The organism is Anaerotignum sp. MSJ-24, assembly GCF_018918145.1.
Classification (GTDB): domain Bacteria; phylum Bacillota; class Clostridia; order Lachnospirales; family Anaerotignaceae; genus Metalachnospira.
The window spans coordinates 57,672-115,342 of sequence record NZ_JAHLPX010000003.1 but is presented as its reverse complement, the minus strand read 5'-3'; the positions used below and the strand labels follow the sequence as shown (position 1 = coordinate 115,342).

General features: G+C 41.3%; 59 protein-coding genes and 2 pseudogenes (2 of these 61 cut by a window edge). 25 read left to right on the top strand and 36 right to left on the bottom strand.

What is annotated here, in order from left to right; all coding sequences use genetic code 11:
• The 3 genes in view from KQI66_RS02795 to aroC are tightly spaced (at most 45 nt apart) and all read right to left on the bottom strand, a layout consistent with a single transcriptional unit that may run on beyond the window.
• Nucleotides 1-505, bottom strand: partial view of a hypothetical protein gene (locus tag KQI66_RS02795; RefSeq protein ID WP_216427168.1) — the 5' portion only. It extends 770 nt beyond the left edge of the window; only the first 505 of its 1,275 coding nucleotides appear in the window; the start codon lies at nucleotides 503-505; the stop codon falls past the left edge of the window.
• A gap of 45 nt (nucleotides 506-550) precedes the next feature.
• Nucleotides 551-1,234, bottom strand: coding sequence for a lactate utilization protein (locus tag KQI66_RS02790; RefSeq protein ID WP_253287636.1), 684 nt, complete (start codon nucleotides 1,232-1,234; stop codon nucleotides 551-553).
• Nucleotides 1,235-1,249: 15 nt separating this feature from the next.
• A complete protein-coding gene (aroC, locus tag KQI66_RS02785; RefSeq protein ID WP_216427167.1) occupies nucleotides 1,250-2,347 on the bottom strand; it encodes a chorismate synthase in 1,098 nt (365 codons plus the stop codon).
• A 162-nt stretch (nucleotides 2,348-2,509) separates the two neighbouring features.
• Between aroC and KQI66_RS02780 the strand changes: the two genes are divergently transcribed.
• The gene (locus KQI66_RS02780; protein ID WP_216427166.1) at nucleotides 2,510-3,301 is read left to right on the top strand and encodes a TrmH family RNA methyltransferase; all 792 of its coding nucleotides are present in this window, start codon (nucleotides 2,510-2,512) and stop codon (nucleotides 3,299-3,301) included.
• A gap of 42 nt (nucleotides 3,302-3,343) precedes the next feature.
• Here KQI66_RS02780 and KQI66_RS02775 read toward each other — a convergent pair whose 3' ends face one another.
• The 4 genes from KQI66_RS02775 to KQI66_RS02760 all read right to left on the bottom strand — a co-directional run bounded on the left by KQI66_RS02775 (nucleotide 3,344) and on the right by KQI66_RS02760 (nucleotide 7,846).
• Nucleotides 3,344-4,507: a UxaA family hydrolase gene (locus KQI66_RS02775; RefSeq protein ID WP_216427165.1), complete on the bottom strand. Its 1,164-nt coding sequence runs from the start codon at nucleotides 4,505-4,507 to the stop codon at nucleotides 3,344-3,346.
• 13 nt (nucleotides 4,508-4,520) lie between these two features.
• Nucleotides 4,521-4,796, bottom strand: coding sequence for a UxaA family hydrolase (locus KQI66_RS02770; protein ID WP_216427164.1), 276 nt, complete (start codon nucleotides 4,794-4,796; stop codon nucleotides 4,521-4,523).
• A 23-nt stretch (nucleotides 4,797-4,819) separates the two neighbouring features.
• Complete coding sequence (locus tag KQI66_RS02765; RefSeq protein ID WP_216427163.1) at nucleotides 4,820-5,764, bottom strand: 2-keto-3-deoxygluconate permease; 945 nt, start codon at nucleotides 5,762-5,764, stop codon at nucleotides 4,820-4,822.
• Nucleotides 5,765-6,001: 237 nt separating this feature from the next.
• Nucleotides 6,002-7,846, bottom strand: coding sequence for a sigma 54-interacting transcriptional regulator (locus tag KQI66_RS02760; protein WP_216427162.1), 1,845 nt, complete (start codon nucleotides 7,844-7,846; stop codon nucleotides 6,002-6,004).
• A gap of 335 nt (nucleotides 7,847-8,181) precedes the next feature.
• On the opposite strand from KQI66_RS02760, the gene KQI66_RS02755 reads away from it, so the two are divergent.
• The 6 genes from KQI66_RS02755 to KQI66_RS02730 all read left to right on the top strand — a co-directional run bounded on the left by KQI66_RS02755 (nucleotide 8,182) and on the right by KQI66_RS02730 (nucleotide 14,779).
• Complete coding sequence (locus KQI66_RS02755; RefSeq protein ID WP_216427161.1) at nucleotides 8,182-8,634, top strand: MarR family winged helix-turn-helix transcriptional regulator; 453 nt, start codon at nucleotides 8,182-8,184, stop codon at nucleotides 8,632-8,634.
• 24 nt (nucleotides 8,635-8,658) lie between these two features.
• The gene (locus KQI66_RS02750; RefSeq protein WP_216427232.1) at nucleotides 8,659-10,389 is read left to right on the top strand and encodes an ABC transporter ATP-binding protein; all 1,731 of its coding nucleotides are present in this window, start codon (nucleotides 8,659-8,661) and stop codon (nucleotides 10,387-10,389) included.
• On the top strand, nucleotides 10,386-12,308 hold the full coding sequence (locus tag KQI66_RS02745) for an ABC transporter ATP-binding protein (RefSeq protein ID WP_216427160.1): 1,923 nt from the start codon (nucleotides 10,386-10,388) through the stop codon (nucleotides 12,306-12,308). Before KQI66_RS02750 ends, KQI66_RS02745 begins: the two co-directional genes overlap by 4 nt.
• Nucleotides 12,309-12,833: 525 nt before the next feature.
• Nucleotides 12,834-13,253 carry a zinc-ribbon domain-containing protein gene (locus tag KQI66_RS02740; protein WP_216427159.1) on the top strand — a complete coding sequence of 140 codons (420 nt, stop codon included), beginning with the start codon at nucleotides 12,834-12,836 and terminating at the stop codon, nucleotides 13,251-13,253.
• 6 nt (nucleotides 13,254-13,259) lie between these two features.
• The gene (locus KQI66_RS02735) at nucleotides 13,260-14,093 is read left to right on the top strand and encodes a DUF5685 family protein (protein WP_216427158.1); all 834 of its coding nucleotides are present in this window, start codon (nucleotides 13,260-13,262) and stop codon (nucleotides 14,091-14,093) included.
• Nucleotides 14,090-14,779 carry a DnaJ domain-containing protein gene (locus KQI66_RS02730; RefSeq protein WP_216427157.1) on the top strand — a complete coding sequence of 230 codons (690 nt, stop codon included), beginning with the start codon at nucleotides 14,090-14,092 and terminating at the stop codon, nucleotides 14,777-14,779. Before KQI66_RS02735 ends, KQI66_RS02730 begins: the two co-directional genes overlap by 4 nt.
• A gap of 130 nt (nucleotides 14,780-14,909) precedes the next feature.
• On the opposite strand, the gene KQI66_RS02725 is transcribed toward KQI66_RS02730, so the two are convergent.
• The 5 genes from KQI66_RS02725 to KQI66_RS02705 all read right to left on the bottom strand — a co-directional run bounded on the left by KQI66_RS02725 (nucleotide 14,910) and on the right by KQI66_RS02705 (nucleotide 19,512).
• A complete protein-coding gene (locus KQI66_RS02725) occupies nucleotides 14,910-15,833 on the bottom strand; it encodes a SufB/SufD family protein (RefSeq protein ID WP_216427156.1) in 924 nt (307 codons plus the stop codon).
• Nucleotides 15,833-16,570 carry an ABC transporter ATP-binding protein gene (locus KQI66_RS02720; protein ID WP_216427155.1) on the bottom strand — a complete coding sequence of 246 codons (738 nt, stop codon included), beginning with the start codon at nucleotides 16,568-16,570 and terminating at the stop codon, nucleotides 15,833-15,835. The genes KQI66_RS02725 and KQI66_RS02720 overlap by 1 nt, the downstream gene beginning before the upstream one ends.
• A 45-nt stretch (nucleotides 16,571-16,615) precedes the next feature.
• Entirely contained in the window at nucleotides 16,616-17,083 is a 468-nt protein-coding gene (locus KQI66_RS02715; protein WP_216427154.1) for an S-ribosylhomocysteine lyase, read from the bottom strand.
• A 111-nt stretch (nucleotides 17,084-17,194) separates the two neighbouring features.
• The gene (gene hcp, locus KQI66_RS02710; RefSeq protein WP_216427153.1) at nucleotides 17,195-18,778 is read right to left on the bottom strand and encodes a hydroxylamine reductase; all 1,584 of its coding nucleotides are present in this window, start codon (nucleotides 18,776-18,778) and stop codon (nucleotides 17,195-17,197) included.
• Nucleotides 18,779-18,804: 26 nt separating this feature from the next.
• The gene (locus KQI66_RS02705; protein WP_216427152.1) at nucleotides 18,805-19,512 is read right to left on the bottom strand and encodes an ATP-binding protein; all 708 of its coding nucleotides are present in this window, start codon (nucleotides 19,510-19,512) and stop codon (nucleotides 18,805-18,807) included.
• Between the two features lie 104 nt (nucleotides 19,513-19,616).
• Here KQI66_RS02705 and KQI66_RS02700 point away from each other — a divergent pair, with 104 nt between their 5' ends.
• Complete coding sequence (locus tag KQI66_RS02700) at nucleotides 19,617-20,279, top strand: Crp/Fnr family transcriptional regulator (RefSeq protein ID WP_216427151.1); 663 nt, start codon at nucleotides 19,617-19,619, stop codon at nucleotides 20,277-20,279.
• Here the strand turns inward: KQI66_RS02700 and KQI66_RS02695 are convergent.
• The 8 genes and pseudogenes from KQI66_RS02695 to uvrC form a co-directional block, all read right to left on the bottom strand.
• The gene (locus KQI66_RS02695; RefSeq protein WP_216427150.1) at nucleotides 20,272-20,991 is read right to left on the bottom strand and encodes an S-layer homology domain-containing protein; all 720 of its coding nucleotides are present in this window, start codon (nucleotides 20,989-20,991) and stop codon (nucleotides 20,272-20,274) included. The two genes, KQI66_RS02700 and KQI66_RS02695, sit on opposite strands and share 8 nt — an antisense overlap.
• 146 nt (nucleotides 20,992-21,137) lie before the next feature.
• A complete protein-coding gene (locus KQI66_RS02690) occupies nucleotides 21,138-22,802 on the bottom strand; it encodes a putative manganese-dependent inorganic diphosphatase (RefSeq protein ID WP_253287635.1) in 1,665 nt (554 codons plus the stop codon).
• 222 nt (nucleotides 22,803-23,024) lie between these two features.
• Complete coding sequence (locus KQI66_RS02685) at nucleotides 23,025-23,276, bottom strand: HPr family phosphocarrier protein (RefSeq protein WP_330654975.1); 252 nt, start codon at nucleotides 23,274-23,276, stop codon at nucleotides 23,025-23,027.
• Nucleotides 23,257-24,221, bottom strand: a pseudogene (whiA, locus tag KQI66_RS02680) (DNA-binding protein WhiA). Before whiA ends, KQI66_RS02685 begins: the two are co-directional and overlap by 20 nt.
• Before the next feature lie 50 nt (nucleotides 24,222-24,271).
• Complete coding sequence (rapZ, locus tag KQI66_RS02675) at nucleotides 24,272-25,144, bottom strand: RNase adapter RapZ (protein ID WP_216427148.1); 873 nt, start codon at nucleotides 25,142-25,144, stop codon at nucleotides 24,272-24,274.
• A 38-nt stretch (nucleotides 25,145-25,182) separates the two neighbouring features.
• Entirely contained in the window at nucleotides 25,183-26,109 is a 927-nt protein-coding gene (gene murB / locus KQI66_RS02670; protein WP_442859970.1) for a UDP-N-acetylmuramate dehydrogenase, read from the bottom strand.
• Nucleotides 26,110-26,116: 7 nt separating this feature from the next.
• Nucleotides 26,117-27,037 carry an HPr(Ser) kinase/phosphatase gene (gene hprK / locus KQI66_RS02665; RefSeq protein WP_216427147.1) on the bottom strand — a complete coding sequence of 307 codons (921 nt, stop codon included), beginning with the start codon at nucleotides 27,035-27,037 and terminating at the stop codon, nucleotides 26,117-26,119.
• A 3-nt stretch (nucleotides 27,038-27,040) separates the two neighbouring features.
• A complete protein-coding gene (gene uvrC, locus KQI66_RS02660) occupies nucleotides 27,041-28,903 on the bottom strand; it encodes an excinuclease ABC subunit UvrC (protein ID WP_216427146.1) in 1,863 nt (620 codons plus the stop codon).
• Between the two features lie 96 nt (nucleotides 28,904-28,999).
• Here uvrC and KQI66_RS02655 point away from each other — a divergent pair, with 96 nt between their 5' ends.
• Nucleotides 29,000-30,520, top strand: a complete 1,521-nt coding sequence (locus tag KQI66_RS02655; RefSeq protein WP_216427145.1) for a putative polysaccharide biosynthesis protein — start codon at nucleotides 29,000-29,002, stop codon at nucleotides 30,518-30,520.
• 21 nt (nucleotides 30,521-30,541) lie between these two features.
• Here KQI66_RS02655 and KQI66_RS02650 read toward each other — a convergent pair whose 3' ends face one another.
• Genes KQI66_RS02650 through KQI66_RS02625 form a run of 6 tightly spaced genes read right to left on the bottom strand, consistent with a single transcriptional unit; the run spans nucleotide 30,542 to nucleotide 33,982 of the window.
• The gene (locus tag KQI66_RS02650) at nucleotides 30,542-30,739 is read right to left on the bottom strand and encodes a hypothetical protein (RefSeq protein ID WP_216427144.1); all 198 of its coding nucleotides are present in this window, start codon (nucleotides 30,737-30,739) and stop codon (nucleotides 30,542-30,544) included.
• 15 nt (nucleotides 30,740-30,754) lie between these two features.
• Entirely contained in the window at nucleotides 30,755-31,102 is a 348-nt protein-coding gene (locus KQI66_RS02645; protein WP_216427143.1) for an SHOCT domain-containing protein, read from the bottom strand.
• Nucleotides 31,103-31,114: 12 nt separating this feature from the next.
• Nucleotides 31,115-31,264 (bottom strand): hypothetical protein, encoded by a 150-nt coding sequence (locus tag KQI66_RS02640; protein WP_216427142.1) that lies wholly within the window; start codon nucleotides 31,262-31,264, stop codon nucleotides 31,115-31,117.
• Nucleotides 31,265-31,277: 13 nt separating this feature from the next.
• The gene (locus tag KQI66_RS02635) at nucleotides 31,278-32,036 is read right to left on the bottom strand and encodes an ABC transporter ATP-binding protein (RefSeq protein WP_216427141.1); all 759 of its coding nucleotides are present in this window, start codon (nucleotides 32,034-32,036) and stop codon (nucleotides 31,278-31,280) included.
• Nucleotides 32,020-33,048, bottom strand: a complete 1,029-nt coding sequence (locus tag KQI66_RS02630; protein WP_216427140.1) for a FecCD family ABC transporter permease — start codon at nucleotides 33,046-33,048, stop codon at nucleotides 32,020-32,022. The genes KQI66_RS02635 and KQI66_RS02630 overlap by 17 nt, the downstream gene beginning before the upstream one ends.
• Nucleotides 33,011-33,982 (bottom strand): ABC transporter substrate-binding protein, encoded by a 972-nt coding sequence (locus KQI66_RS02625; RefSeq protein WP_216427139.1) that lies wholly within the window; start codon nucleotides 33,980-33,982, stop codon nucleotides 33,011-33,013. Before KQI66_RS02625 ends, KQI66_RS02630 begins: the two co-directional genes overlap by 38 nt.
• Nucleotides 33,983-34,249: 267 nt before the next feature.
• On the opposite strand from KQI66_RS02625, the gene KQI66_RS02620 reads away from it, so the two are divergent.
• Nucleotides 34,250-35,278: a 3-deoxy-7-phosphoheptulonate synthase gene (locus tag KQI66_RS02620; protein WP_216427138.1), complete on the top strand. Its 1,029-nt coding sequence runs from the start codon at nucleotides 34,250-34,252 to the stop codon at nucleotides 35,276-35,278.
• A 93-nt stretch (nucleotides 35,279-35,371) separates the two neighbouring features.
• On the opposite strand, the gene otnK is transcribed toward KQI66_RS02620, so the two are convergent.
• The 8 genes from otnK to KQI66_RS02580 form a co-directional block, all read right to left on the bottom strand.
• Entirely contained in the window at nucleotides 35,372-36,634 is a 1,263-nt protein-coding gene (otnK, locus tag KQI66_RS02615) for a 3-oxo-tetronate kinase (protein WP_216427137.1), read from the bottom strand.
• A 25-nt stretch (nucleotides 36,635-36,659) separates the two neighbouring features.
• Complete coding sequence (locus KQI66_RS02610; protein ID WP_216427136.1) at nucleotides 36,660-37,040, bottom strand: cupin domain-containing protein; 381 nt, start codon at nucleotides 37,038-37,040, stop codon at nucleotides 36,660-36,662.
• A 98-nt stretch (nucleotides 37,041-37,138) separates the two neighbouring features.
• Complete coding sequence (spoVAE, locus tag KQI66_RS02605; RefSeq protein ID WP_216427135.1) at nucleotides 37,139-37,492, bottom strand: stage V sporulation protein AE; 354 nt, start codon at nucleotides 37,490-37,492, stop codon at nucleotides 37,139-37,141.
• Nucleotides 37,479-38,516: a stage V sporulation protein AD gene (gene spoVAD / locus KQI66_RS02600; RefSeq protein WP_216427134.1), complete on the bottom strand. Its 1,038-nt coding sequence runs from the start codon at nucleotides 38,514-38,516 to the stop codon at nucleotides 37,479-37,481. The genes spoVAE and spoVAD overlap by 14 nt, the downstream gene beginning before the upstream one ends.
• A gap of 1 nt (nucleotide 38,517) precedes the next feature.
• Nucleotides 38,518-38,979, bottom strand: coding sequence for a stage V sporulation protein AC (spoVAC, locus tag KQI66_RS02595; RefSeq protein WP_330654972.1), 462 nt, complete (start codon nucleotides 38,977-38,979; stop codon nucleotides 38,518-38,520).
• Nucleotides 38,980-39,010: 31 nt separating this feature from the next.
• A complete protein-coding gene (locus KQI66_RS02590) occupies nucleotides 39,011-39,436 on the bottom strand; it encodes a stage V sporulation protein AB (RefSeq protein ID WP_216427133.1) in 426 nt (141 codons plus the stop codon).
• The gene (locus KQI66_RS02585) at nucleotides 39,423-40,043 is read right to left on the bottom strand and encodes a stage V sporulation protein AA (RefSeq protein WP_216427132.1); all 621 of its coding nucleotides are present in this window, start codon (nucleotides 40,041-40,043) and stop codon (nucleotides 39,423-39,425) included. Before KQI66_RS02585 ends, KQI66_RS02590 begins: the two co-directional genes overlap by 14 nt.
• Before the next feature lie 110 nt (nucleotides 40,044-40,153).
• Nucleotides 40,154-41,500 carry a putative bifunctional diguanylate cyclase/phosphodiesterase gene (locus tag KQI66_RS02580; RefSeq protein WP_216427131.1) on the bottom strand — a complete coding sequence of 449 codons (1,347 nt, stop codon included), beginning with the start codon at nucleotides 41,498-41,500 and terminating at the stop codon, nucleotides 40,154-40,156.
• A gap of 239 nt (nucleotides 41,501-41,739) precedes the next feature.
• Between KQI66_RS02580 and KQI66_RS02575 the strand changes: the two genes are divergently transcribed.
• From KQI66_RS02575 to KQI66_RS02515, 13 genes and pseudogenes are all read left to right on the top strand, one after another.
• Complete coding sequence (locus KQI66_RS02575) at nucleotides 41,740-41,982, top strand: hypothetical protein (RefSeq protein ID WP_005946711.1); 243 nt, start codon at nucleotides 41,740-41,742, stop codon at nucleotides 41,980-41,982.
• A 362-nt stretch (nucleotides 41,983-42,344) separates the two neighbouring features.
• On the top strand, nucleotides 42,345-44,264 hold the full coding sequence (gene tet(32) / locus KQI66_RS02570; RefSeq protein ID WP_002602099.1) for a tetracycline resistance ribosomal protection protein Tet(32): 1,920 nt from the start codon (nucleotides 42,345-42,347) through the stop codon (nucleotides 44,262-44,264).
• Nucleotides 44,265-44,345: 81 nt separating this feature from the next.
• Nucleotides 44,346-44,800: pseudogene (locus KQI66_RS02565) on the top strand (helix-turn-helix domain-containing protein).
• 213 nt (nucleotides 44,801-45,013) lie between these two features.
• Nucleotides 45,014-45,781: a class I SAM-dependent methyltransferase gene (locus KQI66_RS02560; RefSeq protein ID WP_002602097.1), complete on the top strand. Its 768-nt coding sequence runs from the start codon at nucleotides 45,014-45,016 to the stop codon at nucleotides 45,779-45,781.
• A 204-nt stretch (nucleotides 45,782-45,985) separates the two neighbouring features.
• Nucleotides 45,986-46,432: an RNA polymerase sigma factor gene (locus KQI66_RS02555; protein ID WP_002602096.1), complete on the top strand. Its 447-nt coding sequence runs from the start codon at nucleotides 45,986-45,988 to the stop codon at nucleotides 46,430-46,432.
• On the top strand, nucleotides 46,422-46,625 hold the full coding sequence (locus tag KQI66_RS02550; protein ID WP_002602095.1) for a helix-turn-helix domain-containing protein: 204 nt from the start codon (nucleotides 46,422-46,424) through the stop codon (nucleotides 46,623-46,625). The genes KQI66_RS02555 and KQI66_RS02550 overlap by 11 nt, the downstream gene beginning before the upstream one ends.
• Before the next feature lie 533 nt (nucleotides 46,626-47,158).
• Nucleotides 47,159-47,557 carry a plasmid mobilization protein gene (locus KQI66_RS02545; RefSeq protein WP_002602094.1) on the top strand — a complete coding sequence of 133 codons (399 nt, stop codon included), beginning with the start codon at nucleotides 47,159-47,161 and terminating at the stop codon, nucleotides 47,555-47,557.
• Nucleotides 47,529-49,151: a relaxase/mobilization nuclease domain-containing protein gene (locus KQI66_RS02540; RefSeq protein WP_216427130.1), complete on the top strand. Its 1,623-nt coding sequence runs from the start codon at nucleotides 47,529-47,531 to the stop codon at nucleotides 49,149-49,151. Before KQI66_RS02545 ends, KQI66_RS02540 begins: the two co-directional genes overlap by 29 nt.
• A gap of 186 nt (nucleotides 49,152-49,337) precedes the next feature.
• A complete protein-coding gene (locus KQI66_RS02535; RefSeq protein ID WP_006058351.1) occupies nucleotides 49,338-49,529 on the top strand; it encodes a hypothetical protein in 192 nt (63 codons plus the stop codon).
• Nucleotides 49,519-50,277: a phage replisome organizer N-terminal domain-containing protein gene (locus tag KQI66_RS02530; protein ID WP_002605636.1), complete on the top strand. Its 759-nt coding sequence runs from the start codon at nucleotides 49,519-49,521 to the stop codon at nucleotides 50,275-50,277. Before KQI66_RS02535 ends, KQI66_RS02530 begins: the two co-directional genes overlap by 11 nt.
• On the top strand, nucleotides 50,274-51,131 hold the full coding sequence (locus KQI66_RS02525; protein ID WP_002605635.1) for an ATP-binding protein: 858 nt from the start codon (nucleotides 50,274-50,276) through the stop codon (nucleotides 51,129-51,131). The genes KQI66_RS02530 and KQI66_RS02525 overlap by 4 nt, the downstream gene beginning before the upstream one ends.
• The gene (locus KQI66_RS02520) at nucleotides 51,128-51,310 is read left to right on the top strand and encodes a transposon-encoded TnpW family protein (protein ID WP_002605634.1); all 183 of its coding nucleotides are present in this window, start codon (nucleotides 51,128-51,130) and stop codon (nucleotides 51,308-51,310) included. The genes KQI66_RS02525 and KQI66_RS02520 overlap by 4 nt, the downstream gene beginning before the upstream one ends.
• Before the next feature lie 100 nt (nucleotides 51,311-51,410).
• Entirely contained in the window at nucleotides 51,411-53,021 is a 1,611-nt protein-coding gene (locus KQI66_RS02515) for a recombinase family protein (RefSeq protein WP_002605633.1), read from the top strand.
• A gap of 84 nt (nucleotides 53,022-53,105) precedes the next feature.
• Here the strand turns inward: KQI66_RS02515 and KQI66_RS02510 are convergent, their stop codons facing one another.
• Complete coding sequence (locus tag KQI66_RS02510) at nucleotides 53,106-53,456, bottom strand: response regulator (protein WP_216427129.1); 351 nt, start codon at nucleotides 53,454-53,456, stop codon at nucleotides 53,106-53,108.
• A 323-nt stretch (nucleotides 53,457-53,779) separates the two neighbouring features.
• Nucleotides 53,780-54,652 (bottom strand): LysR family transcriptional regulator, encoded by an 873-nt coding sequence (locus tag KQI66_RS02505; protein ID WP_216427128.1) that lies wholly within the window; start codon nucleotides 54,650-54,652, stop codon nucleotides 53,780-53,782.
• Nucleotides 54,653-54,802: 150 nt separating this feature from the next.
• Between KQI66_RS02505 and KQI66_RS02500 the strand changes: the two genes are divergently transcribed.
• Nucleotides 54,803-56,539 carry an ABC transporter ATP-binding protein gene (locus tag KQI66_RS02500; RefSeq protein WP_216427127.1) on the top strand — a complete coding sequence of 579 codons (1,737 nt, stop codon included), beginning with the start codon at nucleotides 54,803-54,805 and terminating at the stop codon, nucleotides 56,537-56,539.
• 2 nt (nucleotides 56,540-56,541) lie between these two features.
• A protein-coding gene (locus KQI66_RS02495) for an ABC transporter ATP-binding protein (protein ID WP_216427126.1) crosses the window boundary here: on the top strand, nucleotides 56,542-57,671 show its 5' portion. Its footprint extends 634 nt past the window's final position; only the first 1,130 of its 1,764 coding nucleotides appear in the window; it begins with the start codon at nucleotides 56,542-56,544; its stop codon lies off the right edge, out of view.

Genomic DNA, 57,671 nt, shown 5'->3' with positions numbered 1-57,671 from the left:
CTGAAATTGTTCCGCTAAAAGGAACTTTAACTGTGTTATCTGTAACTACTTCAACATTACCATTGAACATACCGTTTGTTTTATAGCTTGTCGGTGTATTTTCAATAGTTTTATTTACATATTTTTTGATAATATCAAAGCTTTCGTTTCCGAGCTTATTAACATCAACAACAACTACTGTTTTGTTTTCATTGTCCCAGCCGATCATATATCCGGCAGCCTCTGCGAGGTCACGAATGCCGAGATAATCTCCTGTATTAACATCAAGAATTGTGTTTCCGACTATGTATTTTCCGTTATTTAAAATACCGTCGATGCCAAGTACCTCGTTTACCTTGTCAGCCTTAATACAAGCTTTTCCGTTTACAAGGCTTGCTACTGTTTCACTCTTAACTCCGTTTACCTGAATGCTTGTATCACCTTCGGCGGCAAATGCCGGTGCACATACCGATAATGACATAACTGATGCAAGTGTTACTGCTAATGCTTTCTTTTTGAAATTCATATGAATTCCTCCCTTTAAAAATTTGTGTTTATAATTATATTTTAATTAAAAGCCGAGATCATCATTTACAATAATAACCTTTATTCTTGAAGGTATCATTGAAAATCTTGTTATAACTACCTGTCCGCATATAGAATCTTCACCGGAACAGTTGCCGCATTTTCCTGTTTTTGAACATGGTGTAACCTTACCTGTAAATCTCTGCATATTTATCGGAGCCGCAACATTTCTTGCTCTTTCAATGGCAGCCTCTTCCGAGTGCATAATTTTGTTTACGCCTGTTATAACAATTACCTGCTTAGGTCCATAGCAGAGTGCCGCAACTCTATTTCCGAGTCCGTCAATATTAACAAGCTCGCCATCCGATGTCATTGCATTTGTGCTCATAAGGAAAGTATCACATAAAAGTGCTTGACGCTGGATTTCTCTCATTTCCTCAGTTGAGCCGGCAAGGTCACGGTCCATAACATTATATTTTCCGCTTTCCTTAACAAGCTTTGTAAGTCCCATATCACGTATAGTCATTGAACCGCCCCATGATATTGAATCTCCTTCGGGAATAAGGCTTAACGCAAGCTTATTTGCTTCTTCAATCGTTTCGCAGTAGTAAGCATCCATTCTTCTTCTTTTAAGGCCTTCGATAGTGCCTTTAACAAGAAGCTCTGTATGTCCCTTACGTATTTCCTTAGCCGTTACAACCTTCTGATAGTCATTTACATTCTGTCCCAATGTAATCTCCTCCGTTTAATTAAAAAATCTCTCTATTTTGTTTATATCCGATGTCATGCTGCGCAACAGCATATCGGCAATAACCAATGCACACATAGATTCAACAACAACAACCGCTCTCGGAACTATAATAGGATCATGTCTGCCCTTTATTGTTATTTCATCATTTTCACCGTTTTTATTTACGGTAAGCTGTTTTAACGATATGGATGGCGTAGGTTTAAATGCCGCACGAATAACAATATCGCTTCCGTCGGAAATTCCCCCGAGTATTCCTCCGGCATTGTTGGACAGCTTAACAATTTTTCCGTTTTCGTTTCTGAACGGATCGTTATTCTCCGAACCCTTAAGCTTAGAGGCTCCAAATCCCGCACCTATTTCGACGCCCTTTACAGCACCCAATGAAAAAAGTGCTTTTCCGAGCTCTGCATCAAGCTTATCGAAAACAGGCTCGCCGATACCTGCCGGAACTCCGCTTATGATACATTCCGCAACACCTCCGGCACTGTCGCCTTCCGACATTATTTTCTTGAGATATTCCTCTGCTCTTTCTGCCGCAGAATTATCCGGCATAATAAGCGGATTATCAAAACGCTTTGTCAAGTCGGCTTTTTCTCTGTCAATTTCTATATTGCCTATCGAAACCGTATATGCCGCAACATCTATTCCGAGTCTTGAAATAAATTTCTTTGCAACCGCACCTGCCGCAGTTCTGCACAGCGTTTCCCTTCCGGAGGAACGTCCTCCTCCACGGTAATCACGAAATCCGTATTTTGCGTCAAAGCCGAAATCCGCATGTCCCGGTCTGTATCTCTCGGCTATATTACTGTAATCTGCCGAATGATGATCCGCATTATAAACAATAATCGTAATCGGTGTACCTGTTGTTCTGCCTTCAAACACACCGGATAATATCTGTGCCGTATCGCTTTCGTTTCGTTTGGTTCCGTATGGATTTGAACCCGGTTTTCTTCTGTCCAGCTCCTTCTGAATATCCTCTTCACAAAGCTCAATTCCTGCCGGACAGCCGTCTATTGTAACTCCGAGTGCTTTGCCATGGGATTCTCCCCATGTAGTTACCCGGAATAAGGTTCCGAATGTCGAACCTGCCAAATCAATCATCTCACTTTAAAATATATTATTCTTATCTAATTATGTATTTTTTATTATAGCATAAATTAAACCAAATATTAATTACAAATTTCTAAACATTTGTTATAATTGATAATAATATAAACAAATATAATTAACAAATTTCAAAGGGGTAAATTTTAAATGCAGACGCATGAAATAATAGAAAGCAAAAGCAATCACATAATAAAGGAGCTTAAATCTCTTTCGGAAAGAAAATACCGCAACCAGAGTGGATTATTTATAGCCGATGGCTTAAGATTTGTAAACGAAATACCCAAATCGGTAAATGTTGATAAATACGTATTTTCCGAAAGCTTTGCCGCTAAAAATGACATTTCGGTATACAAAAAGCGTGCCGATACCTACATCATATCCGACAGGCTTTTCGCCGACATAAGCGAAACGAAAAATCCACAGGGAATAATAGCTGTCTGCCACAAGCAGGAATATTCTGTAAAGGATATAATAAAGAAAAACGGTTTTTATATAATATGCGAAGAAATGAATGATCCCGGAAATCTCGGAACCGTAATTAGAACAGCTCATGCGGCAGGTGTTGACGGAGTTATACTCTCCAAAGGCAGTGTTGATTTATATAACAGCAAGGTTCTCCGTTCAACAATGGGTTCTGTATTCAAAATACCTGTTGTACAGGAGGCAGATATAGAGGAAACAGTTGAATATATGCACAAATGCGGAATAAAACTATTTGCTGCTCATCTTAAAGGAAAAAAACAGCACTTTCAGGCTGATTATACAAAAGGCTGTGCATTTATGCTTGGAAATGAAGCGAGAGGTCTTTCCGAAGACTCTGCCATGCTTTGTGACGAGCTTATAAAAATACCTATGCCCGGCGGTGCAGAATCACTGAACGCTTCTGTTGCGGCGGCAGTACTTATGTATGAGGTCGTAAGACAAAAACTTAATGTATAAAAGTTATGCTCTCCGAGCAAATAATCGGAGAGCATTTATTTTTTAATATGTAAAGCCTGTTCTGAATATACCGAATTCCCTATGTCCGAGAGCCTCTGCTTTTGGCATTTCACCGTTGCATACATCAACTATTTTATCAAAAAGCTCCTGTCCAAGATCCTGAAGCTTAACGCCTTCTGTGATGATTTTTCCGGCATTAATATCTATGTTGTCAATCATATTATTATATGTAGATGAATTTCCTGTTATTTTGATTACAGGTGCAATGGGACTTCCGGTAGGTGTTCCTCTGCCTGTCGAGAATACTATAACCTGTGCTCCTCCGGCAACCATACCTGTTATGGAGTCAATATCCTGTCCGGGAGTATCCATAAAATAAAGACCTTTCTTGTTTGTCGGAAGCTCCTCCGCATATTCAAGAGTACCTTTAAACGGACTGTGTCCTGCTTTATGCATACAACCCAATGATTTTTCCTCGATTGTCGTAAGTCCGCCGGCTTTATTACCGGGTGTAGGCTGTCCTTCTCTAAGGTCATGTCCTGCGGCAATGGATCTGTTTTCAACTCTCTTGACCATTTCAAGGAATTTCTTTCCTTCGTTTTCGTCCTCAAATCTCGGATAAAGAAGGTGTTCTGCTCCTATAACCTCCGTTGTTTCACTGAGAATACTGCTTCCGCCCATGCTTACAAGCATATCCGATGCAACACCGATAGAAGGATTAGATGCAAGTCCGCTTGTCGGATCGCTTCCGCCGCATTCAAGTCCGAGAATAATTTCGCTTATGTCAAACTCAACCTTATTCTGCTTTGAAATCTCTCTTGCCATTTTTCCGGCAATTTCAACGCCCTTTGAAACGGTTTTAGCTGTTCCGCCTTCTTCCTGAATGACGATATATTCAACAGGCTTACCTGTTGTCTTTATTTCGTCGGCAATATCTTTAGCCTGAATGCCTTCACAGCCAAGACCTACAACAAGCACAGCACCTACATTGGGATTTTTTCCGAAGCCGACAAGCGTACGCTTTGTTGTGTCAAAGTCATCACCGATTTCACAGCAGCCATGCTGATGAGGAATTGCAATCGCTCCGTCAACAAGCTTTGCAATGTTTACCGCTGTTTCACTTGAACAGACAGATGCCGGAATTATAAGAAGATGGTTTCTTATTCCGTAACGGCCGTTTTCTCTTTTATAACCCATTAATTTCATAATAATATTCTCCTCACTTTCTGTCGCCTCTGCCTCTTGTGCTTTCGCAGTTATGAACATGAACATAATCTCCCGTATGTATATCAACCGTTGCAGTACCAATTATCTGTCCGTATTTCATGCAGTTTTCGCCTTTTTTGATGTCTGCTATCGCCATTTTGTGAAAAACCGGAATATCTGCATTTGCAGTATAATCCTTTCCTTCTATATTTATCGTTTCGCCTTTTTTTATTTCCCTTAAGCATGTAACAAGGTTGTCCTTTTCATCAATGTGAAGTGCTGATTGCATTTTTATCTCTCCTTTGTTATAAATTAATTCGCCGCTTTTTTATTTACTCGCTTATCAAGGAAGCTTACAAGTATCGGGCAAAGTATAGCAGTAACAATAACTGCTGTTGCAACCTGAATAGTTGATACTGCAGCTACTGCAGCAAGTGTAGGGTCTGCCGCTGCAACTGATTCCGGTGTTCCTACCGCATTTCCTGCTGTTGTTCCGACTGCCGCACCTACTGCAGGATTCTTTGCTCTTAATACCTTCATTACAAAATATCCGGCTATACCTGTAAGTAATGTACAAAGAACGCCGAGAAGTATTCCCGGTAAGCCTGCCTGGAAAATCTGTGTAAAGTTAAGGCTTGCTCCGAGAGGGAAAGCAAAGAAAGGAATAAGCACTGTTGTTCCATGTGCAAGGAACTGTCTTAAATCTTCATCAAGGTTTCCGAGTATAAATCCGAGAACGATAGGTACTATACAAGCAACAAGTGTCATGTAAGGAATTGTTGCAAGACCTGTTGCTCCGAGTGCAACAAGAGTAAAGAACGGTCCATCGTTCAATGATAATACGGAAATAGCTCCTACGTCAGAAGCATCGCCGTATTCACCGGCAAGAGCCGCATACATACCACCGTTTGAGTTTGTAACTGCCGCAATAAACGCAAGCGGCGTAATTCCGAGCAAACCGTTTGTACCAAATACCTTACCGATAATCCAGCCTAAGCCCGCACCGATAACAAACTTAGAGACTGTAAGTCCAACACCCTTCGCAAGAGGTGCTCCGACATTTTTGAAATTAATCTGTGCCGCATTGCAAAGGCAGAATAAGGCAATTAATGCCGATGCACTGCTTTTAAACAGAGCAGTTGTAAAGCCTCCGATTTCAAGTGCACCCGGACAGAATGTGTTGAATGCAGCTCCTATGAGCAGCGGAACAACCATAAGTCCACCGGGAATTTTTTGAACAGTTTTTAAGATTTTCATAATAATACCTCCTAAATTTTTGCTTTTCAGCTTATTCGCTTATATATAAAGCAAATACCGTGCCAAAAATTAAATCTCGGAGATAAATGTACGTTTTTAACAAAAATCATTGCTAAAACTGTATTAAAGCAAAAACAAATTGTACATCATTCACAAGCATTTAATTTTATCCAATTTTACCCAATTTAATCATTGTGTAATTTTGAAACATTATTGTTTAACTTTAAAACCCGTATCTTATTTTGAAACAGATAATTTTCTCCAAAGCGTAGATCTGCTTATTCCGAGTATTTTACAGGTTTCTTTTATATTATGATTTGTAAATTCATATATATCCTTTATATATTTATCGCTGTGAGCCTCAAGTGATTCAATATTAAAGACATCAGTATTATTTTTTATTTCAGAATCATCTGCTATTTCTTCACTTTTATTCAAATTCTCAAAAGAGCCGATTACTGTGCTTTCCTCCATAATTCCTCTAAGCTCTCTTACATTGCCCTTGTATGCCATATTTTCAAGTCTGTTTTTTACTGTTTCATCAATAGTTAGCATTTCGGTTTTATATTTTTCCGAAAAATATTTCAAATAGTGTTCGGCAAGAGGAATTATATCGTTACGTCTTTCTCTCAACGGCGGAATATAAAGCTTAAGTATGCCTATTCTAAAATACAGATCGGTTCTGAATTCATTTTTCTCCGTCAACTCTCTCAAATTCTTATTCGACGCACATATTATTCTTACATCAACAGGTATAACCTTATCACCACCGAGTCGAACAATCTGTTTTTCCTGAAGCACTCGCAATAATCTGCCCTGAAGCTCCAATGGCAGCTCACTTATTTCATCAAGAAAAATTGTTCCTTTATGTGCAAGCTCAAACACTCCTGCCTTTCCGCTCTTTTTTGCTCCCGTAAATGCTCCGGCATCATATCCGAAAAATTCACTTTCTATAAGGCTCGGTGCTATTGCCGCACAGTTCACCGCAACAAACGGCTGATTTTTTCTTGAACTGTAATTATGAATACTCTGGCAGATAAGCTCCTTTCCCGTTCCTGATTCTCCGTTAATCAATATCGGTGCGTCAACAGCAGCGTATTTTTTCGCTACATCTATTAAATCATCTATATTTTTACTTACATGAATAATATCTTCAAAATTATACTTAGCTGTAAATCCGTTTTTATTCATGCTTCGTCTTAAGCTATGCTCAAGCTTACTGATTTCATCGCTCTTCTGAAATGAAAATACATATCCGTCGTTATCGTTGTCAATCCTTATCGGAACAATATTTACGGCATATTTAACATCATCAATATTATATATTCTTCCGGAAACCTCCCTTTCAGGAAAGCTCTCAATACCAAATAATGTTTTTATATTGTCTACCATGTGCGTATTCAGTATTCTTTCCGCCGCTTTGTTTACTATTTTGAAATGCCCTTTCTTATCGGTATATATAACACAGTCATGTACACTGTTTATTACCGTCCGTATTTCATAATTTTTCTTAATCTGATGCTCCGAATTTTCGAGTATAAGCTTTGCCATTCTTATGGATTGGGAAATACTTTCGTCTGTCGAATCTACCGCAATTCCTACGCAGTCCAGCTCCTTGATTGCCTTTTCCACAAGTACATCTCCGACAAATCTTTTTATTCCGGCTTTCTTGCATTCCTCAACAGCCTTCGGTATCTGTCTTTCATCGGTTATTTCTTTAAAGCAAAACCGGTAGTCACACAAATTGCTTAAAGCTTCAAATCCATATATTACATTTTTAAAGCCTATAACACCGACAGGCTCTTTAGTGTCCGCAATTTTGTTATATGCCTCTATGCAGTCTGCCGTTGATACCTTTATTTCAACAACAGGAACAGAAACCTTTGACTTTATAAGGCTGTATGTTCCTCCTCGGCTTATAATAACCTTTCCGCCGTCGGCAATAAATTTTTCAGCTATTCTTAAACCGTCCTCAAGCACGCCTTCCTTAACATCGACGTTTTTAATGTTTTCATTTTTAACCGTACGACATGAGTTTTCATAAACTCTCGGTGTAGGTGCAACAAGCAATATATCATTCATATAAAATTCCTCCGTTGACTTAATTATAAATTAAGCCAAAGTTCTGTTCAATCCAAATTTATACAGACATTTTACAATAATTTTGTTTATGCAATATTACATACAAAAACACAGTTGTTATTTCTAAAAATCCGAATATGTATTTTCAAAAGATATTTTAAACAAAATTTATATTATCAGATATTAAAAAAGATATTTATTTTTAATATTTTTCTCATCAAATTCTAATTTTCACCGTTGTATAAAATGTTGACATTCAAAAGCAAAATAGTATAATAATAAAAGTTAGCATACTAACCATTAGCATCATAACAATTAAGAAAGGAGGTAATTAAATGGAAATATTGATGATTGGTGAAATCAAAGCTCTTAATAATCTTATTAAAAGAATGATGGTTTCTCATCATCTGAAATGCAAGGCTCCGAGCGACATTACCGGTCAGCAGATGAACGTCATTACGTTTTTAAAGCATTCCGACGACGAAGGCAGAGATGTCTTTCAGCGAGATGTTGAATCCTCTCTTAACATAAGGCCTTCAACCGCAACGGGAATACTTAAATCACTCGAAAAAAACGGATATATCAAAAGAGTCAGCGTTCCCAGTGATGCAAGACTTAAAAAACTGGTTCTTACCGAAAAATCTTCTGCTATATTCGAAAAAATCGATCCGTTTATAAAATCAATAAATGATAAATTAATGGAAGGTCTTTCAGAAGAAGAAATAGAACAGTTTTTCAGCACAATAGAAAAGCTCAAAAAAAATATAGATAAGCTTTCAAAAATTTAACAACAGGAGGAAACAAAAATGGGTATGATTAAACAACTGTCAAAATCCATAAGACAGTATAAAAAGGATGCCATACTCTCACCTGTATTTGTTACCGGAGAAGTTATTCTTGAGGTACTCGTACCTACAATAATGGCTATGCTCATTGATAACGGTATCAATAAGGGTGATATGAATTATATCATTAAAGTCGGTATTATTCTTATTATCTGCTGTATTGGCTCTCTTTTCTGCGGTATAATGAGCGGAAAATATGCCGCTAAGGCATCAGCCGGCTTTGCCGCAAACTTAAGACACGATATGTATTACAAGGTTCAGGATTATTCATTCCTTAATATCGACAAATTTTCAACTGCGTCTATCGTAACAAGACTTACAACAGACATAACAAATGTACAGATGGCATTTATGATGATTATAAGAATTGCGGTACGAAGCCCTGTTATGCTTATAAGTGCTTTCTTTGCCGTATTAAAAATAAACAGCCGAATTGCTCTTATTTATCTTTGTGCAATTCCTATTCTCGGCATCGGCTTATATCTCATAATGACAAATGCACACCCTATTTTCAAGCGTGTGTTCAAAAAATATGATAAGCTCAACGCTATCGTACAGGAAAACCTTTATGGCATAAGAGTTGTAAAATCCTATGTACGTGAGGATCACGAAATAGAGAAATTCGACAATTCATCACAGGAAATTTATGATGACTTCACTAAGGCAGAAAAGCTTCTTGCCTTTAACGCACCGCTTATGCAGTTCTGTGTTTATGCCTGCCTTCTTTTTGCTTCATGGCTCGGTGCAAAATATATAATCGGCGGCCAGATGCTCACAGGAAATCTTGTCAGCATAACAACATATACATTCCAGATACTTATGAGCCTTATGATTCTTTCTATGGTATTTGTTATGATAACAATGGCAAAAACCTCTGCCGAACGTATTACGGAAATTCTTGCCGAAGAACCGGACATCAAGGATATAGACAAACCTGTAACTGAAGTTAAGAACGGCTCAGTTAAATTTGAAGATGTTTCCTTCAGCTACGCAAAGAGAATGGATAAGCTCTGTCTCAGCCATGTAAACCTTGATATTAAATCAGGCGAAACAATCGGTATAATCGGTGGAACAGGTTCATCGAAGAGCTCACTTGTTCAGCTTATTCCCCGTCTTTATGATGTAACGGAAGGCTCTGTTAAGGTCGGCGGCGTTGATGTAAGAAATTATGATATTGAAGCACTCAGAGATGAGGTTGCAATGGTTCTCCAGAAAAATGTACTTTTCAGCGGAACAATAAAAGAAAACCTCCGTTGGGGCAACAAGGACGCAACAGACGAAGAACTCAAGCATGTTTGCGAGCTTGCCTGTGCCGATGAATTTATCGAGCAGTTCCCGGATAAATACGACACATATATCGAACAGGGCGGTTCAAACGTATCAGGCGGTCAGAAACAGCGTCTTTGTATAGCAAGAGCACTTCTCAAAAAGCCTAAAATTCTTATTCTTGACGACTCAACAAGCGCTGTCGATACAGCAACGGACGCAAAGATAAGAAAGGCATTCCGTGAAGAAATTCCGGAAACAACAAAATTCATTATTGCCCAGCGTATTTCATCGGTTGAGGACGCCGACAAGGTAATAATAATCAACAACGGTAAAATCGAAGCCTTCGGTACACCCGATGAGCTCATGAAAACAAACGATATTTATCGTGAAATATATATTTCACAGACAAAGGGAGGCGAGGAAGAATGAGCGAAAAAGAAACAAGACCTATGCCACAGGGCAGAAGCGGCGCCAGAGGAAAAGCCAGAGGCCCCAAAAATGCGAAGCTCACAATAAAAAGACTTCTTTCTTATATAAAAGCCTACAAAATACAGTTTATATTTGTTATAATTTGTATTATAATAAGTGCAGCGGTAAATGTTAAGGTTTCAAGCTTTATACAGACCGTTATCGACAGCTATATAACTCCCATGCTTTCATCTGGAAGCACCGATTTTTCCGGTCTTCTCGGTGCAATAACACAAATGGCTGTTATATGTGTTATCGGTATACTTGCAACATTTTTATACAACCGAATAATGGTATCGGTATCACAGGGCGTTCTTAAGCGTGTTCGTGACGATATGTTTGCTCATATGCAGACTCTTCCTATCAAATACTTCGATACACATACTCACGGAGATATAATGAGCCATTACACAAACGATACCGACTCACTCCGTCAGATGCTTTCGCAGTCACTTACAATGTTTATGTCTTCTGCGATAACAATTATTTCTGTTGCAATAACAATGCTCAGATTAAACTTATGGCTTTCTGCCTTTGTTGCCGTATTTATTTGTCTTATGCTTACGGTAACAAAATCGGTTGCAGGAAAGTCATCAAAATTTTTCATTAAACAGCAGCAGGCACTCGGTTCGCTCAATGGCTATATTGAGGAAATGATAAACGGACAGAAGGTTATCAAGGTTTTCTGCCACGAAGAGGCTGCAAAGGAAGGCTTCGACCGCAAAAACGAAGAACTTCGCCATAACATGACAAGTGCAAACCAGTATGCCAACATACTTATGCCTATTATGATGAACCTCGGAAACCTTGAATATGTCTGCATAGCAATATTCGGCGGCTTCCTTGCAATAAAAGGTATCGGCGGACTTACTCTCGGTACAATAGCCGCTTTCCTTGCTCTTTCAAAGAGCCTTACAAATCCTATCGGCCAGGTATCACAGCAGCTTAACTCGGTTGTTATGGCACTTGCCGGTGCAGAGCGTATATTTGAGCTTATGGACGAAGAGCCTGAAAAGGACGGCGGAACAGTTACTCTTGTCAATGCTGAAATCGGCAAAGACGGAAAGCTTACAGAAACAACAAAAAGAACAGAGCTCTGGGCATGGAAGGTTCAAAACACCGACGGCACATACGAATATCGTGAGCTTAAGGGAGATGTAAGACTTAAAGACGTTGACTTTGCCTATGAGGAAGGCAAAACAATACTCCATGATGTATCTCTCTTTGCAAAACCCGGTCAGAAGATTGCCTTCGTTGGTGCAACCGGTGCAGGCAAAACAACAATAACAAACCTTATCAACCGTTTCTATGACATTCAGAGCGGTTCAATAACATATGACGGAATAGATGTTAAGAACATCAAAAAACCTGATCTTCGTCATTCACTGGGCGTTGTTCTCCAGGACGTAAACCTCTTTACGGGAACAATAATGGAAAATATCCGTTACGGCAGACTTGACGCAACAGACGAAGAGGTTATTGCGGCGGCTAAGCTTGCCAATGCACACGACTTCATCTCTATGCTTCCCGACGGCTATGACACAATGCTTACCGGTGACGGCGGAAGTCTTTCACAGGGACAGCGACAGCTTATATCAATAGCAAGAGCCGCAGTTGCCGATCCTCCGGTTATGATACTTGACGAAGCAACATCATCTATTGACACACGTACTGAAGCAATAGTACAAAAAGGCATGGATTCACTTATGGAAGGAAGAACGGTATTCGTTATCGCACATCGTCTTTCAACCGTAAGAAACTCAAAGGCAATAATGGTTCTTGAGCACGGACGCATTATTGAACGAGGAAACCATGAAGAGCTTATTGCACAAAAAGGAAAATATTATCAGCTTTATACAGGTGCATTTGAGCTTGAATAAAAACTCTAAGTTGAAATCAGTATTTCGACTTGTTTAAATCAAGGTATGAACGGCTATTCCATCGGCTTAAAAGCCTTGAAACTATTGACCATGCAAGTATGCACCCCGAAGAAAACGGGGCGGTCGCAGACCGTTTTGCGTAGCAAAATGCTTTGACCATAGCATGGTGGCGAAGCCACTTTCGCTTGCGAAAGTCATGACTAAAGCCGTTCTCCTTGACGGGAATGAATCCCGTCTATTGACCGCACAAGACAGTGCGGCGGCAAAGCCGCTTTTGCTTTTTTAAAGCAAAAGTCATGACTGTATGGATTCCATTCGGAAAACCGCTGACTGTGCAAGAAGGCACAGTTGCGAAGCAACTTTCGTTTATGAAAGTCATGACTGTTGTTTTCCGAACCTTTCCGCTTACAAATTTCTTGAACTCATAAAATGAAAATCAAATTTCTATTTATGGTGTTTACTTTCCTAATCTCTGTTTCAATCAATAAATATGAGCGTTTATTAATTATGAAAGGAACATGAATTATGAAGGAATGGTTAAACAAATTTATACAGGGTCGTTACGGCGGCGATGAATACGGCAGACATCTTTCCGTTATTGCCATAGTTTTTCTGCTTTTGTCTGTAATTTTTTACAACATTCTTCAGATAACCATTGCATCATCTATCTGCTTTGTAATCGGTATGGGAATTATTTTCCGCTGTTATTACAGAATGTTTTCAAAAGACATAACTCACCGTACAGCCGAAAATGAAAAGTACCTTGCAAGCAAGGCAGAAACCGACAAATTAAAGGCCCAGCGTAAAGCAAGAGCCGAGCAGAAGAATACCTACAAATTTTTCAAATGTCCAAACTGTAAGGTATACAACCGCATTCCTAAGGGAAAAGGCAAGGTAGAAATCACCTGTCCCAAATGCGGAGAAAAATTCACCAGAAAGAGCTGATTATAAATGTTCGGATATGTAACAGCAAATGTTGACGCTCTCTCCGAGGACGATTTAAAAGCATACAGAGGAATATACTGCGGACTGTGCCGTTCCTTAAAAGAACGGTATGGTTCGCTTAGCCGTATTATGCTTACTTACGATATGGCTTTTCTTATACTGGTTCTCTCCTCTCTTTATGACGAGCAGTATTCAGAGGAAAATGGAAGATGTATTATACATCCGAAAACCGAACATCTTTTCAGCATAAATACCATAACTCAATATGCAACTGATATGAGCATTGCTCTTGTGCACAACAAATTTATCGACGACTGGAACGATGATAAAAAGCTGACTGCCAAGCTTGCGGCCTGTGTAACACAGAAGGATTACAACAAAGTCTGTTCGGAATATCCCCGTCAGTGCGGAGTGATGGAAAAATGCCTTGCAGAGCTTACAAAAATCGAACATGAAGGCGTTTCCGTTCCCGATGCTCCTGCCGGAATATTCGGTGAGCTTCTTGCGGAAATATTCATATATAAAGAAGATGAATACAGCGACACACTAAGACAAGTCGGCAGACTTTTAGGCGAATTTATATATATAATGGACGCATGGGACGATTTGGCCTCGGACATTAAAAAGGAAAAATATAATCCATTAACATTTATGCCGTCGGAAAACGTAAAACCTATTTTAACAATGCTTATATCCGACTGTGCTGAAAAATTGTTTTCACTTCCACTTAAGCAGAACATAAATGTTATAAAAAATATAATTTATTCCGGAGTCTGGATGCGTTATAATTTAAAAGAAAACAAAGATAAAAAACTCTATACGGAGGATACGGATAAATGACAGAAGATCCATATAAAGTACTCGGAGTATCTCCGTCGGCAAGCGATGAAGAAATCCAGAAGGCATATAGAAAATTAGTCAAAAAATATCACCCGGACGTAAATCCCGGTGATGAAAATGCCGAAAGAAAAATGCGTGAAATAAACGCTGCATACGATCAGATTAAAAATATCCGTGAAGGAAAAGCCTCCGGTTCATACGGCAATACAGGCAGCTCACAGACATCCGGCGGATATTACGGAAACTACGGCGGATTCTCATGGGAAGATATATTCGGTCAGGCATACGGAGGTTTTTCGCAGCAGCAGAACGAAGCCACCAATGAGCTTACAGCCGCAAGAAACTATATAAACTCCGGTCATTACAGAGAGGCACTCAATGTTCTCAATTCCGTAAATCCGGCTGAAAGAAACGCAAGATGGTATTATTTCCATGCTCTTGCAAACTACGGACTCGGAAACAAAATAGAGGCAATGAACAGTGCACAGCAGGCGGTACGCATGGAGCCGAACAATGTTGAATATCAACAGCTTGTCCAGCGTTTACAGAGCGGAGGAACAACATACCGTCAGTACAGCAGTACAATTCCTATGGGTGCAGGCACAGGTGTATGCCTTTCCATATGTCTTGCAAATCTGCTTTGCAATATGTGTATTCCGAGAGGAATTTGTTTCAGACCGTTTTAATAATGTTAAAGTCAAAAACAGCCATATCCGAAAAACCGGATATGGCTGTTTGATTGTAGAGAAAGCTATTTTTATACAACGTAATATATTATGACACAATCGTTATGACAAGCTTTCGACTTAGCTGTCCTTATCCTCTGAGGAAACCTTCTATGATTTTTTCTTCTGCCTTTTCCTGTGTAAGTCCGAGAGTACGGAGCTTTATAATCTGTTCTCCGGCTATCTTTCCTATTGCCGCCTCGTGTATAAGAGATGCGTCGATATTTCCGGCAAAAAGCTCCGGTGCGGCATTTACCGTTCCATTGCCGACAAGTATAGCATCGCATTCGGAATGTCCCGTACATCGGCAGTTTCCGCTTATTCTTGAATGATATTCCTGGTGTGAACTGCCCTTTGCTACCGAACGGGAAATAAGATCAACACCTGAATCCTCTCCGTTCAAATCAACTGAGAAATCAGTTGACGCTTTTTCATCACCGTCGGTCATTATACGCTCATGTATAATAAGCTTTGCTCTTGCGCCAAGCTTTGCAGATGTTTTTCTGAATGTGCTGTCAACGCCGCTTATCTGCACAGTATCCATTTCAAGAACAGAATCCTCTTCAAGATATGCGTCCGTAACAGGATCTATTTTCTTTGCTCCTGTTCCGTTTCCCGTACCGATATGCTTTTCTTTATAAAGCACATGAGAACCCTTCGCAAGGAAAAATCTGTGTATACCGTTATGTTTTGCCTCTTCATCATTGTCCGTATGCACACCACAGCCCGCAACAATAACAACGTCTGCACCTTCTCCGACGTGGAAATCGTTATAAACAAGGTCATCGACATTTCCGTGTGTTACACAGGCCGGAATATAAACCGTTTCGCCCTTTGTTCCCGGTTTGATATATATATCAAGTCCCGGCTCATCTGTTTTTGACTCTATCTTAATATTTTCCGTTGATCTTCTTCCGGCACACTGGCTGTTTTCTCTTATATTAAATGCTCCGTTGTATGTTCCGTTAAAATCGTCCGAAAGTATACTGAGAAGCGAAAATGTTGTATCGTTCATTACTGCATACCTCCCTTTTTATCCTTGCCAAGCGGACACTTATTGCCCTTTTCTCCTGCCAAAAGCTGAGGAAGTATTTCGTCCTTATCTCCCTGCATACGTATTTTTCCATCGGCAATGACAATTATGTTATCGGCAATATCAAGTATTCTTTCCTGATGCGATATTATAAGAAGCGCCTCTCCATGCTTCTGCTTAAGCTCTTCAAAGGCATCAATAAGTCCCGTAAAGCTCCAAAGGTCGATTCCTGCCTCCGGCTCATCAAAAACAAGCACCTTTGAATTTCTTCTTGCGAGAACAGATGCAATCTCTATTCTTTTGCTTTCACCGCCGGAAAGTGATGCATCAACATCTCTGTTGATATATTCCTGCGCACAAAGACCAACTTCGCCAAGAACACTACACATTTCACCTTCCGTAAGTGTCTCACCTGCAGCAAGCTCAAGTAAATCTCTTACTCTTATGCCCTTAAAACGAACAGGCTGCTGAAAAGCATAGCCGATTCCGTTTACAGCACGTTCGGTAATGTCCCAGTCGGTAATATTCTTTCCGTCAAGAAGTATCTCTCCGGCTGTCGGTTTTTCAAGTCCGGCAATTATTTTTGCAAGGCTCGTCTTACCTCCGCCGTTAGGTCCTGTTATAACTGTAAGTTTTCCGTCAGGTACGGTAAACGAAACGTCCTTTAATATTTCTTCGCCGCTGTCAAGCTTCCAGCGAATATTTTTTAATTCAAGCATTCTAAAAAAACCTCCTCACACCTAAACGGTGTATTAAAAACTATATCAATCGGGATAAACAAGTGATTTATCCTTTTCAAGTGCATCTTTATATTTTTTAGCATAAAACTTAGCCATATTCAAATTCTGTTCGGAATAGTTTCCGCATTCTTCCGGCTTTGCTCCGGGAATTTCGCCTTCGAAGCCAATCATAAAATCAAGCATTTCCATAACAAGCGGATAAACGTCCTCGCTTGTGAGCTTTCCGAACATAACAAGATAACAGCCTGTTCGGCAGCCCATAGGCCCAAAGTATACTATATTTTCTTTTTGTGCCGAGTTTCTCAAAAATGTTGCTCCGAGGTGCTCTATTGTATGGAGCGCCGGAACATCAACAACAGGCTCTCTGTTCGGTGCTGTAATACGAAGGTCAAATGTAGTTACATCAACATCCTTGCATTTATCTCGTCTGGAAACATAAAGTCCGGGTATAAGCGTTAAATGATTTATACGAAAGCTTTCAATTCTTTCCATATTAACATCTCCTGTAGATTAGTATTATTAAAGTATACCATATTAATATGAATTCCTCAATACAAAAACCCGCATTTCTGCGGGCTAATAGGAATTAATTAAAAATTATAATTATTTATTTAATAACTCTTTCATATCTTCTTCCGGTGTTGTTATCGGTGCAATGGCAAAATTCTCTACAAGGTAATTAAGTATGTTAGGTGATACAAATTTAGGCAATGTCGGTCCAAGCTTAATATTCTTTATTCCGAGATGAAGAAGTGTAAGAAGTATGCTTACCGCCTTCTGTTCATACCATGAAAGCACCATTGATAAAGGGAGTTCATTCACTCCACAGCCGAAAGCCTCTGCCAGTGCAACGGCAACCTTAATAGCACTGTATGCGTCATTACACTGTCCCATATCCATTAATCTGGGAAGACCACATATTGTGCCGAGGTCTAAATCGTTAAATCTGTATTTGCCGCAGGCAAGTGTAAGCACAACCGTATCGGAAGGTGTCCGCTTTACAAATTCGGTATAATAATTTCTTCCGGGCTTTGCTCCGTCACAGCCGGCAACAAGGAAGAAATGCTTAATATCTCCGTTCTTAACCGCATCAATAACCTTATCGGCAACGGAAAGCACAGTGCCGTGTCCAAAGCCTGTCATTACCTTATTTCCACCGTTTATTCCGGTAAAGCTCTTATCTTCGGTATATCCGCCAAGCTCAAGTGCTTTTTCGATAACAGGTATAAAATCGTGATTTTCGCCGATATGCACCATTCCCGGATAGCCAACCGCATCGGCAGTAAACACTCTGTCTGCATATGATGCCTTAACCGGCATAATACAGTTTGTTGTATACAGTATGGGGGCAGGAATATTGTCAAATTCCTTCTGCTGGTTCTGCCATGCAGTTCCGAAGTTGCCCTTGAGATGGCTGTATTTTTTAAGCTCCGGATAAGCATGAGCCGGAAGCATTTCGCCATGTGTATATATATTTATTCCTTTACCATCCGTTGCCTCAAGAAGCTCCTTAAGTATAAGAAGGTCATGTCCGGTCACAACTATAAACGGGCCTTTTTCAACCGAAAGCTCAACCTCTACCGGCGAAGGTGTTCCATAGGTTTCCGTATTAGCTATGTCCAGAAGTTCCATACATTTTAAATTAATTTCTCCTACCTTCATAACAATAGGAAGGAGCTGTTCCATTGATAAATCCTCACCTATGTTGAAAAGCGCCTCATAGAAGAAGTGATTTATTTCTTTATCCTCATAACCGAGAACTCTTGCATGCCATGTATATGCCGCCATACCCTTTATGCCGAAAAGTATGAGTGATTTAAGTGAACGGATGTCTTCGTTGTCCCCCCAAAGCCTGCTTAAATCATAATCCTCTGTTCTTGAGCATGGCGATGCACAGATTGAGCAGTCGGGAACAAGTCTATTTTTCTCCTTATGCACTCTTTCGATTAATTTATTTATTGCGTCATCATCAAAATTTACATTTGTCACTGTTGCAAAAAGTCCTTCAAGCATAAGCTTGTCTGTTTCTGCTGTTACCTCATTTCCGTACGAGGCCCTTGCAAGACCGATTAATGCTCCTGTTAATTTATCCTGTAAATCCGCTGTAGCCGCTGTTTTTCCGCATACGCCTGCCTTTCCGATGCAGCCTGCACAACCTGCTGACTGTTCACACTGAAAACAAAACATAATATTCTCCTCCGATATATATAAATTTATATTTCAATAATCCTTCCGTCTGTTGAAATAATGGTTACCTGCCATGGTATCATCTTTCCGCTGTCCATAAGTGCTTTCTTTACTGCATTTTCAAGGCCTCCACAGCAAGGAACCTCCATACGCACAATGTCAACACTCTTGATGTCATTGTTTCTGATAATCTCCGTAAGCTTTTCGGAATAATCCACACCGTCAAGCTTAGGACAGCCAATCAATGTAACATGGTTTTTAATGAATTTATTATGGAAGTTTCCGTAAGCGAATGCTGTACAGTCTGCCGCAACAAGGAGCTTTGCTCCGTTGAAATAAGGTGCATTAACAGGTACAAGCTTTATCTGTACGGGCCACTGGGTAAGCTGGCTTTCCATAGATATTTCTGTTGTCGGCTCTGCATGCTCTTCATGCTTTCTTACAAAGCTTTTTGCCATTGTTGAAGGACATACAAACGGTGCTTTTTTCTGCTCCTTTGCCGCTTTAGACGCAAGAACTGCGGCTTCATTATATGCAGGGGCCTCTCTCTCCTCAAATGTAATCGCATTTGCAGGACAAGCCGGAAGACAGTCGCCAAGTCCGTCGCAATAATCCTCACGCATAAGCTTTGCTTTTCCGTCAACCATATCTATTGCACCTTCGTGGCAAGCGGCGGCACAAAGACCACATCCGTTACATTTACTTTCATCTATCTTAATTATTCTTCTTTTCACAATTTTAATCTCCTCTCTTTATGCTCTTTGATTGACTTTATGATGAGATTATAATAAAATAATTAAACTAAATCCGTTGTAATTACAACATAAGGAGATTTTTTATGAAAACTACTGCTGAAATACTTACCAATTCACCGTTATTCAAAGGTATACCGTCATACAGCATAAATCCTATGCTCGGCTGTCTTAAGGCAAGAGAAAGAAGCTACGGAAAAAATGAATTTATATTAAATGCAGGCGTATCCTCTGCCGAAATAGGCATAGTTCTTTCCGGCAGTGTACAGATTATAAAAGAGGATATATGGGGAAATGTTACCATATTAGCACAGCTCGGCGAAGGAATGCTTTTCGGCGAGGCATTTGCACTCGCCGGAGTAGATACAATTCCGGTATCGGTTTATACCGTAAAGCCGAGCAGAATTATTTTTCTTGACAGAGATCGCACAGTAACTCCATGCAGTGCATCATGCGAATTTCACCATGATGTTTCTCACAATATGCTTTCTATACTTTCACAGAAAAATATGTTCCTTACAGAAAGAATGGAGCATCTCTCCAAGAGAACGCTCCGTGAAAAAATTCTTTCATATTTATCTGATGTTTCAATAAAAACAGGCAGTAATGAATTTGATATTCCTTTCGACCGCCAAGGGCTTGCCGATTATCTTGCTGCCGACAGAAGTGCAGTTTCGTCTGTGCTCGCAAAACTGAAGGCGGAAGGAATATTGGATTATAATAAAAATCACTTTGTTCTTATTAAATAACCAGACTCCAAATTTCACTTTCATCGGCTCTGTAATAACATTCGTGGCTGTTCGCCGCCTCGCAGACAGCCATATAAAACCAATCGTCCCTTGAAACATCGGTGAATGTCTTTTTATCCTCAAGGAGATCTGTTTCGTATTCCGGAAATCTGTCCAAGGCGTAATTAATAAAGAACACCGCCTCGGCTCTTGTTATATATTCATCGGGATGAAAACTGCCGTCGGTATAACCGGCAAACCAGCCGCCAGCCGCCGCCTTTTCAATATACTCTTTAGCCCAATGATCTTTTAAATCCCAGAATTCCTTTTTAGGCTCATTATCCTTTGTAAAGCCGTAAAGCATAACGGCAAACTCTGCTCTTGTTATATTCTCCTCCGGACGAAAGCTTCCGTCATCATAACCACTTATTATTCCCATGTTATAAAGTCGCTCAACCGCATCATATGACCAGTTATCAGCACCGACATCTTTAAACTTTTTATATACATTATCCGACGCAATATCCGTTAATCTGCATACAATAACGGCAGCCTCCTGCCTTGTAATAAATTCATAAGGTCTGAAGCTGCCGTCCGAATATCCTGTTATATAAGCATAATGCAGTTTTTTTGAAACATATGGTTTATCCTTGGAAAATGCGGCATCGGGAAACGCAGCAACAGCCGACAATGAAATAAGTATCATAGTCACAACTTTTATTATTTTTTTCATTTAGTATTTTAGTCCTCCTGTGTAAAATAATTCCTCAAAGCTATTATTCCACAATGACTAAAAATAAAATCAAATATTCTGCGTAACTTAATTACATTTTGTGCCATTTTCCGCAAACGTCCGGAATTCTAATTCAAAATTCTTAATTAAAGCTGCTGTATTCCTCTTATTATTTTGGGAACAAGCTGCTTCTTTCTTGATACAACTCCGGGAAGATAAACAGCCTTATCACCTGTCTTTTCCATATCACCGTAAGCATTGTTTATAATGCTGTCTGCCATAGGGCCGCTGTAAATGAGCTCTGTGCTTTCGTCTGAGATATTTGTAAGCATAAACGCAATAAGCTGTATGCCCATTTCCGAAACAGCATGCTCCATGAACGGAATAACTCTCGCTTTTATCTCTGCAAGCTCTGCCGAATTGAAGGAATTTATCTGTCCTACACCAAAGCCTACGCCGTCCGAGGCAAACTTTTTGAAATCCTGATAGAATATTTCCTCAACGGTTTTATTCTTAAGATCACTTCCGGCACTGAACATATCCGTTCCGAATTTTTCAACATCTATTCCGGCAATTTCCGCAAGTCTGTAAGCTGTCTTTTTATCGAGCTCCGTACATGTCGGTGAACGGAAAATAAGTGTATCGGAAAGTATTGCCGCACAAAGAAGTCCTGCAATTTCTTTTGTTATCTCAACGCCGTTTTCATCATACATCTGTGTTATTATTGTAGCCGTACATCCGAGAGGCTGATTTCTGAAATAAACCGGATTTACCGTTTCTATTGCGGCTATCTTATGATGGTCGATTATTTCAAGCACATCTGCCTCTTCTATGCCTTCAACCGCCTGTGATTTCTCGTTATGGTCAACCATAATAACTTCCTTCTTCTTGAGATTGAGAAGACTTCTTCTTGAAATCATACCGTAATATTTTCCGTCCATATCTATTACAGGGAAGTTTCTGTAACGCTTATCACTCATTACCTTCTTTATTTCATCAACATAATCCTCTGTGTTAAACTGTATAAGATCTTCCGCATTTGTCATAAAATATCCAATGGGCATACTGTGGTTTATGAGTCTTGCGATTGTATAGGTGTCATAAGGCGTTGTTATTATAACGCAGTTTCTTTCAGCCGCAAGTCTTTTTATTGTATCGAAAATTTTCGTGTCCGAGCATACAATAAGTGCCGACGCATTCATCTCGATTGCACAAAGCTGTGAATCATATCTGTTTCCAAGTATAACAACATCGCCTTCTTCGGCAAACTCGCCCATAAGGTCAGGATTTGCCGCACCGATAAACACCTTGCCATGGTCAAAAACCTTGTTTTTGTCGCCTACAACAATCTGGCCGTCAAGCGTTTTTGCAATGCTTGCAAATGTTGTTTTTGCCTTTGAAATAATTCTGTTGTCATATACGTCCATTGTTGAATTGGCAATATCGCCCATTGTAACAAGACCTTTGAGCATACCGTTATCATCGGTTACGCAGAGAGAAACAATCTTTTCCTCTCGCATTATTTTGTAGGCCTCCTGAAGAGTCATTTCTTCATTGACGCCGTCTGTATATATCATATCCATGTCCTTGACCTGTGCGCCGACATATGCAACATAATTCGGCTCTTTTACGCCAAAGCTGTCAAGAACAAACTTTGTTTCACTGCTTATTCTTCCCGCTCTTCCGGCACAATAACCGCCACCCATAAGCTTATTTTTAAGCTCCGCATAAGCAATGGCAGAACAGATAGAATCCGTGTCCGGATTTCTGTGGCCTATAACAAGCGTATTTCTGCATGAATTAGATTTCAAATAAACCATCCTTTCAAGTGATTTTTCTATACTTTAAACTTATTTTTTTCTATTAACAATATAAACCGTTTAAATATTATAACAGTATAATCAACAATAGCAATATTTATTTTATGTTTATTTTTCGGAGCAATTTTACATAAAACAAAGCTGCCATTTTATGAATTAAACTTCATTAAAATAACAGCCTTAATTTCGAACTTATTTAAACAAATTTATGTATTATGCAAGAATCTTTACGATTTCCTCAACTGCCTTAGCCTCATCAACGCCTTCGGCCACAACCGTAATGTTGTCATCCTCTTTAATTGCAAGAGAAATTGTTCCCATTATGCTCTTTGCATTAATTCTCTTTTCATCTTCTTCAATACGAATATCACTTTTAAACTGTCCGGCACACTGTACTAAGTATGCAACCTGTCTTGTGTCAAGAGTGTTCTTTACTTTAATAGTTTTACTTACCAATTCCTTCACCCATTTCCTCTCTCAAAGAATCCGCAATTTCAGCTAATTTTCTCAATCTGTGATTAACACCGGACTTTCCCACTGCCGGATTAAGCATCTGACCAAGCTCCTTCAGACTTGCATCAGGATAATCCAGTCTTAGTGCCGCAATATCGCTCAGAGACTGCGGAAGCTGTGACAAATCCATTTTTGTAAGTATCAGTTCAATATCTTCAATCTGCTTCACAGCTGCATTTACTGTTTTGTTAAGGTTTGCGGTTTCGCAGTTAACCTTTCTGTTCACATTGTTACGCATATCCTTAAGTATTCTTACATTCTCAAGATCCATAAGAGCTTTATGCGCTTCCATTATATTCAAAAGGTCTACTATCTGCTCTCCCTCTTTCAGATAGACAACGAAATGCTCCTTACGTTTAACAATTTTTGCATCAAGCCCGAAAGAATTTATCAAATCCCTTAAGCTTTCACTGTACGGTTCATCCAAACACGCAAACTCAAGATGATACATTTTTTCCGGATCGGATATAGAACCCGATGCCAAAAATGCACCTCTTATATATGCTCTTTTGCAACACACACTGCTGACGACTGTTCTGTCTATTCTTCTGGCTGTTTTCTCCGCACCGTTTTCGGTGTACAGCAGACCACAGGCATTAAGAACCCTTCTGGCCTCTTCGTCATTATTTATAAAGAGCATATAAATTCTGTTTTTCTTAAGCTGACTATTACGCCTAATCAGAACTTCACTGTCTATATTAAAAGTTTTTTTAGTAATGTAAAGTACTTTCTGGCAGCGACCGGATTTTCTGTTTGTATTTTTACACAAAATTTATTGTGATTATCCGCAATATGTCCACACATATTCAATATTGCCGCAAGTTCTGCTATACTGCAATGTCTTGCATTTCCAAAATGATGGGACAACTCGCTTTTAACATTATATGAAAATGACAAATTTTCGTCCTCCCAACAAACTCTTCAACTTTAGCTTATTAGTAAAAATGTCAAAGCCTTTTGGTTTTGGAGTCTTTTTCTATATCGTTATGGCTGAGTATTACGCTGTGGTTTTTCATAAGCTTTGCATAAAGCTCATTTGCCAGCGTCACGGAACGATGCTTTCCGCCGGTGCAGCCGACCGCAATAACAAGCTGTGTTTTTCCCTCCGATATATATTTCGGAATAAGAAATTCGAGCATATCGACAAGCTTTTCAAGGAATATTTTGCTCTCGTCAAAGCTCATAACATAGGAAGATACGGGATCATCGTTGCCCGTAAGCTCTTTAAGCTCCGGAATATAATACGGATTCGGAAGAAAACGCACATCAAAAACCAAATCTGCATCCATCGGTATTCCGTATTTAAAACCGAAGGAGCATACCTTAATAATAAGGCTTTCAAACTTTGTATTTTCCCTGAATATTTTGTATATCTGTTCTCTGAGCTCTCTTGTCAATATACTGCTGGTATCAATAATATAGGTTGCCTTTTGTCTTACATCAGCCAGCATTGCTCTTTCTTTTTGTATTCCCGTTTCTATCGAACCGCCCTTTGAAAGCGGATGTGAACGTCTTGTTTCTTTATATCTTTTTATAAGCGTTGAATCCGAAGCGTCAAGGAAAAGTATCTCATAATCATAGCCTTCTGTTTTTAAATCCTCAAGACTTTTAAACAAATCCTTAAAAAGCTTTCCGCCTCGTATATCTATTCCCAATGCAACCTTATCAATAGAACCGTCCTGTTCAAAGCAAAGCTGAGAAAATTTTGTTATAAGTGCCGGCGGCAGATTGTCCACGCAAAAGAAATCCATATCCTCAAGGAATTTCAAAACCGTTGTTTTTCCTGCACCGGACATTCCGGTTACAATTACGAATTTCATATTATTTCCTCCTTTGCCTCTCGTATACGCCTTTTATGTTAAAGGTCCTTCCCCAATATTCTGACCTCAGGCTCAAGTTTAACTCCGAATTTATTATACACCGTTTCTATACAACCGTCCATAAGCGCAATTATATCGCTTGACGTTGCGTTTCCGATATTCACGACAAAGCCTGCATGCTTTTCGGAAACCTGTGCTCCGCCGACTGTTTTTCCCTTAAGTCCGCTATCTTCAATGAGCTTTCCGGCAAAATAGCCTTCCGGACGTTTAAATGTACTTCCGGCACTGGGATAGTTTAAAGGCTGTTTATCTCGTCTTCTTTTTGCAAAATCAGCCATTTTGTCGGTTATATTCTTCTTTATGCCTTTATTAAGGTTAAACATTGCTCCGACAACTATCATATTTTTTTCTGCTATAACCGAATGCCTGTAAGAAAGCTCAAGCTCGTCCTTTATAAGCCTATGTGTATTTCCTTCGCTGTCTATAACATCGGCATATTCAATAACGTCTTTAATTTCTCCGTCATATGCTCCGGCATTCATAAACACAGCTCCGCCGACCGTTCCCGGTATGCCGGAGGCAAACTCCAATCCTGTAAGCTCTTCATCTGCAGCTGCCGTTGCTAATGCAGAAAGCATAGCTCCTGCCTGTGCATATATTTTTGTGCCGTCGCACTTTATTTTGCTCATTTCATTTCCTATGTTAATGACTATTCCGTCAATGCCGCCGTCTTTAACAAGTATATTTGATCCGTTTCCGGTTATGATATACTGTTTATTATATTTTTTTGCAATATCTATCGCGCTGATTATATTTTCGGTGCTTTCCGCCTTTATGAATACCTCCGCCGGGCCGCCTGTTCTGAAGGATGTATGAAGACTCATCGGCTCATTAAGAAGAACTGTACCGCAAATATTTTTAAGCTCTTCTATATAATTTATTTCAGGTTGTTTTTCGGACAACACTTTCACCTCATTTCAAATTAAGTCTTTCGGCTATACTGCCGTAAGGTGTTTTTTCCATAATCTTCTGTCTGTGGTTAATTGCGGCAGATTCAATTATGACCGCAACATTACGTCCCGGTCTTAACGGGATTGTTTTACAAACTACTTTATTTCCGAGTATCTCTATATATTCCTCTTCAATACCTAATCTGTCATAATTATAATTCTGATCCCATTGTGTAAGTCTGACAACAATATCTATGTTCTGGCTTGTTTTTACCGAACCTGCACCAAAAAGCTCTCTTATATCAAGTATACCTATACCTCTTAACTCTATCAAATATCTTATAAGCTCAGGGCAGCTTCCCGTAAGAACTTTATGTGATATTCTTTTAATTTCTACCGCATCATCGGCAACAAGACGGTGACCACGTTTTACAAGCTCCAATGCCGCTTCACTTTTTCCTATACCGCTTTCGCCAATTATAAGAAGGCCAACGCCATAAACATCAACAAGTACTCCGTGCATTGTTATCTTTTCCGCAAATTCTGTATTGAGCCATCTTATTGCCTCACTGTAAAGCTCGGATGCACCGTAGCTTGTTCCGAAAATAGGCACGTTGTATTTTTCGGCAATGGCAAAGGTTTCGGAAAACGGAAGAAGTGATTTGCAGAAAACCATACAAGGAAAACGATAACTGAACAGCTTATCCAGTATTTCTATTCTTGTTTCCTTTGACTGGTTCTTCATATAAGTATGCTCTATTCGTCCGATAATCTGTATACGGGTATTGTCGAAATGGTCAAAAAAGCCCGTAAGCTGAAGTGCCGGACGGTTTACAAACTTCTGCTTCAGCATTCTTCCTTCTATATCTATATCATGTGTAAGATTTTCAAGTTCAAATTCATCCGTAAATTTCTTAAGAGGTATCTGTGTTTTACTCGACATATATCAACTCTCCTTATCATTATTTTGCATATGGAAAAACGCATACACATTTTCCGCAGCCTTTATTGTCATCTCCGGTATTTCAAGCAGTTCATCAACTTCCGCATTTCTTATTTTTTCTATATCTCCGAAATGCTGCATAAGCATTCTTCTTCTTTTAGGGCCAATTCCTTCTATATCGTCAAGTATAGAATGAACCTGTTTTTCGTTTCTAAGCTTTCTGTGGTACTCTATCGCAAAACGGTGAACCTCGTCCTGTATTCTGGTTATCAACTTAAAGCCTTCGGAATTTGTCGGCAGTTCTATTTCTTCTCCGTTATAGAGAAGTCCTCTTGTTCTGTGTCGGTCATCCTTTACCATTCCGCAAACCGGAATATATATGCCTACATTCTGCATAGCATTCTGTGCCGCAGTTATCTGTGTTTTTCCGCCGTCAACAAATATCATATCAGGCAGTCTTGCAAAGCTGCTTCCGAGCTTTTCTTCCTTCATTGAGTGCATAAGTCTTCTTGTTATTACCTCCTCCATTGAGGCAAAGTCGTTTGCGCCGATAACCGTTTTTATTTTAAACTTTCTGTAATCGCTGTTTTTGGCTCTTCCGTTTTCAAAAACAACCATTGAGCCTACCGATTCAAAGCCCTGTGTATTGGAAATATCGTAGGATTCTATTCTGTACGGTATTCTTTCTATACCGAGAGCATTTTTAATTTCTTCGAGAGCACCTATTGTTTCACGCTGTTCTTTTTTTATTCTTTCGCCGATTCTTTCAAAGGTTATTGCCGCATTCTGTGCCGCAAGCTGAACCATTTTGTGCTTTTCGCCCTTCTGAGGAACGGTTATTATAACCTTTGAGCCTCGCATATTTTCCAAAAGCTCCTCGATAACCGGCTCTTCCTCTTCAAGCAGAGGTTCCTCCAATATAAGCTCCTTCGGAATATACGCCGTTCCGCTGTAAAACTGCTTTACAAACTCCGTCATTATTCCGCTTCGGTCTATATAATCCGGCGCATTGATAAGGAAATGCTCTCGTCCAGAAAGCTTTCCGCCTCGTATAAAAAACACCTGCACAAGTGCCTCGTCCATGGCTCTGGAAAAAGCAATTACATCGCTGTCGCCTATGCCGGTATTGCTTATTCTCTGCTTTTCCATTATCTTTTTGATGCCGTTTATTTTATCTCTTGTGGCGGCCGCCTTTTCAAAATCCAGCTCATCCGAGGCGGCATACATTATTCCTTCAAGATATTTTATTATATAGTCATATTTTCCTTCAAGCACCGCTATTGCCTCGTCAACAACCTTGCGGTATTCCTCTGCCGAAACAAGACTGTCGCAGGGTGCAAGGCACTGGCCGATATGGTGGTTAAGGCAAGGTCTTTCCCTTCCTATTTCCTTCGGAAGGCTTTTCCGGCATTTTCTTATTGGAAAAAGCTTGTGGATTATATCAACGGTTTCTCTTGCCGCCGTAACATCGGTAATAGGCCCGAAATATCTGTTTTTATCCTTAACATATTTACGGGTTATAAATATTCTCGGATATTCTTCGGCTATCGTCACCTTTATATAAGGATATGTCTTGTCGTCCTTGAGCATTACGTTGTACTTCGGACGGTGCTCCTTTATAAGGTTGCACTCAAGCAGAAGTGCCTCCATTTCCGATGCGGTAACAATATACTCAAAATACGCAATATGCGACACCATTGCCGCTACCTTAGGCGATTTGTTTTTGCTGTTTTGGAAATACTGGCGTACTCTGTTTTTGAGATTTATTGCTTTTCCTACATATATAATTTCGTCTGTATCGGAGTGCATTATATACACACCAGGTTTATCCGGAAGTTTTTTCAGTTCTTCACTAAAATCAAACATATGTCCACCTTAATTTGTGTGTTGAATTTATTTATACATCTTTTGATTATACCATAAATACACTTATAATGAACACCTTTAGGAGTTACTTTTTTAATGAGCAAAAAATCCATATTACAAGGTGCGGCAATACTGACAGCCGCAAATCTTATAACTCGTTTAATGGGATTTTTCAACAGAGTATACATGGTTGACGCAATCGGTGTTGAAGGTATGGGACTGTATCAGCTTGTCATGCCCATATATCTGCTTAGCTGGAGCATAACAAGCTCCGGTTTTTCTACAGCCGTTTCAAGAATAACAGCGGCAGAAAATGCAAAGCACTATGTCAACCGAATAAACAAAACCGTCTGCACCTCTGTTGTAATTTGTATTTTCATAAGCCTTATCGTATCGGCGGCAATGTTTTTCGGAGCAGACATAATAGCGGCAGACATAATGAAGGAACCAAGAACAGTCATATCAATACAAATACTTGCCTTCGCCGTTCCGTTCATGGCTGTCGGTTCATGTATGCGTGGATATTTCTACGGTCTGCAAAAGCATATATATCCGGCAATTTCGCAGGTATTTGAGCAGGCTGTTCGTATCTCCTGCATAACAGTACTTGCTCCGATGTTCATAAACAAAGGCCTGGAATACGCCTGTGCCGCCGCAGTTATCGGTGTGCTCACCGGAGAGGCTCTCTCCTTTGCACTTACGGCAGTCTGCTATAAGCTGACATCAAAGTACAGCACAATAAGAAAAGGCGACAGCATAACCTTCGGAAAAGCCGCACTTATGATAATATCCATGGCTCTTCCGCTTTCCGGCTCAAGAATAACCGCATCTGCACTATCTGCCGCAGAAAACATACTTATACCTCAAAAGCTTGTGCTTTTCGGTATGTCCTCAACCGAGGCAATGGAGGCCTTCGGAAATCTGACAGGTATGGCACTTCCGCTTATACAGCTTCCATCGTCATTTCTTGTTGCCGTATCTGCCGCATTGATTCCCGAGATAAGTGCCGGACAGGCGGCAGGACATAACCGTCATACCGCATATGTAACATCGCAGAGCCTTAAGCTGACCATAGCGGCGGCAATAGGCTTTACTGCCGTATTCATGCTTTTTCCTGAAAAAATATGTATGCTTGTTTACGGAAACAATGAACTTGGTAAGCTGCTTATACGGCTTGCGATAATGTGTCCGTTTATGTATGTACATATAACTCTTGCCGGAATATTAAACGGTCTTGGCTGTCACAGCTTTATATTTGTTTCAAACATAATAGCGTCAGTAATAAATCTGATATTCATATATTTTGTTATGCCGATATATGGCATAGACGCCTTTATAATCGGAATGACCGTCGGTATGCTTATAACAACTGTTATGGGAATACATGAAATCAAAAAGCAGATACCTTCATTGGTATTTTATCCAAAGGACATTTTTATTCCGCTCTCCTGTGCGGTTCTTTCCTTCCCGGTAATAAGATTTATATACAGCTGTTTTGATGATTTAAGCATAATTCCGTTCATATGTCTTTTCTGTATAATGTATACCGTTCTGCTTATTTTTTCGGGAATAATCAGTATAACCGAGCTGAAAGAACTTATATATAAGAAAAAATGAGCCAAATGACTCATTTTTTCTTTATTTCATATCATATTTCTTTTTTAATTCTTCAAGCTTTATCTTGTAGCTGTCGTTAATAAGCACTGTCGGACTTTTACCTACTCCGAGTGTACTGTTCCACTGCGGTGCGTCTTTTTTCAATTCATCTTTTATTTCTGTCTGCCAGTCGTGCATAAGCTTGTCAAATTCCTGCTGATATTCAATACACCAACCCATAGGTTATTCCTCCGATCAAATTTCGCTTAATATTTCCTTCTTCTTTTCTGCATATTCCTCGGCTGTAATAAGACCTTTATCGTACATATTTTTAAGTTTAGTAAGTCTTATCTCCTGAGATGAGCTGTCCGTATAATCATTGTCATCATCAATAATTATTTCCGAGCTTGTTATACCCTTTTTGCCAAAGGTATTTATTCCGTTTGTAACCGTTATAGCAACGGCAATAGCCGTCCAGAATATTCCAAAAGCACCGAACTGCGGAATTACAAGAAACAAGCCTATAAGACAAAATACAATTCCAACCGCAAAACCCATTGCCGACTGCGTTTTGCCCGGTTTAACACGGATATTTTTGCTCATATGCAGACCTCCTTATTTTCTCTTAGAATTTATTATACCAAGGATTATTCCGATAATAAACATAATTACGGAAACAACAAGATACACATACGTTTTATTCACAATAAAGGACATAAGAAATCCTATTCCGGTATACACCGCAAGATTGCTGAAAAGCTTCATTAGCTTACTCTCCTTAAAGTTTTTTGAAAAAATATTGATTTTCCTTTTTCGAATAATGCGTTTCTATTCCGAACAGCTCGCCAAGCACACCTTTTTCATATATTTCCTTAGGCGTACCCATGCTGATAAGCCTTCCGTCCTTCATAGCCATTATTCTGTCGGAATAGGTCATTGCCAGATTAAGATCATGTATAACCATTATAACAGTTTTTCCGCTCTTCTGCATCCTTTTAATTAAATTCATAAGCTCAAGCTGATAATTTATGTCCAAAAAGGTGACCGGCTCGTCCATATAAACAATTTTTGTATTCTGTGCAATGAGCATAGCTATATATGCTTTCTGCTGTTGGCCGCCCGAAAGCTCCGAAAGACTTTCGTCCGCAAACTCCGAAACTCCGGCAGTCTGCATAGCCTCTTCAACTATCTGTCTGTCTTCATCGGTATATCTTCTCGGATAGCCGAGATAAGGAAATCTTCCGTGGTAAACCAACGCTCTTACGGTGAGCACTCCCGGACTTTTCTGCTGTGAAAGCACCGATATAAGCTTTGCACGCTTTTTTCCTTCCATACTGTGGACATCTTCACCGTCAACGGTGACATTTCCGCTAATTGGCTTCATTAATCCAGAAGCTATTTCCAACAATGTTGATTTTCCACAGCCATTTGCTCCGACTATCGAAATTATCTCTCCTGTTTTTATTTCCGCATTTATATCAAACAAAACCTGCTTTCTGCCATAACCGCCACATAGGTTTTCAAGCCTTATCACCATGTTTACCTCCTTTCTTTTTCATTATAAGATATATAAAAAAGGGCACACCTATATATGAAATAACTATTCCAAGCTGTATTTCATAGGGTGCAAACAGCACTCTTGAAAGCAAATCGCAAAATGTAACAAATGCTCCTCCCAAAAACGCTGATGCAGTAATAAGTCTTCTGCTTCCGCTTTTTACAAAAAAACGGACAATATGCGGAACAATAAGCCCAACAAAGCTCAACAGACCGGAAAAGCTGACTGCCGCTCCGGCAAGCATTGCCGCAGTAATCAGCATAATAAAACGTATCAGCTTTACATTCATACCAAGGCTTTTGGCTGTTTTATCACCGAGAGCAAGTATATCCAGCTCATTGCTGAAAATAATAGCCAATGCAATTCCTACCAATATATAAATCCATGCCGGAGTCAGCTTTCCGAAGGTTATTCCGGCAACACTTCCGACCTTAAAGCTGTTGGACGCCGTAAGTGCATCAGGAAAAAATGTTGTTATTGTATTTATTCCGGCATTGAGAAGATTTCCGACAGCAATACCCGCAAGCACAAGTGTTATTTTAGACGCTCCGTTTTTTCTCGCTATTATGTATACTGCTCCGACCGTCAACATTGCTCCGATAAATGCTGCCGTCGGTATAAGCGAAAATTTGTTGGGAAACAACGCCATGGCAAGCACCGCAAAAAATCCTGCTCCCGAATTGATTCCGATTATGCTCGGTGCCGCAAGTGGATTTTCCAATATAGATTGTATTTCAACACCGGAAACAGCCAATGCCGCTCCGGCAAGCACCGATGCTACTACTCTCGGAAGTCTAACTGCATATATTATTCTGCTGTTTGTGGAGTCATCATTATCGATCAATGCTTTGAAAAAATCTGAAACCGGTATCCTTGTTGCACCAAGGCATACACCGAGCAAAATCGACATTATCAAAGCGACAATGCAAATCGTAATAAATATAAGCTCTTTTTTATTCTTCTCCGTAGAGATAGTCTGCGAGTATTTCATAGCTTTCACCCCATCTCGCATTGGGTTTGTAATGGAAAAGTGCCTTATCCAATACTATATATCTTCCGTTCTTAACCGCTGAAAGCTCATTCCACGCCGGATTTGACTCCACCTCTGTTTTAAGATATTCAATAGCCGCCTCTTCCGACGAGCCCATTGTTGTTACAAAAATAAAATCCGGATCCTGTTTTATTATTTCTTCCATGCTTAAGTCCTCAAGCAAAGACGGCTGTAAATCCGCAATATTGGTTGCTCCGAGATCGGCAAGCATTTTTCCTGTCATGCTTGTACTGTCCTTTGCCTTTGCTCCTGTCGAAAAGGCTCTTATATAAAGCACCTTGGGTGATTCTTTTCCCTTTGTGGACTCTATAACTTCATTTATTTTATTCTGCACCTCAATGCCGTTCTTTTCATAAAGGTCTTCTCTTCCTGTTATGGTTGTAAGAATGTTAAGCATATCGAGGTAATCCTCAAATGTATTTACACTGAAATACGCTGTGTTTATTCCGGCTGAATTAAGTGTATCGTAAAGCTCAACATGTTCCTTTGTATTGGCCGAAAGAATTACAAAATCGGGATTCATTGAAATTATTGTTTCCGCCGATGGACTGTTAAGTGTTCCAACGCTCGATATACCGTCTGGTATATCAGTTCTGTTTTCATCATAAGCGTCGTCCGTAACTCCGGCAAGCTCACCGCCGGCAAGAAGCCATGTTTCCGCAAAGCTTCCCATACAGGCAATGGTTGTCTTCGGATTGTTCACCGTTACACTGTGTCCCAGTGCATCAGTAAAAGTAACATCTCCGGTCTCACTTGCAGTTTTCGTTGTTTCTTCCACAACCTGTTCATTATTTTTGCTGTTATCTGCCGAACAGCCGGAAAGCATTGATACGGCTAACACTCCGGCGGCAAGCATATATAAATATTTCTTCATAACTTTTCCTTTCTTAATTAAAAAATTATTCGCTTTTAAAGCAGTTTCGCTATTTATTTTAACTTAAAAAAGGTTATATAGCTATAATATATATTTTGTTGTATATATATAATTATAATTAATTATTATAATAAGTATTAATATACATATATTGTTATAAAAATTCACCTAATTTATTGATTTAAAAAAACAGTTATAGTATACTAAATTTTATGTAATTTTACATAACAACTTTATATAATAAATGCAAGAAAGGAGCACTGCAAAATGAGCTTTGTAAATGAACAGAATATTCCCTCACCCGAAGAAGTGAAGGACATCGTCCCCTTCCCCAGACATCTTGCGGGAGTATGGACAAAGCGTGATGCTGAGCTTAAAGAAATTCTCGCAGGAAAAAGCGACAAATTTATCGTAATTGTCGGTCCCTGCTCAGCAAGTGATGAAGACGCAGTATGCGATTACATCTCAAGACTCGCAAAAATAAACGAGGATGTTAAGGAAAAACTTTTTATCATTCCTCGTATATATACAAACAAACCCAGAACAACAGGCGACGGCTATAAAGGCATGCTTCATCAGCCCGATCCCGAAAAGGCTACAAACATATACGAAGGCGTACTTGCCTTAAGAAAAATGCACATTCGTGCCGTTTCCGAATCACATCTTACTTCTGCCGATGAAATGCTTTATCCCGAAAACCTTGTTTATATCAGCGATGTTCTCGGATATATCGCAGTAGGCGCTCGTTCGGTTGAAAACCAGCAGCACAGACTTGTTGCCAGCGGCATCGACCAGCCCGTAGGCATGAAAAATCCTACAAGCGGCGACTTCTCCGTAATGCTCAACTCAATCCATGCGGCTCACCATGAGCATGTATTCCTCTATCGTGACCATGAGGTTTCAACAAGCGGAAATCCTTATGCCCATGCAATCGTCAGAGGTTCCGTTGACAAATATGGAAAGGCATATGCAAACTATCATTATGAGGACTTAATCACACTTGCCGAAGAATACTATGACAGAAAGCTTGTAAATCCGGCTATAATCTGTGATACAAACCATTCAAATTCAGGCAAGAAGTTCTATGAACAGCCTCGTATTGTTGCTGAAATTCTTCATAACAGAACACAGAACAACGACATCAAGAACCTTGTAAAAGGTGTAATGATCGAAAGCTTTATCGAAGAAGGCAACTGCAAGCCCGAAAACCACATCTACGGAAAATCAATAACAGATGCATGTCTTGGCTGGAACGACACAGAAAAACTTATCCATTACATTGCCGAGCATTGCTGATAAAAATGCTTACACTACGGACAAACTAATCGGTTTGTCCGTATTTTTTGCGTAAAAAAGCACCCTACCGTAATACAGCAGAGTGCATAAAATTCACTTTTTTGTAGCTTTAAGTGCCTTTGCGAAGAAATCCTCATCGCCGAAGTTTCCCGATTTAAGCACAATTCTTATATCCCGTCTTTCAACGGGCGTCATAACGGGAACACCCGGAGAAACCGATTCACCTATCAGATAAGCATTAAAGCCCAATTTTTGTGTGACAGCACCGGAGGTTTCACCGCCGGCAACTATTATTCTTGTATAGCCGTTTCTGACCGCAAGGTTTGCAAGGTCTGCCATATTCTGTTCAAGGCAAGCCGATATTTTATCCGCTCCATGCCGCTGATTATATTTTACGTCCTCCGGATTTTCGGAGCTATATACAAGAACAGGACTTTCGGCATTACCTATAACATAATTCCATACGTCAGAAAGCCTTTGTTTTTCGTAAAGCATTCTGATGGGATTTATTTTAAATGTCTTTCCGCCGTCATTTATAAATTTTTCTATCTGTCCGAGCGTCGCCTTTGAACAGCTTCCGGCAATAATAAGAGCCTGTCCTTGTGTACCTTCGTATTCATCAACGGTGTTTTCATCAGCCGCAGATTTTTTTGCGAGCTCCTCTATTATTCCCGAACCACCGGTCAACAGCTTAAGGTTTCCGAAAAGCTCGACTATTCTTTCCGCATCAAAATCCTCAACATAATCCGGAATAATATAATACTTTCCTTTCCGTTCTTCAAAGGCGTTCAGTCTGTTCCAGACCTCTTCATCCTCTTCCTCCATTTCCTCAATATCCACATTTATACAGGGATATTGGCTCTGAGGCTTCATAAGCTCTGAAATTTCGCTTTCCCACATAGGATTTACCGGGTGATTTCTCATACTTGTTTCAGCAAGAGGAACTCCGTCCACATAAAGTATTCCTCTTTCGACCGTTCTTTTATTTACGGGAAGTGCCGGACAAAGTATAGTTTTCGTTTCACCGACGGCGTCCATAAGTGCATCTGCGATTGGCCCGATATTTCCCTCCGGTGTTGAATCAAAAGTCGAACAATATTTATAATAAAACTGCTTTGTATTTATGCTCTTAAGATATTCATATGCCTTAAGAGCCTCCTCAACAGCTATATTTTTATCTATACTTCGTATTTTAGTCGCAATAACAACAGCCTGTGTATCTTCATCAGGCACAACACCCTCTTCGGGAATCCCATTGTATAAAACGGTCTTTAAACCGCCTTTTTTGAAAAACGATGCGGCATCGGAAGCACCCGTAAAATCATCTGCAATACAACCCCAAAGTATGCTGTTCATACTTCATGCACTCCCCTCTGAATAATCAACAGCCCATAAGCGTAGGATCAATATCTCCCTTAGGCGGCACAATACACAATAACTCAAGCTTTTCGGTTTCGGAAGAATTATAAAATCTATGCGGAACCTTATTGGGAACATATATCCATGAGCCATGCTCTATGGGATATTCAACTCCGTCAATAACAAAAAAGCCTTCACCGCTTAACATAACACACCAATGTGGCCAGTTATGCTGGTGCTGATCCTTTTCACCTGCACCCGGTTCAAGAGTCCAGCATCTCATAACAAATTCGTCACTGAAATGCTTTGGGCCAAAAACTATTTTCTTTGTAGCATGCTTAATAAAGTTTCCCTTTGCATCGGGCAAATCCTGAATTTTGCCGACATATTTGTTTTCTTCCATGATGTTCTCCCCCTTAAGTTTTCAGATACCATTATTTTAACTCATATAAGCATATATATCAAACAGATTTTATATCTATCTGCATTTAGCTAAATTTTCTACTTTTCTTTTGGATTAAAGAACACTGCCGCAAGCCATGAAAACGCAACTGCACCCGATATTCCTCCGGCGGCGGCCTTTAATCCGCCGGTAAATATTCCAAGAAATCCGCTTGAATCAACCTCTTCTATAACACCCTTCGCAAGATTATATCCAAAGCCGGTAAGCGGAACTGTTGCTCCGGCTCCGGCATAATCCACAAGCGGCTTATAAAGCCCCAATGCTCCAAGAACACAGCCTATACAGACATACATAACCAATATTCTTCCTGGCTGGAGTTTTGTTTTATCAATCAAAATCTGTCCTATAACGCATATAATTCCGCCAACCCAGAACGCCTTAAATATGTCCATTACAACACCTGCTTTCTATAACAACTCCGTGTGCTATTCCCGGTATGCTTTCACCCTGCTGACTGCTTGTCGGACTCATAAGTGCTCCGGTCGGCATAAAAAGCATTTTTTTAATTTTGCCTTCCGCAAGAAGCTTATAAAACTTTGCGGTAAACACCAAAGCCGAGCATGCACAGCCGCTTCCTCCGCTATGAGTATCCTGGCTGTCCTTATCGAATATTTCTATTCCGCAATCAGTATATCTGCTGTCCAATGCCCAGCCTTCTGATGCAAGCAGTTCAGTAACAAGTGTTTTTCCCGTATAACCGAGATCACCTGTTGCTATAACGTCAAAATACTCCGGCTCTCTTTTTGTTTCCTTAAAATACGCTGTCATCAGCTCTGCCGCCGCAGGTGCCATTGCCGCACCCATATTATTGGGATCTTTTATATTCATATCAACTATATCACCTGTCAATACCTCGGTTATGAACGGCATACCGTCATTTCCGTTTTTCGTCAGCACAACCGCACCGTCACCGGTTGTTGTCCATGTTGATGTAGGCGGTCTTTGCGAGCCCATTCCGAGAGGTGCTCTGAACTGCTTTTCGGCGGCACAGAAATGGCTTGATGCTCCTACGAGAACATTTTCCGCAAAGCCGCCGTCGATGAGCATTGCTCCCAGTCCCATCGCCTCTCCCATTGTCGAACAGGCTCCGTAAACACCGACAAACGGTATATTTATCTCCTTTATGCCGAATACCGATGCTGTAATCTGGTTAAGCAAATCTCCCGTTATACAATAATCAATATCACTTGCCGTCATTGACGCTTTTTTAATAGCAAGCTGCATATTTTCGGCAACAATTCGGCTTTCTGCCTTTTCCCATGTACTTTCTCCGAATTTGTCATCGCCGAGCGTTATGTCAAAAAACTCTCCCAACGGTCCTTCGCTTTCCTTCTTTCCGGCTGTCGATGCCGCAGAGGCTATATAAACAGGATTGTCGAGCTTAACCGTATGTCTTCCAAGTCTTTTTCTTATCAAATCACATCACCAGCTTCGCTAAATAGTATATTATTCCTACAAATATTGATGTCACCGTACCGTACACAATTACAGGCCCGGCAACCTGAAACATTTTCGCTCCGAGTCCGAATACCCAGCCTTCTTTTTTGAACTCAATAGCCGGAGATGCCACAGAATTGGCAAAGCCGGTTATCGGCACTATCGTACCGGCTCCACAGAATTTTCCTATCTTTCCGAACAGACCGAGACCGGTCAAAAGCACTGATGCAGCAATCAATATAAGCGAAACCGCAAGCCCTGTATCGTCCTGGCTCAAACCTTGTCCGGTAAAATAATTTCTTAGCATTTGTCCTATTGAGCATATAATGCCGCCGGAAACAAATGCCTTAACACAATCCATAATTATAGGACTGTCCGGTGATGCCTTCTGAACCATATGGCTATATTCCATTTGTTTTTTTATTTTTTCGGATTGATTCAATATAAAATCTCCTTTCAACAAATCATTTGTATCAATAAAATCCGTTTACAGTAAAATAAAGATATGAACCTATTGATTTTCCCAATGCAATAGCTGTAATAATAACCGTAAGTCCTTTTGTCAGTCTTGCCCTTCGCATAAATATAGGAAAAACATTTATCACCTCTGCTATCGAAACAGCAAGCTCACCTACAAATACGCCTACACAAAGAAAAAATACAGCAGTCACAAAACCGCCGACAGGCAAAGGAATTGCCGAATACATTTCAAGTGTTCCGAAAATACCTCCGACCGATATGGCACTTTCATATATCCGCAAATGCTCCTGTGTTTCTGTTTTTTCTGCCATTCTCGGAACTATGCCTATTGTTGTTATCAGTGCAAATACTCCGGCAGATATTGTAACTCCTCCGCCTATTCCGAACAGTATAAGAAAAATATATTTAAGTAAATTCATTCTGTTTCTCCTTATTCAGATTATCAATAACGCTGTCTGTTGTTTCTTTCTCATAGGTTGACATCTGAACTTCAATGGGCGTAGGATCATCGGACAGCTTTCTGCCCATAAAATGATTGTAGAATACTATAATTCCGACTGCCAGACCTATACTATACGGAATAAAAATAACATAAGGAATATCAGTCCATACTCCGAAAACAAGATGATACATGGTTGAAAACACATCTGTTATCTGTGCATCAGAGTGAAAGCTCATTATGGCGACCATTGAGCCTCCGAAAAGCGTAACCGTAACAAACGCAGTTTTAATCCAATTCCAGACCGTATTCGGCTTTTTAGCCTTAGGAGCATATTCCACAAGAGTATCCATTTCTCCGATATTGTTTATTGTGGCATTCGGAAGCTTATCTCCTATCGCCCGTATAATATCAATAGAGGATATAATATAGCTTCTTTTTTTATCCTCCGGTATATTAAAAACAATGGTGTTTCCTATATCAAGATTTTTTCCGTCCTGGCAATAAATATCAGCGGCGTCCTTCAACAAAACAGCTTTTTTGCCTATTACGCTTATTTTTTTCTTAGGCTTTATAAAAATATCCAAAATATCACCTCCGTTTTAGAAGTATGTGCATTTTGTACCATAATATACGCAAAAAAGCTTCAGGCACAATCAATGTACCCAAAGCTTTTTTATCAAACATTATTCTGTTTTTATGCCATTACGCTTTCACGCAGTATCTCTTCATAATCCATTGGAGACATCGGTCTTGCAAAATAATAACCTTGAACATATTCACATGAAATGCTTTCCAAAAAATCCTTCTGCTCTTCCGTTTCCACGCCTTCAACTATAACCGGCAAGTCAAGCAGTTTTGCCATTTTGACAACCGAAACAAGTATTTTCTCGCTTCTTCCGTTGCTTTTGCCTGTCGGAAGAAATTTCATATCTACTTTAAGATAATCAACTGGTATATCCTTAAGCGTATTGAGCGAAGAATATCCGCTTCCGAAATCGTCCATCATAACAACAAAGCCTTTTTTCTGGAGTGCCATAACTATTTTTATCATGGTATCCGGATTATCCATATATGCACTTTCGGTAAGCTCAAGATTAAGAATAGAATTAGGAAGATTATATTTTTTCGTAAGCAATGATATTATTTCAACAAGTCTTGTATTATACATATTTACTCTTGATATATTTACCGAAACAGGATCCGGATTAAGTCCGAGATCTATACATTTTCTCAACAGAATACATGTATGTTCCCAAACATAATAATCAAGCTGTGCAATAAATCCGTTTTGTTCAAATATCGGGATAAATTCTCCCGGAGATATAAAGCCCTTTCTCGGATGATTCCATCTGACAAGTGCCTCTGCTCCGCAAAATGCTTTTTTCTTAAGGCTGTATTTCGGCTGAAAATAAACAACGAACTGTTCATTTTCCAAAGCCTCCTGCATATCGTTGATAAGCTCCTGTTTATTAAAAAGCTCTTCTGCCATTCCGTTATCATAAAATGCAGTATAGGTCATATACTTGTCCTTACATTTTTTTGCCGCCATGGCCGAACGTGAATACATTGTTTCTACAGAAGTATTTCTTGTATCTATAATATATATTCCGAAAGACGGTTCTATATAGTACGAAGGATTATAATTAATCAATGCCTCCGTAAAATCTTTGATGGCTTTTTCCACAACATCTTCAAAATAAGGAACAACAACGCAAAATACATCTGATTCTATTCTGCCATATGTGCAAAACGGAAATCTCTTTTCAGCTTGTTTTACGTTTCTGCCCATAAATTTTATGAGCTTATCGCCTTCTTCTTCTCCGAAATATGAATTAACAAGTCTGAATCTGTCTATATCACAATGTATAAAAGCAAAAAGCGTGTCCTCATGCTCGTCTATCAGCTTTCTTGTACATTCAAAAAATTTATTTCTGTTATACAAACCCGTAAGCTGATCGTGATCAGCGACATATTTAATTCTTTCCAATGCATTTATTTCACTTCTGCCGATTATGTTTTTAAGCCTGAGTTTAATGCTCATGTACGGTAAGGAAGCAAGCAACCGAAAACAAGAGATAGACCGCCAGCACTACACTATTCCGAACCAAAGACCAAAAGATAAGCATTGTGGGAAAATCTAAACTTTTGGATTTTCCTACAATGCCGACTACGGCGGAATCCTTCCCACTCCTTATATCTTTATTTCCGTATACATTGAATTTGTATTTAGTAAATGCTATAATGTCCCTATTCAAATTATAAATGTGTTGAATTAGTTACATGTACATATTTTTTGTGCCGCATAAATACCCTGTTGAGGTTGTCGTTCTTTGTCCAGATGTGGAAACAATAAAAGGAAGGGAACGATACAGGGAGAAAACAGGCTATTCCGGCTTTACGGTTGAAACCTTATACGATACATTTATGCAGACAACACCACGGATCGGCTTTTGGCTGGACAATTCCAACCAAACACCACAGCAGACAGCAGAAACCATTCTGAACGCCAGAAAGTCGGTATGATTGTTACATATAAGGGGAAGAAAAATTTCTTTTAGGTACTTTCTTTCCTAAAACTAATGTGATATAATAGCATCATTCCAAAAAAGGAGTAAAAAATATGCGGCAAGGTATTCTTAAATAAAACTATAATCAAATAGTGGGAACAAAGGATTATGATAGTCCCTTTTGTGGGGGCTTGGTTTTTTGTACCCAATTTAAGAATACTTTTGCCTTATCAATTTTGACATATCCGAAAAACAGCAATCACAAACAGGTGTATGCTGTATATGTGTATGTCCGCAAATTATAATCCCCAGTGGTAAAAGTATTTTACTGCTGGGGATTTTTATGCCCTTTTGGGGCTGTAAAAGGAGGACAATCACATGAAAATAATCAATATTGGAATTCTCGCCCATGTAGACGCAGGAAAAACAACATTGACGGAAAGCCTGCTGTACACCAGTGGAGCGATTGCGGAACAAGGAAACGTGGATAAAGGAACTACAAGAACAGACACTATGATTTTGGAACGGCAGCGCGGAATTACCATTCAGACAGCGGTTACTTCTTTTTGCTGGAATGATTATAAAATCAATATCGTGGACACTCCCGGTCATATGGATTTTTTAACCGAAGCATACCGCTCTTTATCTGTCCTTGACGGAGCTGTTTTAGTCATTTCGGCAAAAGACGGCGTACAGGCACAAACCCGTATATTATTCCATGCGCTTCAGAAAATGGACATTCCGACAATTATCTTTATAAATAAGATAGACCAAAATGGGATCGACCTGCGGCGTGTTTACCAAAGCATTAAAGATAAACTTACCAGTGATATGATTGTCATGCAGGAGGTTTCCCTGTCGCCAAAGATAACCATGACCGATATTTCTGATTTGGACAAATGGGATATGATTATTTCCGGAAGCGATGAACTATTAGAACGATATGTTGCAGAGGATTCTTTGGATATACAGGAATTACAATATGAAAAGTGCAAAAGAACCAGATGCTGCTCTTTGTTTCCTGTTTATCATGGGAGTGCAAAAGACAATTTAGGAACAGAAAAACTGATTGAAGCGATTACAGAAACTTTCATTACAGAAACAGACGATATTCAGTCTGAATTATGTGGATATGTTTTTAAGGTTGAGTATACAGAGCGGAAAAAACGGCTTTCTTATTTACGCCTGTATCATGGGACGCTCCATTTACGGGATACCCTGCTGCTGTCAAAAAAGGAAAAAATAAAGATTACAGAAATGTGTATTCCGTCAAATGGTGAAATCGTCCCGGTTGACCATGCCTGTCCGGGAGAAATTGTTATTTTAGCTGATGATACTTTGAAACTGAACGACATTCTGGGAAATGAAAAACTCCTGCCTCACAAAACACGGATTGATAATCCCATGCCATTACTTCGGACAACGGTAGAGCCGCAAAAGCCGGAGCAAAGGGAAGCCCTGTTAAATGCCCTCACAGAGATTGCTGATACAGACCCTCTTTTGCATTTTGACATTGATACTGTTACACATGAGATTATATTATCTTTTTTGGGAAAAGTACAGTTAGAAGTTATTTGTTCGCTATTAGAAGAAAAATATCATGTGGGCGTGGCTATGAAAGAGCCTTCGGTTATTTATCTGGAAAGACCGCAAAAAAAAGCGAGCTACACGATTCATATTGAAGTGCCGCCGAATCCGTTTTGGGCATCTATTGGTTTGACTGTAACACCGCTTCCTGTTGGAAGCGGAACACAATATAAAAGCGAGGTATCTCTCGGCTATTTAAACCAAAGTTTTCAAAATGCCGTCATGGAGGGTGTGCGTTATGGAATGGAGCAGGGCTTATATGGCTGGGGAGTGACAGACTGCCAAATTTGTTTTGATTATGGAGTTTATTACAGCCCGGTCAGCACCCCCGCTGATTTTCGTTTTCTTGCGCCTGTCGTGTTGGAGCAGGCATTGAAAAAAGCAGGAACACAACTGTTGGAACCATACCTTTCCTTTACCCTTTTTGCACCGCAGGAATATCTTTCACGGGCTTATAATGACGCACCAAAGTATTGCGCAATCATTGAATCAACCAGACTTGAAAAAGATGAAGTTATTTTTAAGGGGGAAATCCCTGCCCGTTGTATTGGTGAATATAGAAATGATTTGAATTTTTATACAAATGGAAGAAGTGTCTGCATTACAGAATTAAAAGGGTATCAGGAAACTTCCGGCGAGCCTGTGTTTCAGCCACGCCGCCCGAACAGCCGTTTAGACAAGATCCGGCATATGTTTCAGAAGATAATGTAACATCTTGCGCAATGCAAACGTTCATTGCTGGCTATTGCGAAATATCATTGATAAAATCAGCATCAGAGAGGAGGAACCATTTTGAACCAGAAACAGACGGATATTACAACAGGAAAGCAAATACGTCATCTGCGAACACAATCGGGAATGACACAGGAAGAACTGGCTGGGAAATTGAATGTTACCCGGCAGGCGCTATCGAATTGGGAGAGAGATGTTAATGAACCCGATTTAAATACGTTGAAAAAAATTTGTTTTCTTTTTGGAGTCCACATGGACGATTTTGCGAAGGAGGTAATAACAAAAATGGAAACATGTGAAAAAAAGAGAAACGACAATTTAATAAGTATGATATGGCAATTGGACTTTTTTATGGTGTCGGGATATTTCTTGGCATTGGTATTTTCTTTGTTGGCGGTTTTATGACAATGTCGGGTGCAGGGTGGGGAGCATCACTATTTGGCGGTGGCTGTTTTTCTCTTGTATTTGGCTTGATATGCCATGCAGTTATTACATTGAGAAGAAATGACAAATGATGACATATCCTGCTTTCTAGTCTTTTCGGTCATATCGCGTAAAAAAGCCGCTGCTTTTGGCTTTCCAATAGCGGCGGCAAAGGGAAATATCCTTTGAATACCTTACAGAAGAAAAGTTTTGCAGCATTATAAAAATAAAAGCCTATACCATTTTGGAAAGAAAAGATACATAATAGTCAAGACGGCAACAATCAGAAGTTATGGAGGGTAACAATGGAATATAGTAAGGAAGATTTAATGGAAGCAAAAAGGCAAATTTTGGGAGTGGGAGAGAACATGGGAACAGAGGAAAGCAAAAAGATCTGGGAGAAAAACGCACAATTTTGGGATGATGCAATGGGTGACGAATCCAATGAATTTCACAGAGAGGTAGTACGTCCCAAAGTAACGGAACTTCTCTCTCCTGATCCTTCGGATTACATTTTGGATATTGCGTGCGGCAATGGAAATTATTCTTCGTATCTTGCACAGAGAGGCGCTTCGGTCGTCGCTTTTGATTACAGCAAAAAAATGATAGAATTGGCTAAAAGACGGCGATCACAATATGCAAAACAAATTGAGTTTTGCGTAGCGGATGCGACCAATAGAGAAAGCTTATTAGGATTAAAAAGAAATCGAGCCTTTACGAAAGCAGTTTCTAATATGGCAATTATGGATATTACGGATATTGAACCGCTTTTTATGGCTGTTTATGAACTATTGGAGGAAAACGGGATTTTTGTCTTTGCAACGCAGCACCCTTGTTTTATCACATTGACTGAAAAATATATGACACCGCACAGTTACTATGATATAGCGATCGAAGGGCAGCCGGAGGAGCAGATTTATTATCATCGTTCCATACAAGATATTTTTAACCTTTGTTTCAGAGCTGGATTTGTCATTGATGGATTTTATGAAGAATGTTTCAAAAACAATAAAGAAATTCCTATGGTAATGATAGTAAGGCTTAAAAAGGTAAAACGTGATAGCTTAAAATAAATTCAAGTTTGCCGGATAAATAGCAAACCCGGCCGAGCCAGTCAACGGTCAAGATGAACGGGCTTCGCCCGCCGTTGACAGCCCCGCCCGGTTTTGCAGTTAGGCAGTCAAGGAGCGACAGCCTAAAGTGCTGCCGCCCCTTACTATCATAAAAAGCAACTACTAACCAGCCACAGCCCTTTTGGGAGGAAAGGGGGATTTTCCATGACCTGTACAGAAGAATATCGGGAACATATCGAGTACACTTTCCATGCCTTTTGCAAAGTCGTTATCCGAAATGCAACGATCAACGCAGCGAGGACACGGAGCAGGAAGCACAAAAGAGAAATATCCCTTGAATACCTCACAGACGAAAAGCACTACCCTTTAGGCACGACAGATGAATATTTCCAAGCCCCGGAGCCGGACGAGGAATACATACTTACCCTTTGCGGCGATACGGTCATTTTCAGCAGCGGTTTACTTGCGGAAGCCCTGTCACGGCTGGACGAACGGGAGCGGGAAATGATTTACCTGTCCTTTTTCAAGCGTATTCCACAGCACGAAATTGGCAGACAGTACGGGCGCAGCCGCAGCACAGCGGGCTACCATATCCGAAAAGCCCTACGGCAGCTCCAAGCGGAAATGGAGGGAATGGCATATGAGAAATAATAGGCTTCTCCCCTATGAAACAATCGTCCAAGCCGCCAGCGGGGAGCCGGAAGCGGTGGGAACTGTATTGCAGTATTACCGCCGCCGCATACAATGTGCCGCCCGTGTGAATGGACGGGTAGACCAAGATACAGAGGACTACATCACCCAGACGCTTCTCACAGCTATTTTCAAGTTCCGCTTTGGGAGATAGCCCTACCGCCTACAACTGAATAACCGCCGCTTCGCCGGCAACCAGAAAGCAGTAAATCTATTCAACAGATTTGCTGCTTTTTTTCGTTCCTGTTTGGCATTTTTGAAAATCCCCAGTATGAAAAAACAAAAGGGAAAATAGCCGCCGCAGTTGGCAAAATCCCTTACTTATCCGTAGAGGGTATCAAAGAAAAAAATACTGCCATTGTCCGCCTATTCCGGCTTGCGTGGTGTTGTAGGGAATAGAGGGGAAATTCTAAAAATCTCCGTCCATTTTGCTTTGCGTGGTGTTGTAGGTAGTGAAAGGAAAATTTTCAAGATAAGCCGGAATAGCGGGTAGCAAAGCCCTTTTGAAACGTTTTGTTAGCGGAAAGGACGGGAGCCGGGGAACGCCGGAGTTTTTCAGAGCAAGATTCTACCGAGGTGCCAAAATTCGCTCTCCGCTTATTTTTGCCCCTGCGGGAATCTTGTTGGGGAGTGCCTTCCCCAAACCCTGCTATGCGCCCTGTCGGGCGAGAAAGGAGGTCACAGACCATGCGAAAGAAATACAATACGCCCCACCGCCGTCATGTGGTAAAGACCCGCATGACCGATGAAGAATACGCCGACTTCACCGGGCGGCTGGCGGCTTATGAAATCAGCCAGTCCGAGTTTATCCGGCAAGCCATACGGAAAGCGACCATACGCCCCATTGTCACCGTTTCCCCGGTCAATGACGGGCTGCTTGCCGCCCTCTCCAAGCTCACGGCAGAGTACGGGAAAATCGGCGGCAACTTAAACCAGATTGCCCGGAGCCTGAACGAATACGGAAGCCCCTACCGGGGGCTGGAAAAGGAAGTGCGGGGAGCCGCCGCCGACCTTGCCGCCTTGAAGTTTGAAGTCTTGCAGAAAGTAGGTGAAGCCGTTGGCGATACTCAAACATATCAGCTCTAAAAATGCCAACTACGGGGACGCTGAAAAATACCTCACATTCGAGCATGACGAGTTTACCATGAAGCCCACCCTTGACGCAGACGGGCGGCTCATACCGAGGGTAGACTACCGCATATCCTCTCTGAATTGTGGCGGGGAGGATTTTGCCGTTGCCTGTATGCGCTCCAATCTCCGCTACGGCAAGAACCAGAAACGGGAGGACGTAAAGAGCCACCACTACATCATCAGCTTTGACCCACGGGACGGCCCGGACAACGGCTTGACCGTTGATCGGGCGCAGGAGCTGGGCGAGAAGTTCTGCGCCGAGCATTTCCCCGGACACCAGGCCCTTGTCTGCACCCACCCGGACGGACACAGCCACACCGAAAATATCCATGTGCATATCGTCATTAACAGTCTGCGGATTGCGGAGGTTCCCATGCTGCCCCACATGGACAGGCCAGCGGACAGGAAAGCAGGCTGCAAGCACCGCTGTACGGACGCAGCTATGAACTATCTGAAAGCCGAAGTCATGGAGATGTGCCACAGCGAGGGGCTTTACCAGATAGACCTTTTGAACGGCAGCAAAGAACGCATTACCGAGCGTGAGTATTGGGCGCAGAAGAAAGGACAGGCTGCCCTTGACAGAGCCAACGCCCCTATTGCTGCGGACGGTATCGCGCCCCGGCAGACCAAGTTTGAAACGGATAAGGCGAAGCTGCGCCGGACTATCCGGGAAGCCCTTGCCGCTGCTTCCGGCTTTGATGAGTTTGCCGCCCTGCTTCTCCGGCATGGTGTGACCGTCAAGGAGAGCCGGGGGCGGCTAAGTTACCTCACGCCGGACAGGACGAAGCCAATTACCGCCCGGAAGCTGGGGGACGATTTTGACCGGGCTGCTGTCCTCTCCGTTTTGGAGCAGAACGCCGCCAGAGCCGCCGAAAAACCCGCAGCCATAGCGGAATACCCCGGCAGTATCAAAGACCGCTTACGGACGAAAAAAGAAGCGAAAAACGCCCCGAACAATGACGCTGTACAGCGCATGGTAGACATAGCCGCCAAGCGAGCCGAGGGGAAAGGACGGGGCTATGAGAAGTGGGCGACCATGCACAACCTCAAACAGATGTCGGCTACCCTCATGCTCTACCAGCAGTATGGCTTTTCTTCCCCGGACGAGCTGGACGCTGCCATTTCCGCAGCCAACACCGCCACGCAGGAGAGCCTTGCCGGACTGAAAGGGCTGGAAGCCGCTATCCGGGAGAAAAAGGAATTGCAGCGCAACCTTTTGGGCTATATCGGCACGAAGCCCGCCCGTGACGGTCTGAAAGCGCAGAAATCGGAGAAAGCCCGGAGAGCCTACCGGGAACAGCACGAAAGCGATTTTATCATAGCGGACACAGCCGCCCGTTATTTCCGGGAGCATGGAATAACCAAGCTGCCAGCCAGCAAAGCCATGCAAAGGGAGATTGAGCAGCTTACCGTCCAGAAGAACGCCGGATATAACGACTACCGGGAGAAACGCCAGCGGGCGCAGGAGCTTCAGACAGTCAGACGCAATATCGACCAGATTTTAAGGGGCGCACCGAGCCAGCAGAAAAAGCGTGAACAGGAGCGTTAAAGACCGCCCCGAAATGATACCGAAACCCTACAAAAATACAGGTATGATATGAACCCTTACCGCAATACTCCCCGACTTCCAAACGGGGCTTACAGGGCAGAAAAAGCCCGAAAATGATACCGAGAACATACAGAAAATGCCCCCTATCCCGCTACACCGATAGGAACGGCAGAAAGGAGCTTACCATTGCCGAGAATGAGCAAGAAGCGGCGGCTGGAATGGTCTTTCTTCCTCAACCACCGCAACCGTATCACTTACAACGACCTATGCCGGGGCTGCACCCGTGACTGCAAACAGAGCTTCCGGGCGGTTATCATACTATGCCCTCGCTATTATTCCAAACGCTGGAAAAAGGAGGACGCAGCCTATGGCAGATAACCGCAAATATTACTACCTCAAGCTGAAAGAGAGCTATTTTGACGATGATGCAATCGTTCTGCTGGAAAGTATGCAGGACGGCGTTATCTATTCCAACATTCTCTTGAAGCTGTACTTGAAATCGCTGAAAAACGGCGGGAAATTGCAGCTTGACGAGAATATCCCCTACACCGCCCAGATGATTGCGACCATTACCCGCCAGCAGGTAGGTACCGTAGAGAGAGCTTTGAAAATCTTTATGAAGCTGGGGCTTGTGGAGCCTTTGCCAAGCGGCGCACTCTACATGAGCAACATTGAGCTTTTAATCGGCCAGTCCTCTACCGAGGGGGAGCGCAAGCGCAGGGCGCGGCTGGCTTTGCAGGAACAAAAAGCCCTGCCGCAGACAGGGGCGGACAAATGTCCACCATATCGAGCGGACATTTGTCCACCAGAGATAGAGATAGAGAAAGAGATAGATATAGAAATAGAAAAAGAGAGAGAGTTAGAAACGGGACACCCCGCCCCCGCCGCCTATGGCAGATACCACAATGTCATTCTTTCCGATACGGAGCTTGACGGGCTGAAAACAGAGCTTCCCGGCAAGTGGGAGTATTACATTGACCGCCTATCCTGCCATATCGCTTCCAGCGGGAGGAAATACAAGAGCCATGCAGCCACGATTTTCAAGTGGGCGCAGGAGGACGCAGCCAAGAAAGCCCCGAAAAAGGGCATACCCGATTATACCTGTAAGGAGGGCGAGAGCTTATGACGAATGGATTTGATGAAATGATTTTGAATATGACCGACACCACGCCGGAGCCGGAGGACTACACCGGCGAGGACGGGCTTTTATACTGCGGGAAGTGCCACAAGCCCAAAGAGGGCTATTTCCCCAAAGAAACCGCCGCATGGCTGGGGCGTGACCGCCACCCGGCAGAATGTGACTGCCAGCGGGCAGAGCGTGAGGAACGGGAAGCCGCAGAGAAACAGCGCAGTCACCTTGAAACTGTCGAGCGGTTGAAGCGGCGGGGCTTTACAGACCCGGCTATGCAGGGCTGGACGTTTGAGAACGACAACGGCAAGTGCCCGCAAATGGAACACGCCCATTTCTATGTGGAGAACTGGGAAACCATGAAAGAGCGCAACATTGGCTATCTGCTATGGGGCGGCGTTGGCACAGGCAAGAGCTATTTTGCGGGCTGTATCGCAAATGCCCTTATGGAGCGTGAAATCCCCGTGTGCATGACAAACTTTGCATTGATATTGGGTGACCTTGCCGCCAGCTTTGAGGGCAGGAATGAATATATCTCCCGACTTTGCAGCTTCCCGCTGCTTATCCTTGACGATTTTGGAATGGAACGGGGAACGGAATACGGCTTAGAGCAGGTCTACAACGTGATTGACAGCCGTTACCGCAGCGGCAGGCCGCTGATCGTCACGACTAATCTCACGCTGGAGGACTTGCAGCACCCGGAGGACACCGCCCACGCCCGCATTTATGACCGTCTGATTGAAATGTGTTCTCCTGTCCGCTTTACCGGGAGCAACTTCCGAAAAGCCACGGCGCAGGAGAAAATGGGACAACTGAAAAAGCTGATGAACAGAAAGGAGAGCCGCCTATGACCAACACCCCAAAGAATGACCGCAGCACCCGCCGCCCGGATTGCGTGACGGAAATCCGCATAGGTAATTCTGTCCTTGTCGTTTCCGGCTATTTCAAGCAGGACACCACCGCCACCGCCGCCGATAAAATGCTGAAAGTGCTGGAAGCGGAAGCTGCTACACAAAAATCGGCAATTTGACGGGACGTAAAGAAGCAGAAAGGACTGTACAGCCAGCCCCGGCGTGTGGTATGATAGTCATACGGAATAGTGGGGCTGGCTGTCGGAAATGGAGGACACTATGTTAAGACAGACCACCCGAAACCTTATTACCGCCCTTTATCCGAGATTATCCCACGAGGACGAGCTGCAAGGTGAGAGCAATTCTATTTCAAACCAGAAGCGTATTCTTGAAACCTATGCGAAGCAGAACGGCTTTTCCAATCTGCAATGGTACACAGATGACGGTTATTCTGGGGCGAACTTCCAAAGACCCGGTTTTCAAGCCATGCTTGCGGACATTGAAGCCGGAAAAGTCGGCACCGTTATCGTCAAGGATATGTCACGGTTAGGGCGAAACTATCTGCAAGTGGGAATGTATACGGAAATGATTTTCCCACAGAAAGGCGTCCGCTTTATCGCTATCAATGACGGAGTGGACAGCGCACAGGGCGACAATGATTTTGCCCCTCTGCGGAACATTTTTAACGAATGGCTGGTGAGAGATACGAGCAAGAAAATCAAAGCAGTAAAACGGTCTAAGGGTATGAGCGGGAAGCCCGTCACGAGCAAACCCGTATACGGCTACTTTATGGACGAGGACGAAAATTTTATCATTGACGGGGAAGCCGCCCCTGTTGTGCGGCAGATTTACAGCTTGTGCCTTGCCGGGAACGGGCCGACCAAGATAGCCCGTATGCTCACAGAGCAGGAGATCCCCACGCCGGGAACGCTGGAATACCGTCGGACGGGAAGCACCCGCCGCTACCACCCCGGCTATGAGTGCAAGTGGGCGACCAATACCGTGGTACATATCCTTGAAAACAGGGAGTACACGGGCTGTCTGGTAAACTTCAAGACGGAGAAGCCGTCCTACAAGACCAAGCACAGCGTAGAGAACCCCATTGAGAAACAGGCGATTTTCGAGAACCACCATGAGCCTATCATTGACACCCAGATGTGGGAGCGTGTGCAGGAGTTACGCAAGCAGCGCAAACGCCCGAACCGCTATGATGAAGTGGGCTTATTCTCCGGCATACTCTTTTGTGCCGACTGCGGCAGCGTCCTTTACCAGCAGCGTTACCAGAACGCCACCCGCAAGCAGGATTGTTATATCTGCGGGAGCTACAAGAAGCGTACCCGTGACTGTACGGCGCACTTTATCCGCACCGACCTGTTGACCGCCGGAGTGACCGACAATCTGCGGAAAGTCACCAGCTATGCAGCGAAGCACGAAGCCCGGTTTATGAAGCTGCTGATCGAGCAGAACGAGGACGGGGGCAAGCGCAGGAACGCCGCAAGGAAAAAGGAGCTGGAAGCCGCCGAGAAGCGTATCAGCGAGTTATCCGCTATCTTCAAGCGGCTGTATGAGGACAGCGTGACCGGGCGCATTTCAGACGAGCGTTTCACGGAGCTGTCGGCAGACTATGAAGCCGAGCAGAAAGAACTGAAAGAGAGAGCCGCCGCTATCCGGGCAGAGCTTTCCAAAGCGCAGGAAGCCACGGTAAACGCAGAAAAGTTTATGAATGTTGTCCGCAAGTACACCAGCTTTGAAGAACTTACCCCTACCCTTTTGCGTGAGTTTGTGGAGAAAATCGTTGTGCATGAGTGCAGCTATGACGAGAACGGCACACGCAGACAGGACATTGATATTTATTACTCTTTCGTTGGCAAGGTAGACCTGCCCGAATGACCGCCCGACCTATCCGGCGCAATGCGCAAACGCCGGATAGGAACGGCAAAATTTTTTACACTTCTACTACTTCTTTATCACACATCAGCAAACTATCTCGGTATTAAACGGCTTATGTATAACGTCCCATGCACCGAGTTCAAAACATATTTTTTCACTTTCGCTTTCATTATCAAGTGTTGCAACAAGAACCGGAATATTAGAAAATCTTTTGCTTTCCGATACGGTTTCAAGAAAATTAAAATCATTTTCTTCCGGTGTAACAAGATCGAGTATAATACAGGCAATTTTTTCTGTCTCATTGTCCAGCATATTGATAGCGTCACCGCTATTATCAGCTTCTAAAATATTATAGGTGTTGTAGAGCATTTCTCTTAATATTTTTCTGTTACCATCGTTTTTATCAACTATAAGCAAATTCTTTTTTAACCCCATCTGTAAATCACCTCTTCTTGTTAAGCAATTCATATTAGAAACACAAGCATTTGCTTATAAAACATTATCATTTTAGTTTTACTTTACAATCTATTACCTGTAACTTCAAAATATTGTTAGTACATTATACTATTAAAAAATTTATATTTCAACATAAAAACATCAATTATCATTTAAAGTATTTTATTTGTCGAATAATGTTAATTTCGGTCGTAATATCAAATATCAACCTATTATTTGGGCTGATTTATTTAATACTTTTACAACAATTATTACTCATTTTCTTTTAAAGGCATCAATATAAAAATTATATATAAATATCATCAAATTTTATATTTATCCTTTATAAATTCAATAAAATTCCTTGCTATCTGTGAACGGTAAGTATTTTTTCTAACCACAATATCCACTTCCGAATAAAGCATATCACACTCTATTTTTGCTTTTACCGTATTTTCGGCATTGATATATTCACTTGCCGATTCCGGAAAAACGGCTATTCCCATTCCTTTATCTGCCATAACTGCCGTTGTTCTTGCATCATCATCAACACAGAATATATTGGGAACCGCTCCCTCCTCCGCAAATGCCGTTCTTATCTGTTTTTCCCATCTTCTGTATATAAGCAAAGGTTTATTTTCAAGCTCTTTCAGTCTTATAGTTTTTTTATTACCTATAAAGCTTATGTTTCCTGCCGCAAGCATAGGTTCTTTAGATATACGCAAAATTTCTATACCTTCGGACGGAAAAGGTGCTCTGACAACAGCAAGCTCCAAAAGATTTGCCCTAAGCATATCTATTATCTGGTACGTGTTTGCCTCGGAAATTTCAAAATTAACTTCCGGATATTTTTTATTAAAATCGCAAAGCCATTCACCGGCAACAACACTACTCAAAGACGATATAAGTCCGAAACGCAAAACTCCTCTGCTGCCGTTGCTGTAATCATTTATTTCTCTTTTCAAGAGCTCCGCCATTTCAAGAAGAGTTACGGCTCTGTCATATAATATTCTTCCAGGCTCGGTTAGCTGTATTTTTCTTGCTCCTCTTTCGAAAAGAGTGCAGTTGAACTCGTCCTCAAGCAGATGTATCTGGTTGCTCAACGGCGGCTGTGATATGTGCAGTTTCTTTGCCGCCGCAGAAATGTTGCCTTCTTCGACAACTGCCGTGAAATATTCAAGCTGTTTTAAATCCATATATATCCTCCTAAGTATACGAAAAACATATAGATATTATATTATATAAATATTTTTAATATAGTTAGTTTTATGATAGTATATGTATAAAGTTTTTACAACAAAATCTTATTATGTACGTAAATTTATTACATCAAAGGAAGGACTGTCATGAGAAAACTACTTATTTACCTAAAGGACTACAAAAAAGAATCTGTCCTTGCTCCGCTTTTCAAAATGCTGGAGGCAATATTCGAGCTTTTTGTTCCTCTGGTTATGTCGGCAGTAATTGATGTCGGCATAAAAAATTCCGATAAGCCGTATATAATCAAAATGTGTCTTGTGCTTGTCGCACTCGGCATTATTGGTCTTGTCTGCTCCATAACTGCACAATATTTTGCCGCAAAGGCTGCCTGCGGTTTTGCCACAAAGCTACGTCATTCGCTTTTCGATCATATCCAGTCGCTTTCCTTCTCGGAAATGGATGCAATCGGAACATCAACACTTATCACACGAATGACCAGTGACATAAACCAGGTGCAAAACGGCGTTAATATGACCTTAAGACTTTTTCTCCGTTCTCCCTTCGTTGTGTTCGGCTCAATGATAATGGCTTTCACAATAAGCATAAAGGCCGCAATGATATTCGTTATAGCAATACCTCTGCTTTCGCTGGTCGTATTCGGAATAATGTATATGAGCATTCCGCTTTACAAAAACGTACAGTCCAATCTTGACGATGTTCTCCGCATAACTCACGAAAACCTTACAGGCTCAAGAGTTATAAGAGCCTTCCACAAAGAGGATAACGAAATTGAGCAGTTCGAAAACAGCAACAATTCTCTTTCAAAGCTCCAAATATATGTAGGAAAAATTTCCGCATTAATGAATCCTATTACCTACACAATAATAAATATAGCTATCGTTGCTCTCATATGGACAGGTGCCATACAGGTAAACATCGGAAACATATCACAGGGTAATGTTGTTGCTCTTGTCAACTATATGTCACAGATACTTGTTGAGCTTGTTAAGCTTGCAAACCTTATTGTTCTTATTAACAAAGCTATTGCCTGCGGAAACAGAGTCGAAAGCGTATTTGAAATAAACAGCAGTCTTATTGAACCGGAAAAACCTGCTGTTGTCGGCGAAAAGCTTCCCGAAACAGTTGTTTCCTTCGACCATGTATCGCTTAAATACAAAAATTCTTCACAGGATTCACTTACAGATATTACTTTTGACGTAAAGCGTGGAGAAACAATCGGTATAATCGGCGGTACAGGCTCCGGAAAGAGCTCCCTTGTAAATATGCTTCCGAGATTTTACGACTATACGGGCGGTCAGCTCAAAATAGATGGCATTGACGTAAAGGATTATGCGGTCGATGATTTAAGAAACAAAATAGGTGTTGTAATGCAGAAGGCTGTGCTTTTCAAAGGCACAATAAGAGAAAACCTCAAATGGGGCAATCCGGACGCAAGCGATGCCGATTTAATGGAGGCACTCGAAACCGCACAGGCGGCAGAGGTTGTTCAGGGAAAGGAAAACGGTCTTGATGCAGAGGTTGCACAGGGCGGAAAGAATTTCTCCGGTGGACAGAAGCAACGACTTACCATTGCAAGAGCACTTGTAAGAAAGCCGGAAATACTAATACTTGACGACAGTGCCTCGGCTCTTGACTATGCAACAGACGCCGCATTGAGAAAAGCAATACGAGATATGAAAAATTCGCCTACGGTATTTATCGTTTCCCAGAGAGCCGCATCAATACTTTATGCAGACAAAATAATAGTACTTGATGACGGAAAGATGGCAGGCATTGGAACACACACTGAGCTTTTGGAAAACTGTCCTGTATATCAGGAAATATACTATTCACAATTTCCTAAAGAAAGAAAGGAGGCTTAAGAATGAGTAAAAACAACGAAAATAAAAAATCAAACCAGAAAACAACATTAAAAAAAGTTCTCAAAAGAATTAAGCCTTACAGCTTTCTTGTTATATGTTCGCTTGTTATGGCGGCGGCAACCGTTGCACTTACATTGTATTTTCCGCTTCTTACCGGAGATGCAATAGATTATATTCTTGAGCCGGGTAAAGTAGATTTCAATGCAATAATCCCGATATTAAAAAAATTGGCCGTTATCGCCATTATTACCGCCGTTTGCCAGTGGATAATGAACGTATGCAACAACCACATAACCTATAACGTAACAAAGGATATTCGTGATGAAGCCTTCAAAAAGATAGAAATTCTTCCTTTAAGATATATTGATGACCATTCCTACGGTGACATAGTCAGCCGAGTAATAGCCGATGTTGACCAGTTTGCGGACGGACTTCTTATGGGCTTTACACAGCTTTTTACCGGCGTACTTACAATACTCGGAACACTTATATTTATGTTCCGCGAAAACGTAACAATAACATTTGTTGTACTTCTCGTTACACCTGTTTCGCTGTTTGTTGCGGCATTTATCGCAAAGAAAACCTATCGCTATTTCAAGCTCCAGTCCGAAACAAGAGGCGAAGAAACAGCTCTTATCGATGAAATGATAAACAACCAGAATGTTGTTCAGGCATTCAGTCAGCAGAAAAATACATTGGATAAATTCGATGAAATAAACAACCGCCTTGAAAAGGTATCGCTCAACGCAACATTCTTTTCATCTCTCGTCAATCCGTCAACCCGATTTGTAAACAGCCTTGTATACACAAGCGTAGGTATTGTCGGAGCATTATCGGTAATCGGCGGAAGACTTTCGGTTGGTCAGCTTTCATGCTTTTTGAGCTATGCAAACCAGTATACAAAGCCATTTAACGAAATATCCGGCGTTGTTACGGAGTTACAAAATGCTCTCGCCTGTGCCGCAAGAATATTTGAGCTTATTGAAGAAGAACCGCAGACTCCCGACAAGGAAAATGCAAGAGTGCTTGATGAGGCAGACGGAACACTTTCACTTGAAAACGTCGCTTTCAGCTATGTTTCGGACAGAAAATTAATCGAAAATCTCAACCTCAATGTAAAATCCGGTCAGCG

Bases quoted from the DNA above. Each gene is read 5' to 3' on its own strand.
- KQI66_RS02780 (WP_216427166.1), top strand. From the start codon at position 2,510: ATGCAGACGCATGAAATAATAGAAAGCAAAAGCAATCACATAATAAAG.
- KQI66_RS02775 (WP_216427165.1), bottom strand. From the start codon at position 4,507: ATGAAATTAATGGGTTATAAAAGAGAAAACGGCCGTTACGGAATAAGA.
- KQI66_RS02770 (WP_216427164.1), bottom strand. From the start codon at position 4,796: ATGCAATCAGCACTTCACATTGATGAAAAGGACAACCTTGTTACATGC.
- KQI66_RS02765 (WP_216427163.1), bottom strand. From the start codon at position 5,764: ATGAAAATCTTAAAAACTGTTCAAAAAATTCCCGGTGGACTTATGGTT.
- KQI66_RS02760 (WP_216427162.1), bottom strand. From the start codon at position 7,846: ATGAATGATATATTGCTTGTTGCACCTACACCGAGAGTTTATGAAAAC.
- KQI66_RS02755 (WP_216427161.1), top strand. From the start codon at position 8,182: ATGGAAATATTGATGATTGGTGAAATCAAAGCTCTTAATAATCTTATT.
- KQI66_RS02750 (WP_216427232.1), top strand. From the start codon at position 8,659: ATGATTAAACAACTGTCAAAATCCATAAGACAGTATAAAAAGGATGCC.
- KQI66_RS02745 (WP_216427160.1), top strand. From the start codon at position 10,386: ATGAGCGAAAAAGAAACAAGACCTATGCCACAGGGCAGAAGCGGCGCC.
- KQI66_RS02740 (WP_216427159.1), top strand. From the start codon at position 12,834: ATGAAGGAATGGTTAAACAAATTTATACAGGGTCGTTACGGCGGCGAT.
- KQI66_RS02735 (WP_216427158.1), top strand. From the start codon at position 13,260: ATGTTCGGATATGTAACAGCAAATGTTGACGCTCTCTCCGAGGACGAT.
- KQI66_RS02730 (WP_216427157.1), top strand. From the start codon at position 14,090: ATGACAGAAGATCCATATAAAGTACTCGGAGTATCTCCGTCGGCAAGC.
- KQI66_RS02725 (WP_216427156.1), bottom strand. From the start codon at position 15,833: ATGAACGATACAACATTTTCGCTTCTCAGTATACTTTCGGACGATTTT.
- KQI66_RS02720 (WP_216427155.1), bottom strand. From the start codon at position 16,570: ATGCTTGAATTAAAAAATATTCGCTGGAAGCTTGACAGCGGCGAAGAA.
- KQI66_RS02715 (WP_216427154.1), bottom strand. From the start codon at position 17,083: ATGGAAAGAATTGAAAGCTTTCGTATAAATCATTTAACGCTTATACCC.
- hcp (WP_216427153.1), bottom strand. From the start codon at position 18,778: ATGTTTTGTTTTCAGTGTGAACAGTCAGCAGGTTGTGCAGGCTGCATC.
- KQI66_RS02700 (WP_216427151.1), top strand. From the start codon at position 19,617: ATGAAAACTACTGCTGAAATACTTACCAATTCACCGTTATTCAAAGGT.
- KQI66_RS02695 (WP_216427150.1), bottom strand. From the start codon at position 20,991: ATGAAAAAAATAATAAAAGTTGTGACTATGATACTTATTTCATTGTCG.
- rapZ (WP_216427148.1), bottom strand. From the start codon at position 25,144: ATGAAATTCGTAATTGTAACCGGAATGTCCGGTGCAGGAAAAACAACG.
- hprK (WP_216427147.1), bottom strand. From the start codon at position 27,037: ATGTCGAGTAAAACACAGATACCTCTTAAGAAATTTACGGATGAATTT.
- uvrC (WP_216427146.1), bottom strand. From the start codon at position 28,903: ATGTTTGATTTTAGTGAAGAACTGAAAAAACTTCCGGATAAACCTGGT.
- KQI66_RS02655 (WP_216427145.1), top strand. From the start codon at position 29,000: ATGAGCAAAAAATCCATATTACAAGGTGCGGCAATACTGACAGCCGCA.
- KQI66_RS02650 (WP_216427144.1), bottom strand. From the start codon at position 30,739: ATGGGTTGGTGTATTGAATATCAGCAGGAATTTGACAAGCTTATGCAC.
- KQI66_RS02645 (WP_216427143.1), bottom strand. From the start codon at position 31,102: ATGAGCAAAAATATCCGTGTTAAACCGGGCAAAACGCAGTCGGCAATG.
- KQI66_RS02640 (WP_216427142.1), bottom strand. From the start codon at position 31,264: ATGAAGCTTTTCAGCAATCTTGCGGTGTATACCGGAATAGGATTTCTT.
- KQI66_RS02635 (WP_216427141.1), bottom strand. From the start codon at position 32,036: ATGGTGATAAGGCTTGAAAACCTATGTGGCGGTTATGGCAGAAAGCAG.
- KQI66_RS02630 (WP_216427140.1), bottom strand. From the start codon at position 33,048: ATGAAATACTCGCAGACTATCTCTACGGAGAAGAATAAAAAAGAGCTT.
- KQI66_RS02625 (WP_216427139.1), bottom strand. From the start codon at position 33,982: ATGAAGAAATATTTATATATGCTTGCCGCCGGAGTGTTAGCCGTATCA.
- KQI66_RS02620 (WP_216427138.1), top strand. From the start codon at position 34,250: ATGAGCTTTGTAAATGAACAGAATATTCCCTCACCCGAAGAAGTGAAG.
- otnK (WP_216427137.1), bottom strand. From the start codon at position 36,634: ATGAACAGCATACTTTGGGGTTGTATTGCAGATGATTTTACGGGTGCT.
- KQI66_RS02610 (WP_216427136.1), bottom strand. From the start codon at position 37,040: ATGGAAGAAAACAAATATGTCGGCAAAATTCAGGATTTGCCCGATGCA.
- spoVAE (WP_216427135.1), bottom strand. From the start codon at position 37,492: ATGGACATATTTAAGGCGTTCTGGGTTGGCGGAATTATATGCGTTATA.
- KQI66_RS02590 (WP_216427133.1), bottom strand. From the start codon at position 39,436: ATGAATTTACTTAAATATATTTTTCTTATACTGTTCGGAATAGGCGGA.
- KQI66_RS02580 (WP_216427131.1), bottom strand. From the start codon at position 41,500: ATGAGCATTAAACTCAGGCTTAAAAACATAATCGGCAGAAGTGAAATA.
- KQI66_RS02575 (WP_005946711.1), top strand. From the start codon at position 41,740: ATGTACATATTTTTTGTGCCGCATAAATACCCTGTTGAGGTTGTCGTT.
- KQI66_RS02560 (WP_002602097.1), top strand. From the start codon at position 45,014: ATGGAATATAGTAAGGAAGATTTAATGGAAGCAAAAAGGCAAATTTTG.
- KQI66_RS02555 (WP_002602096.1), top strand. From the start codon at position 45,986: ATGACCTGTACAGAAGAATATCGGGAACATATCGAGTACACTTTCCAT.
- KQI66_RS02550 (WP_002602095.1), top strand. From the start codon at position 46,422: ATGAGAAATAATAGGCTTCTCCCCTATGAAACAATCGTCCAAGCCGCC.
- KQI66_RS02545 (WP_002602094.1), top strand. From the start codon at position 47,159: ATGCGAAAGAAATACAATACGCCCCACCGCCGTCATGTGGTAAAGACC.
- KQI66_RS02530 (WP_002605636.1), top strand. From the start codon at position 49,519: ATGGCAGATAACCGCAAATATTACTACCTCAAGCTGAAAGAGAGCTAT.
- KQI66_RS02525 (WP_002605635.1), top strand. From the start codon at position 50,274: ATGACGAATGGATTTGATGAAATGATTTTGAATATGACCGACACCACG.
- KQI66_RS02520 (WP_002605634.1), top strand. From the start codon at position 51,128: ATGACCAACACCCCAAAGAATGACCGCAGCACCCGCCGCCCGGATTGC.
- KQI66_RS02515 (WP_002605633.1), top strand. From the start codon at position 51,411: ATGTTAAGACAGACCACCCGAAACCTTATTACCGCCCTTTATCCGAGA.
- KQI66_RS02510 (WP_216427129.1), bottom strand. From the start codon at position 53,456: ATGGGGTTAAAAAAGAATTTGCTTATAGTTGATAAAAACGATGGTAAC.
- KQI66_RS02505 (WP_216427128.1), bottom strand. From the start codon at position 54,652: ATGGATTTAAAACAGCTTGAATATTTCACGGCAGTTGTCGAAGAAGGC.
- KQI66_RS02500 (WP_216427127.1), top strand. From the start codon at position 54,803: ATGAGAAAACTACTTATTTACCTAAAGGACTACAAAAAAGAATCTGTC.